Source organism: Palleronia sp., assembly GCF_042089775.1.
Taxonomy (GTDB): Bacteria; Pseudomonadota; Alphaproteobacteria; order Rhodobacterales; family Rhodobacteraceae; genus Palleronia.
This window is the reverse complement of the sequence record NZ_JBELKF010000002.1, coordinates 1-54,972: the sequence shown is the minus strand read 5'-3', so window position 1 is coordinate 54,972 and position 54,972 is coordinate 1. Positions and strand designations below refer to the sequence as shown.

The 54,972-nt window shown below is 66.9% G+C and carries 55 protein-coding genes, 2 tRNA genes and 3 riboswitches (1 of these 60 only partly in view); of the genes, 37 read left to right on the top strand and 20 right to left on the bottom strand.

The features are described from left to right. The 12 genes from ACFDS3_RS01100 to ACFDS3_RS01045 form a co-directional block, all read left to right on the top strand. A protein-coding gene (locus ACFDS3_RS01100) for an AAA family ATPase (protein WP_375260484.1) crosses the window boundary here: on the top strand, positions 1–357 show its end. Its footprint begins 645 nt before the window's first position; 357 of the gene's 1,002 nt are visible here — the last part of the coding sequence; the start codon falls outside the window, past its left edge; it ends in the stop codon at positions 355–357. After that, on the top strand, positions 354–1,229 hold the full coding sequence (locus ACFDS3_RS01095; protein ID WP_375260483.1) for a DUF58 domain-containing protein: 876 nt from the start codon (positions 354–356) through the stop codon (positions 1,227–1,229). Before ACFDS3_RS01100 ends, ACFDS3_RS01095 begins: the two co-directional genes overlap by 4 nt. Beyond that, positions 1,229–3,997, top strand: coding sequence for a DUF4159 domain-containing protein (locus tag ACFDS3_RS01090; protein ID WP_375260482.1), 2,769 nt, complete (start codon positions 1,229–1,231; stop codon positions 3,995–3,997). The genes ACFDS3_RS01095 and ACFDS3_RS01090 overlap by 1 nt, the downstream gene beginning before the upstream one ends. Positions 3,998–4,131: 134 nt before the next feature. Then, a complete protein-coding gene (locus ACFDS3_RS01085; protein ID WP_375260481.1) occupies positions 4,132–6,186 on the top strand; it encodes a hypothetical protein in 2,055 nt (684 codons plus the stop codon). 115 nt (positions 6,187–6,301) lie between these two features. Then, positions 6,302–6,670 carry a preprotein translocase subunit SecG gene (gene secG / locus ACFDS3_RS01080; RefSeq protein ID WP_375260480.1) on the top strand — a complete coding sequence of 123 codons (369 nt, stop codon included), beginning with the start codon at positions 6,302–6,304 and terminating at the stop codon, positions 6,668–6,670. A gap of 111 nt (positions 6,671–6,781) precedes the next feature. Continuing rightward, entirely contained in the window at positions 6,782–8,425 is a 1,644-nt protein-coding gene (locus ACFDS3_RS01075; RefSeq protein WP_375260479.1) for a CTP synthase, read from the top strand. Between the two features lie 430 nt (positions 8,426–8,855). Further along, positions 8,856–9,089 (top strand): CsbD family protein, encoded by a 234-nt coding sequence (locus ACFDS3_RS01070; RefSeq protein WP_375260478.1) that lies wholly within the window; start codon positions 8,856–8,858, stop codon positions 9,087–9,089. A gap of 105 nt (positions 9,090–9,194) precedes the next feature. After that, a complete protein-coding gene (locus ACFDS3_RS01065) occupies positions 9,195–10,649 on the top strand; it encodes an FAD-dependent oxidoreductase (RefSeq protein WP_375260477.1) in 1,455 nt (484 codons plus the stop codon). Positions 10,650–10,726: 77 nt separating this feature from the next. Then, positions 10,727–11,896: an FtsH protease activity modulator HflK gene (gene hflK / locus ACFDS3_RS01060; RefSeq protein WP_375260476.1), complete on the top strand. Its 1,170-nt coding sequence runs from the start codon at positions 10,727–10,729 to the stop codon at positions 11,894–11,896. Next, the gene (gene hflC / locus ACFDS3_RS01055) at positions 11,896–12,933 is read left to right on the top strand and encodes a protease modulator HflC (protein WP_375260475.1); all 1,038 of its coding nucleotides are present in this window, start codon (positions 11,896–11,898) and stop codon (positions 12,931–12,933) included. Before hflK ends, hflC begins: the two co-directional genes overlap by 1 nt. Continuing rightward, entirely contained in the window at positions 12,933–13,127 is a 195-nt protein-coding gene (locus ACFDS3_RS01050; RefSeq protein ID WP_375260474.1) for a DUF2065 domain-containing protein, read from the top strand. The genes hflC and ACFDS3_RS01050 overlap by 1 nt, the downstream gene beginning before the upstream one ends. A 212-nt stretch (positions 13,128–13,339) precedes the next feature. Beyond that, complete coding sequence (locus tag ACFDS3_RS01045; RefSeq protein WP_375260557.1) at positions 13,340–14,734, top strand: DegQ family serine endoprotease; 1,395 nt, start codon at positions 13,340–13,342, stop codon at positions 14,732–14,734. Positions 14,735–14,811: 77 nt separating this feature from the next. On the opposite strand, the gene ACFDS3_RS01040 is transcribed toward ACFDS3_RS01045, so the two are convergent. Together ACFDS3_RS01040 and ACFDS3_RS01035 are read right to left on the bottom strand one after the other, a co-directional pair. After that, positions 14,812–15,309, bottom strand: coding sequence for a peptidoglycan-binding protein (locus ACFDS3_RS01040; protein ID WP_375260473.1), 498 nt, complete (start codon positions 15,307–15,309; stop codon positions 14,812–14,814). 63 nt (positions 15,310–15,372) lie between these two features. After that, positions 15,373–15,762 carry an OB-fold nucleic acid binding domain-containing protein gene (locus ACFDS3_RS01035; RefSeq protein ID WP_375260472.1) on the bottom strand — a complete coding sequence of 130 codons (390 nt, stop codon included), beginning with the start codon at positions 15,760–15,762 and terminating at the stop codon, positions 15,373–15,375. A gap of 103 nt (positions 15,763–15,865) precedes the next feature. On the opposite strand from ACFDS3_RS01035, the gene ACFDS3_RS01030 reads away from it, so the two are divergent. Continuing rightward, the gene (locus ACFDS3_RS01030; protein WP_375260471.1) at positions 15,866–16,189 is read left to right on the top strand and encodes a 2Fe-2S iron-sulfur cluster-binding protein; all 324 of its coding nucleotides are present in this window, start codon (positions 15,866–15,868) and stop codon (positions 16,187–16,189) included. A gap of 45 nt (positions 16,190–16,234) precedes the next feature. Here the strand turns inward: ACFDS3_RS01030 and purD are convergent, their stop codons facing one another. Further along, the gene (gene purD, locus ACFDS3_RS01025) at positions 16,235–17,500 is read right to left on the bottom strand and encodes a phosphoribosylamine--glycine ligase (RefSeq protein ID WP_375260470.1); all 1,266 of its coding nucleotides are present in this window, start codon (positions 17,498–17,500) and stop codon (positions 16,235–16,237) included. Positions 17,501–17,610: 110 nt separating this feature from the next. On the opposite strand from purD, the gene xseA reads away from it, so the two are divergent. Further along, positions 17,611–19,167 (top strand): exodeoxyribonuclease VII large subunit, encoded by a 1,557-nt coding sequence (xseA, locus tag ACFDS3_RS01020; protein WP_375260469.1) that lies wholly within the window; start codon positions 17,611–17,613, stop codon positions 19,165–19,167. Here xseA and ACFDS3_RS01015 read toward each other — a convergent pair. Together ACFDS3_RS01015 and ACFDS3_RS01010 are read right to left on the bottom strand one after the other, a co-directional pair. Next, positions 19,164–19,559 (bottom strand): hypothetical protein, encoded by a 396-nt coding sequence (locus ACFDS3_RS01015; protein ID WP_375260468.1) that lies wholly within the window; start codon positions 19,557–19,559, stop codon positions 19,164–19,166. The two genes, xseA and ACFDS3_RS01015, sit on opposite strands and share 4 nt — an antisense overlap. Then, positions 19,549–20,634 (bottom strand): alkane 1-monooxygenase, encoded by a 1,086-nt coding sequence (locus tag ACFDS3_RS01010; RefSeq protein ID WP_375260467.1) that lies wholly within the window; start codon positions 20,632–20,634, stop codon positions 19,549–19,551. Before ACFDS3_RS01010 ends, ACFDS3_RS01015 begins: the two co-directional genes overlap by 11 nt. Before the next feature lie 116 nt (positions 20,635–20,750). On the opposite strand from ACFDS3_RS01010, the gene ftsY reads away from it, so the two are divergent. Continuing rightward, positions 20,751–21,935: a signal recognition particle-docking protein FtsY gene (gene ftsY, locus ACFDS3_RS01005; protein ID WP_375260466.1), complete on the top strand. Its 1,185-nt coding sequence runs from the start codon at positions 20,751–20,753 to the stop codon at positions 21,933–21,935. Further along, positions 21,932–22,333 (top strand): GNAT family N-acetyltransferase, encoded by a 402-nt coding sequence (locus tag ACFDS3_RS01000; RefSeq protein WP_375260465.1) that lies wholly within the window; start codon positions 21,932–21,934, stop codon positions 22,331–22,333. The genes ftsY and ACFDS3_RS01000 overlap by 4 nt, the downstream gene beginning before the upstream one ends. A 4-nt stretch (positions 22,334–22,337) precedes the next feature. Here ACFDS3_RS01000 and ACFDS3_RS00995 read toward each other — a convergent pair whose 3' ends face one another. Continuing rightward, positions 22,338–22,823: an MgtC/SapB family protein gene (locus ACFDS3_RS00995; protein WP_375260464.1), complete on the bottom strand. Its 486-nt coding sequence runs from the start codon at positions 22,821–22,823 to the stop codon at positions 22,338–22,340. 197 nt (positions 22,824–23,020) lie between these two features. Here ACFDS3_RS00995 and ACFDS3_RS00990 point away from each other — a divergent pair, with 197 nt between their 5' ends. Continuing rightward, the gene (locus tag ACFDS3_RS00990; protein WP_375260463.1) at positions 23,021–23,608 is read left to right on the top strand and encodes an inner membrane-spanning protein YciB; all 588 of its coding nucleotides are present in this window, start codon (positions 23,021–23,023) and stop codon (positions 23,606–23,608) included. On the opposite strand, the gene ACFDS3_RS00985 is transcribed toward ACFDS3_RS00990, so the two are convergent. Continuing rightward, complete coding sequence (locus ACFDS3_RS00985) at positions 23,605–24,513, bottom strand: alpha/beta hydrolase (protein WP_375260462.1); 909 nt, start codon at positions 24,511–24,513, stop codon at positions 23,605–23,607. The genes ACFDS3_RS00990 and ACFDS3_RS00985 overlap by 4 nt on opposite strands. 125 nt (positions 24,514–24,638) lie before the next feature. Continuing rightward, a riboswitch (SAM riboswitch) is annotated at positions 24,639–24,717 on the top strand. A gap of 41 nt (positions 24,718–24,758) precedes the next feature. On the opposite strand from ACFDS3_RS00985, the gene metZ reads away from it, so the two are divergent. From metZ to ACFDS3_RS00970, 3 genes are all read left to right on the top strand, one after another. Continuing rightward, positions 24,759–25,940 (top strand): O-succinylhomoserine sulfhydrylase, encoded by a 1,182-nt coding sequence (gene metZ / locus ACFDS3_RS00980; protein ID WP_375260461.1) that lies wholly within the window; start codon positions 24,759–24,761, stop codon positions 25,938–25,940. A 90-nt stretch (positions 25,941–26,030) separates the two neighbouring features. After that, positions 26,031–27,128, top strand: coding sequence for a GTP cyclohydrolase FolE2 (folE2, locus tag ACFDS3_RS00975; RefSeq protein ID WP_375260460.1), 1,098 nt, complete (start codon positions 26,031–26,033; stop codon positions 27,126–27,128). Beyond that, complete coding sequence (locus ACFDS3_RS00970) at positions 27,128–27,721, top strand: GNAT family N-acetyltransferase (RefSeq protein ID WP_375260459.1); 594 nt, start codon at positions 27,128–27,130, stop codon at positions 27,719–27,721. The genes folE2 and ACFDS3_RS00970 overlap by 1 nt, the downstream gene beginning before the upstream one ends. Positions 27,722–27,739: 18 nt before the next feature. Here the strand turns inward: ACFDS3_RS00970 and ACFDS3_RS00965 are convergent, their stop codons facing one another. Continuing rightward, positions 27,740–28,729 carry a P1 family peptidase gene (locus tag ACFDS3_RS00965; protein ID WP_375260556.1) on the bottom strand — a complete coding sequence of 330 codons (990 nt, stop codon included), beginning with the start codon at positions 28,727–28,729 and terminating at the stop codon, positions 27,740–27,742. A 111-nt stretch (positions 28,730–28,840) separates the two neighbouring features. On the opposite strand from ACFDS3_RS00965, the gene ACFDS3_RS00960 reads away from it, so the two are divergent. Further along, positions 28,841–29,404 (top strand): DUF1523 family protein, encoded by a 564-nt coding sequence (locus ACFDS3_RS00960; protein ID WP_375260458.1) that lies wholly within the window; start codon positions 28,841–28,843, stop codon positions 29,402–29,404. Here ACFDS3_RS00960 and ACFDS3_RS00955 read toward each other — a convergent pair. Continuing rightward, positions 29,401–30,216: a sulfotransferase family protein gene (locus ACFDS3_RS00955; protein WP_375260457.1), complete on the bottom strand. Its 816-nt coding sequence runs from the start codon at positions 30,214–30,216 to the stop codon at positions 29,401–29,403. The genes ACFDS3_RS00960 and ACFDS3_RS00955 overlap by 4 nt on opposite strands. A gap of 123 nt (positions 30,217–30,339) precedes the next feature. Here ACFDS3_RS00955 and ACFDS3_RS00950 point away from each other — a divergent pair, with 123 nt between their 5' ends. Both ACFDS3_RS00950 and ACFDS3_RS00945 read left to right on the top strand, forming a co-directional pair. After that, entirely contained in the window at positions 30,340–31,917 is a 1,578-nt protein-coding gene (locus ACFDS3_RS00950) for a DUF5928 domain-containing protein (RefSeq protein WP_375260456.1), read from the top strand. A 13-nt stretch (positions 31,918–31,930) separates the two neighbouring features. Continuing rightward, entirely contained in the window at positions 31,931–32,311 is a 381-nt protein-coding gene (locus tag ACFDS3_RS00945) for an HIT domain-containing protein (RefSeq protein WP_375260455.1), read from the top strand. A 25-nt stretch (positions 32,312–32,336) separates the two neighbouring features. Here the strand turns inward: ACFDS3_RS00945 and ACFDS3_RS00940 are convergent, their stop codons facing one another. Further along, entirely contained in the window at positions 32,337–33,281 is a 945-nt protein-coding gene (locus ACFDS3_RS00940; RefSeq protein ID WP_375260454.1) for an ABC transporter ATP-binding protein, read from the bottom strand. Between the two features lie 131 nt (positions 33,282–33,412). On the opposite strand from ACFDS3_RS00940, the gene ACFDS3_RS00935 reads away from it, so the two are divergent. Next, on the top strand, positions 33,413–33,598 hold the full coding sequence (locus ACFDS3_RS00935) for a zinc-finger domain-containing protein (RefSeq protein WP_375260555.1): 186 nt from the start codon (positions 33,413–33,415) through the stop codon (positions 33,596–33,598). A 50-nt stretch (positions 33,599–33,648) separates the two neighbouring features. On the opposite strand, the gene ACFDS3_RS00930 is transcribed toward ACFDS3_RS00935, so the two are convergent. Beyond that, entirely contained in the window at positions 33,649–34,848 is a 1,200-nt protein-coding gene (locus ACFDS3_RS00930; RefSeq protein WP_375260453.1) for a lytic murein transglycosylase, read from the bottom strand. A 181-nt stretch (positions 34,849–35,029) separates the two neighbouring features. Next, complete coding sequence (locus ACFDS3_RS00925) at positions 35,030–35,620, bottom strand: gamma-glutamylcyclotransferase family protein (RefSeq protein WP_375260452.1); 591 nt, start codon at positions 35,618–35,620, stop codon at positions 35,030–35,032. A gap of 71 nt (positions 35,621–35,691) precedes the next feature. Next, a riboswitch (glycine riboswitch) is annotated at positions 35,692–35,782 on the top strand. A gap of 3 nt (positions 35,783–35,785) precedes the next feature. Continuing rightward, positions 35,786–35,844, top strand: a riboswitch (glycine riboswitch). 48 nt (positions 35,845–35,892) lie between these two features. Between ACFDS3_RS00925 and gcvT the strand changes: the two genes are divergently transcribed. The 5 genes from gcvT (at position 35,893) to ACFDS3_RS00900 (ending at position 41,601) form a co-directional block, all read left to right on the top strand. Then, the gene (gcvT, locus tag ACFDS3_RS00920) at positions 35,893–37,005 is read left to right on the top strand and encodes a glycine cleavage system aminomethyltransferase GcvT (protein ID WP_375260451.1); all 1,113 of its coding nucleotides are present in this window, start codon (positions 35,893–35,895) and stop codon (positions 37,003–37,005) included. Positions 37,006–37,015: 10 nt separating this feature from the next. Continuing rightward, positions 37,016–37,381 carry a glycine cleavage system protein GcvH gene (gcvH, locus tag ACFDS3_RS00915; RefSeq protein ID WP_375260450.1) on the top strand — a complete coding sequence of 122 codons (366 nt, stop codon included), beginning with the start codon at positions 37,016–37,018 and terminating at the stop codon, positions 37,379–37,381. 87 nt (positions 37,382–37,468) lie between these two features. Beyond that, complete coding sequence (gcvP, locus tag ACFDS3_RS00910) at positions 37,469–40,297, top strand: aminomethyl-transferring glycine dehydrogenase (RefSeq protein ID WP_375260449.1); 2,829 nt, start codon at positions 37,469–37,471, stop codon at positions 40,295–40,297. 111 nt (positions 40,298–40,408) lie between these two features. After that, positions 40,409–40,484, top strand: a tRNA-Ala gene (locus tag ACFDS3_RS00905). A gap of 67 nt (positions 40,485–40,551) precedes the next feature. Next, the gene (locus ACFDS3_RS00900) at positions 40,552–41,601 is read left to right on the top strand and encodes a dipeptidase (protein WP_375260448.1); all 1,050 of its coding nucleotides are present in this window, start codon (positions 40,552–40,554) and stop codon (positions 41,599–41,601) included. 4 nt (positions 41,602–41,605) lie between these two features. On the opposite strand, the gene rimO is transcribed toward ACFDS3_RS00900, so the two are convergent. After that, positions 41,606–42,988 carry a 30S ribosomal protein S12 methylthiotransferase RimO gene (gene rimO, locus ACFDS3_RS00895; RefSeq protein ID WP_375260447.1) on the bottom strand — a complete coding sequence of 461 codons (1,383 nt, stop codon included), beginning with the start codon at positions 42,986–42,988 and terminating at the stop codon, positions 41,606–41,608. Between the two features lie 134 nt (positions 42,989–43,122). Here rimO and ACFDS3_RS00890 point away from each other — a divergent pair, with 134 nt between their 5' ends. Then, a complete protein-coding gene (locus ACFDS3_RS00890; protein ID WP_375260446.1) occupies positions 43,123–43,596 on the top strand; it encodes a transglycosylase SLT domain-containing protein in 474 nt (157 codons plus the stop codon). Positions 43,597–43,730: 134 nt separating this feature from the next. Next, positions 43,731–44,804 (top strand): mechanosensitive ion channel family protein, encoded by a 1,074-nt coding sequence (locus ACFDS3_RS00885; protein ID WP_375260445.1) that lies wholly within the window; start codon positions 43,731–43,733, stop codon positions 44,802–44,804. Here the strand turns inward: ACFDS3_RS00885 and ACFDS3_RS00880 are convergent. The 5 genes from ACFDS3_RS00880 to ACFDS3_RS00860 form a co-directional block, all read right to left on the bottom strand. Further along, positions 44,799–44,875, bottom strand: a tRNA-Met gene (locus ACFDS3_RS00880). The genes ACFDS3_RS00885 and ACFDS3_RS00880 overlap by 6 nt on opposite strands. A gap of 339 nt (positions 44,876–45,214) precedes the next feature. Then, positions 45,215–45,685, bottom strand: coding sequence for a DUF6505 family protein (locus ACFDS3_RS00875; protein ID WP_375260554.1), 471 nt, complete (start codon positions 45,683–45,685; stop codon positions 45,215–45,217). Beyond that, positions 45,685–46,749, bottom strand: a complete 1,065-nt coding sequence (gene apbC / locus ACFDS3_RS00870; protein ID WP_375260444.1) for an iron-sulfur cluster carrier protein ApbC — start codon at positions 46,747–46,749, stop codon at positions 45,685–45,687. Before apbC ends, ACFDS3_RS00875 begins: the two co-directional genes overlap by 1 nt. After that, complete coding sequence (locus tag ACFDS3_RS00865) at positions 46,746–46,949, bottom strand: DUF6494 family protein (protein WP_375260443.1); 204 nt, start codon at positions 46,947–46,949, stop codon at positions 46,746–46,748. The genes apbC and ACFDS3_RS00865 overlap by 4 nt, the downstream gene beginning before the upstream one ends. A 93-nt stretch (positions 46,950–47,042) precedes the next feature. Beyond that, positions 47,043–49,019, bottom strand: coding sequence for a 4Fe-4S binding protein (locus ACFDS3_RS00860; RefSeq protein ID WP_375260442.1), 1,977 nt, complete (start codon positions 49,017–49,019; stop codon positions 47,043–47,045). A 179-nt stretch (positions 49,020–49,198) separates the two neighbouring features. Here ACFDS3_RS00860 and ACFDS3_RS00855 point away from each other — a divergent pair, with 179 nt between their 5' ends. Both ACFDS3_RS00855 and ACFDS3_RS00850 read left to right on the top strand, forming a co-directional pair. Then, positions 49,199–49,750, top strand: a complete 552-nt coding sequence (locus ACFDS3_RS00855) for a DUF3306 domain-containing protein (protein ID WP_375260441.1) — start codon at positions 49,199–49,201, stop codon at positions 49,748–49,750. Beyond that, the gene (locus ACFDS3_RS00850) at positions 49,747–50,343 is read left to right on the top strand and encodes a molecular chaperone (protein ID WP_375260440.1); all 597 of its coding nucleotides are present in this window, start codon (positions 49,747–49,749) and stop codon (positions 50,341–50,343) included. The genes ACFDS3_RS00855 and ACFDS3_RS00850 overlap by 4 nt, the downstream gene beginning before the upstream one ends. Here the strand turns inward: ACFDS3_RS00850 and ACFDS3_RS00845 are convergent. After that, positions 50,331–51,020, bottom strand: coding sequence for an endonuclease/exonuclease/phosphatase family protein (locus ACFDS3_RS00845; protein ID WP_375260439.1), 690 nt, complete (start codon positions 51,018–51,020; stop codon positions 50,331–50,333). The genes ACFDS3_RS00850 and ACFDS3_RS00845 overlap by 13 nt on opposite strands. Then, positions 51,020–52,423: a cardiolipin synthase gene (gene cls / locus ACFDS3_RS00840; protein WP_375260438.1), complete on the bottom strand. Its 1,404-nt coding sequence runs from the start codon at positions 52,421–52,423 to the stop codon at positions 51,020–51,022. The genes ACFDS3_RS00845 and cls overlap by 1 nt, the downstream gene beginning before the upstream one ends. 120 nt (positions 52,424–52,543) lie before the next feature. Here cls and secE point away from each other — a divergent pair, with 120 nt between their 5' ends. From secE to rplA, 4 genes are all read left to right on the top strand, one after another. Beyond that, a complete protein-coding gene (gene secE, locus ACFDS3_RS00835) occupies positions 52,544–52,744 on the top strand; it encodes a preprotein translocase subunit SecE (RefSeq protein ID WP_375260437.1) in 201 nt (66 codons plus the stop codon). A gap of 157 nt (positions 52,745–52,901) precedes the next feature. Continuing rightward, positions 52,902–53,435: a transcription termination/antitermination protein NusG gene (gene nusG, locus ACFDS3_RS00830; protein ID WP_375260436.1), complete on the top strand. Its 534-nt coding sequence runs from the start codon at positions 52,902–52,904 to the stop codon at positions 53,433–53,435. A gap of 111 nt (positions 53,436–53,546) precedes the next feature. Next, on the top strand, positions 53,547–53,972 hold the full coding sequence (gene rplK / locus ACFDS3_RS00825; protein ID WP_375260435.1) for a 50S ribosomal protein L11: 426 nt from the start codon (positions 53,547–53,549) through the stop codon (positions 53,970–53,972). Continuing rightward, a complete protein-coding gene (gene rplA, locus ACFDS3_RS00820) occupies positions 53,972–54,673 on the top strand; it encodes a 50S ribosomal protein L1 (protein WP_375260434.1) in 702 nt (233 codons plus the stop codon). The genes rplK and rplA overlap by 1 nt, the downstream gene beginning before the upstream one ends. Positions 54,674–54,972 lie beyond the last annotated feature (299 nt).

The following is a 54,972-nucleotide window of genomic DNA, read 5'->3' as shown; positions in this document are numbered from 1 at the left end:
ATCGAGGCGCAGATGCTCCTTCGGCGGATGCCGGTGGGCGACGGCGTGACCGACGCGATCCTCGACCTGGTGCGCGCCTGCCGCCCCGAGGACCCGACGGCGCCCGATGTCGTGCGCACCCATGTCGGTTGGGGACCCGGCCCCCGCGCGGCGCAGGCGCTGATGCTGACAGCGCGCGCGCGCGCCCTCATCGACGGGCGGCTGGTGCCGAATGTCGAGGATGTGGCCGACATGGCCGAGCCGGTGCTGATCCACCGCATGGCCCTGACCTTTGCCGCGCGCGCCCGCGGCGAAAGCCTCGCCCGCGTGATTGCCGAAACGGTCGAACGCATGACGCAGGTGCGGTCGGTCGCGTGAGCGATCCCGTCGCCCTCCGCTCTCGCGCAGAGCATCTGGCCGCGCCGTTCCCGCCGCTGCTGGCCGGCGCGCGGCATCTGGCGGCGTCCGTCGTGCTGGGCTCGCACGGGCGCCGGCGGCCGGGGCAGGGCGATGAGTTCTGGCAGTATCGCCCGGCGGTCCAGGGAGACGAGGCGCGCAACATCGACTGGCGCCGCTCGGGCCGATCCGACGCGCATTTCATCCGCCAGATGGAATGGCAGGCCGCACAATCCGTGACGCTGTGGGTGGACCCTTCGGCGTCTATGCGCTTCGCCTCGTCGTCGAATATCCCCGAGAAGGGCGCGCGTGCGGCCGAACTGGGCCTTGCGCTTTCCATCCTGCTGAATCAGGCGGGCGAGCGGGTGGGCCTGATGGGCCACGACCTGCCCGCGCGGACGGGCGAAGTGCAGCTGATGCGCATGGCCGAGGCGCTGGACCGGGCCGAGCCGGGCGGCGAGTACGGCGCGCCCGAGGCGCGCGAGATGCCGTCGCGGTCGCGCGCGGTGTTCGTGTCGGACTTCCTCGGCGATCTCGGCCCCGCCCGCAAGGCGCTGACCGAGGCCGCCGATCGGGGCGTCTCGGGCGTGTTGATCCAGGTGCTCGACCCGCAGGAAGAGGCGTTCCCGTTCGACGGCCGCACGATCTTCGAGAGCATGGGCGGCACGATCCGGTATGAGACCCTGAAGGCCCGCGACCTGCGCGACCGCTACCTCGAGCGGCTGGCCGAGCGGAAGGCCGAGCTTGAGCACCTGTGCCGCACCACCGGCTGGCAATACAGCGTCCACCACACCGACCATTCGGCCAGTGGCATCCTGCTCTGGGCGTGGGCCGCGCTTGAGAGGGTCGTGTGATGTTGGTCCTCGGGCCCATCGGATTTACCGCGCCCTGGATACTGCTGGGACTGATCGTGCTGCCGATCCTGTGGATCCTGCTGCGCGCCGTCCCGCCCGCGCCGATCCGCCGGCGCTTTCCGGGGGTCGCGCTGCTGCTTGGCCTGCGGGACGAAGAGCACCAGGCCGACAAGACTCCGTGGTGGCTGCTTTTGCTGCGTTCGCTGACCATTGCCGCGCTGATTGCAGGGTTTGCAGGGCCGGTGCTGAACCCCGACCCGCGCGAGGCGGCCAGCGGACCGCTTCTGGTGCTGATGGACGGCACCTGGGCCGACGCCCGTGACTGGCCGCGCCGTATCGACCGGGTCGAACAGGCGCTCGACGAGGCCGTGCGAGAGGATCGTCCGATAGCCATCGTGGTGCTGACCGACCGCCCCGAGGGCGACCTGCCTTTCCGTGCGGCGCAGACGTGGAAGCCGCAGCTCGCAGGACTTGCGCCCTTGCCGTGGGCCCCTGAAGGCGCCGCGGACTGGGCGGCGGGGTTGGAGGGCTCGTTCGACACGATCTGGTTGTCGGACGGCTTGGCCTATGACTGGCGGGGCGACGTGCTCGAAGCGCTCGAGAGCCACGGCGCGGTCAGCGTGTTCCAAAGCCCGCGCCCGATCTATGGCCTGCGCCCCGCCACCTTCGAGGACGGTGCGATCGCCCTTTCCGTCACCCGCGCGCGGGCCGAGGGCGCTGCGACCGCGACAATCGCCGCCAGCGGCCTCGACCCGAACGGCATCGAGCGGCAGCTTGCCACAGCCGAGGTGAGCTTCGGCGATGACGCGACCGAGGCGGAACTGGCCCTGTCCCTTCCGCCCGAGCTGCGCAACCGCGTCAGCCGGTTCGAGATCGCAGGCATCCGCTCGGCCGGTGCCGTGACGCTGACCGATGATGCGCTGAAGCGGCGCGAGGTCGCGCTGATCGCCGGGCGCGATGACCGCGAAGAGCTCGAACTGCTGAACCCCACGCACTACCTCGAACGGGCGCTCGCGCCGGTGGCGGACCTTGTGGACGGGTCGCTGTCCGACGTCCTGCTGACCAATCCCGACGCCATCATCCTGGCCGACGTCGCCACGATCCCCGCCGGGCAGGCCGAGGACTTGCGCGCATGGGTCGAGGATGGCGGACTTCTCGTGCGTTTTGCCGGTCCGCGCGTGGCGGGGTCCGAGCTGTCGCGCGAGCGTGAGGACCCGCTGATGCCGGTGCGCCTGCGCGCCGGTGGCCGCTCGGTCGGCGGCGCGATGAGCTGGGGCGAACCCAAGACATTGCGGGCCTTCGACACGGCATCGCCCTTCGCGGGCCTGACGATCCCCGACGACGTGGCGGTGAACGCGCAGGTGCTGGCCCAGCCCGACCCGAGCCTGTCGGACCGTACGATCGCCTCGCTTGCGGACGGCACACCGCTTGTCACGCGCAAGCGGATCGGGGCGGGGCAGGTGGTGTTGTTTCATGTGACGGCGAACGCCGAATGGTCCAGCCTGCCGCTGTCGGGCCTCTTCGTGTCGATGCTCGAGCGGCTGGCCGTCTCGACCCGACCGGCGCTTCGCGAGGCTGAAGAACTGACCGGCACCACCTGGACCCTCGACCAGCGGGTCGATGCGTTCGGCGAAGTCGAAGAGGCCGACGCGCTGCCCGGCGTGCCGGGCGAGCGGCTGGCCGCGGGTGAGCCGGGCCCCGAGGCACCCCCCGGTCTCTATGCCGGCGAGGATCGCCGCATCGCGCTGAACGTCATCGGCCCCGACACCGTGCTTGCGCCCGCGACATGGCCGCGCCGCATCCCGGTCGAGGGGCTACAGACCAGCGAAGAACGCCCCCTCGGCGGTCTGCTGTTGTCCTTGGCCGTACTCCTCCTGGCGCTCGACGTGCTGGCGGCGCTGTGGCTTGCGGGGCGCCTGACGGGGCCGCGGGCGGCGGCGCTCGTCGCGACGCTGGCCCTCGTCCCGATCGGGAGCGAGGTTCGGGCGCAGGACGCGGGATACGATACGGACGAGAGCTTTGCCGTGGACGTGACCTCGGGCGTCACGCTCGCCCATGTCCTGACGGGCGACCCGGAGGTGGACCGCGTGGCCGCCGCAGGGCTCGAAGGGCTGGGTCAGACGCTGTTCCGCCGCACCTCGGTCGAGCCGGAGGAGCCGGTGGGCGTAAACCTCGAAGAGGACGAGCTGGCGCTTTTCCCGTTCCTCTACTGGCCCGTCGTCGAAGACATGGAACGGCCCTCGGACGAGGCCTATGCCAAGCTGAATGCCTACCTGCGCACCGGCGGCATGATCCTGTTCGACACGCGGGACGCCGACGTGGCGGGAAGCGGCGGCACCACGCCTGCGGCGCGCGCATTGCAAGAGCTGGCACGCCCGCTCGACATCCCGCCGCTCGAGCCGATTCCGGATGACCACGTCCTGACGCGGACCTTCTACCTGTTGCAGGACTTCCCCGGGCGGCACCGCGAGGGCACGCTCTGGGTCGAAGCCGCGCCGCCCGGCACCGAGACGGTCGAAGGCATGCCATTCCGCGATCTCAACGACAACGTGACGCCTGTGGTGATCGGCGGCAACGACTGGGCCGCGGCTTGGGCGGTGGACGATCAGGCGCGGCGCATGTTCCCGGTGGGTCGCGGATATGCCGGCGAGCAGCAGCGCGAGATCGCCCTGCGCTTCGGCGTGAACCTGATCATGCATGTGCTGACCGGCAACTACAAATCCGATCAGGTACACGTGCCCGCCCTGCTCGACCGGCTGGGAAATTGACCGGCCCGCGCACCGTGCAAGATGAAGGCCCGCGCATTGCGCGAGATGAAGGCCCGCGCGTTGCGCAAGATGAAGGCCCGCGCATTGCGCAAGATGAAGGCCCGCGCATTGCGCAAGATGAAGGATAGAGCGCCTTGACCGAGACCGTGATCTTCGACCCGCTCGTTCCCTGGGCGGTGATCGCCGTGCTGGCGGCGGTGGCGGTGCTGGTCGTCGGCCTCGCCCTGTGGCGGGGCTTGGGCGGCTGGTGGCTGCGCGGACTGGCGACTGTGGCGCTGCTGGCGGTGCTGTCGGGGCCGTCGCTGCAGAGCGAGGAACGCGCGCCGCTGACGGACATCGTGATCGCGGTGGTGGACGAGAGCGCGTCGCAGCGAATCTCTGACCGCGCGGCGCAGTCCAAGGCGGCGCTAGAGCGGCTCGAGGCCGAGGTCGCGGCGCTTGAAAACACCGAGCTGCGCGTGGTGCGCGTGGGCGACGGGCAGGATGACGAAGGCAGCCTTCTGATGACGGCCTTGGCCGAGGCCATGGCCGAGGAACCGCGGGCGCGGATCGCGGGGGCGGTCCTGATCTCGGACGGGCGGCTTCACGACATTGAGCAGGCGCCCGACCTTCCGGCGCCGCTGCACCTGTTGATGACGGGCCACGCAGAGGACTGGGACCGGCGGCTCGAGATCACGACGGCGCCCGCCTTCGGCATCCTGGGCGAAGAGGTTGCGCTGCGGCTGCGGGTCGAGGACCAGGGCGCCGTGCCCGCGGATCAGCAGGGGCCCGTCGAGTTGCAGATCGCCGTGGACGGGGGCGCGCCGCAGAGCTTCACCGTGCCAACGGGCGAAGAGCTGGAGCTGCCGGTGGTGCTGTCACATGCCGGCATGAACGTCATCCAGTTCAACGTGCCGGTCGCCGAGGGCGAGCTGACCGACCGCAACAACGCAGCGGTGGTGCAGATGAACGGGGTGCGCGACCGGCTGCGGGTGCTTCTGGTGTCGGGCGAGCCGCATCCGGGCGAGCGGACGTGGCGCAACCTGCTGAAGTCCGATTCCAGTGTCGACCTGGTGCACTTCACCATTCTCAGGCCACCCGAAAAACAGGACGGCGTGCCGGTGACCGAGCTGTCGTTGATCGCGTTTCCGACGCGCGAACTGTTCCTCGAGAAGATCGACGAGTTCGACCTCATCATCTTCGACCGCTATCAACTTCGAGGGATTCTCCCGGCGCTCTACCTCGATAACGTGCGGCAGTATGTCGAGAACGGTGGCGCGATCCTTGTCGCCGCCGGTCCGGATTTTGCGACCGCCGCGTCGCTTTATCGGTCGCCCCTGGGAGAGATCCTGCCCGCCGCGCCGACGTCGCGGGTCTTGGAGCAGGCCTACCTGCCGCAACTCACCGATGCCGGACGCCGCCACCCGGTGACGCAAGGTCTTGGCGGGGGCGGCGAGGAACCCGACTGGGGGCGCTGGCTGCGCCAGATCGAGCTGGAGCCCTTGTCCGGCACCGTGGTGATGACCGGGATCGGCGATAGCCCTCTTCTGGTGCTCGACCGGGTGGGCGAGGGGCGCGTGGCGCTTCTGGGGTCGGATCACGCTTGGCTCTGGTCCCGCGGGTTCGAAGGCGGCGGACCACAACTCGACTTGCTACGGCGCGTGGCGCACTGGTCGATGAAAGAGCCTGAACTGGAAGAAGAGGCGCTGGCTGCCACCGCCGACGGGCAGACCATGACCATCACCCGCCGCACGCTCGAGGATGAGGCCGGCCCGGTCGAGATCGAGGGACCGGCGGGCGAGACGGTCAGGCTTGAGATGGAAGAGGTCGCGCCGGGACGGTTCCAGGCTGTCTATCAAGGCCCGGAGATCGGTCTCTATCGTTTGCGGCAGGGGGAAGAGGAGGCGGTGATCGCGCTCGGCCCCCAATCGCCCCGCGAGTTCGCCGAGACGGTCGCCAGCGGCGAGGCTCTGGAGCCAGTGATCGACGCGACGCAGGGCGGCATTCGCACCATCGAGGACGGCGTGCCCGACCTGCGTCAGGTGCGCGAGGGGCGGCCGGCCGCCGGGCGCGGGTGGATCGGGATCACGCCGCGCGGCGCCTACCTGACCGCCGATGTTACCGCGGTGCCGCTTCTGCCCGCATGGCTGTGGCTGCTGGTCGCGGGCCTGCTCGCTATCGGAGCATGGCTGCGCGAAGGGCGGCGGTAGGCGCGCAAGCCGCTCTCGAATACGTGGCGTGCGGGCCGCGGGGAGATACGGCGGGTTGCGTGTCTCGCGGGTTGCCCATAGATGGGGGCGGTCACGCGAGACGGGATGCCGCTTCATGGAAAATATCGTCCTCACCATCCACCTGATCCTGGCCCTGTGCCTGATCGGTGTCGTGCTGCTTCAGCGCTCGGAAGGCGGTGGGCTTGGCATGGGCGGCGGAGGCGGCACCATGTCGGCACGCGGGGCGGCGACCGCCCTCGGCAAGATGACCTGGGGCCTGGCCGCCGCGTTCATCTGCACCTCGATCTGGCTGACGGTCATCGCCGCGCAGAACACGTCCGACAGCTCGGTCCTGGACCGGCTTGGCGTGCAGGGCGCCCCGGTGCAGGAAGGCGACCAATCGCCCAGCGTGCCGGAATTGGGCGGCGACCTTCTGCCGCCGACGGCCGTGCCGGACGCCACGCTGCCGCCCCGGGCGGAGTAAGGCGGGGGAGCGCGCCGGTTGCGGGCGGCGCGCGAATGCCCTAGGCACCAAATCCCGTGAGGGGCCCAGACGGGCCGTTCGGATTCCTTCGACATCACGGGGAGCTCCCGCATGGCGCGTTACGTTTTCATCACTGGCGGCGTGGTTTCGTCCCTTGGAAAAGGGCTGGCCTCGGCCGCACTCGGGGCGCTTTTGCAGGCCCGCGGCTTCAGCGTCCGGCTGCGCAAGCTCGACCCCTACCTGAATGTCGATCCCGGCACGATGAGCCCGTTCGAGCATGGCGAGGTCTTCGTCACCGATGACGGCGCCGAAACCGACCTGGACCTCGGCCATTACGAGCGGTTCACGGGCGTCGCGGCGCGATCCACGGATTCGGTATCATCGGGGCGGATCTATTCTTCGGTGCTCGAGAAGGAGCGGCGTGGCGACTACCTCGGCAAGACGATCCAGGTGATTCCGCACGTCACCAACGAGATCAAGGATTTCCTGACCATCGGCGCCGACGAGGTGGATTTCCAACTGTGCGAGATCGGCGGCACCGTCGGCGACATCGAGGGCCTGCCTTTCTTCGAGGCGATCCGCCAGTTCGCGCAGGAGCGGCCGCGGGGGCAGTGCATCTTCATGCACCTGACCCTGCTGCCCTGGATCGCGGCGAGCGGCGAGTTGAAGACCAAGCCCACGCAGCACAGCGTGAAGGAGCTGCGCTCCATCGGGATCGCGCCGGACGTGCTGGTCTGCCGGTCCGAGCGGCCGATCCCCGAGAAGGAGCGCGAGAAGCTCGCCCTGTTCTGCAACGTGCGCCCCGACAGCGTGATCGCGGCCTATGACCTGAAATCGATCTACGAGGCGCCCTTGGCCTATCACCGCGAGGGGCTCGACCAGGCGGTGCTGGATGCGTTCGGGATCAGCCCCGCGCCGAAGCCGACCCTCGATCGCTGGCACGACGTGGCGGACCGGGTGTTCAATCCCGAGGGCGAGGTCAAGATCGCCATCGTAGGCAAGTACACGCAGCTTGAGGACGCCTACAAATCCATCGCCGAGGCGCTGACGCATGGCGGCATGGCGAACCGGGTGAAGGTCAAGATCGAATGGGTCGATGCCGAAATCTTCGATCGTGAAGATCCGGCGCCTCATCTCGAACCCTACGATGCCATCCTCGTTCCCGGCGGGTTTGGCGAGCGTGGAACCGAGGGCAAGATCAAGGCGGCGCAATTCGCCCGGGAGCACAAGATTCCCTATCTCGGGATTTGCCTGGGCATGCAGATGGCCGTGGTCGAGGCCGCCCGGAATCTTGCGGGACTCGAGAATGCGGGAAGCCAGGAGTTCGACCACGAGGCGGGCGCAGAGCGGTTCGAACCCGTGATCTTCCACCTAAAGGAGTGGATCAAGGACAACCAGACCATCGCCCGCGACGTGCTGGACCAGAAGGGCGGCACGATGCGCCTCGGAGCCTACACGGCGCACCTCAAGGAAGGTTCCAAGGTCGCCGAGGTCTATGGAAGCCACCGCATCGAAGAGCGGCATCGCCACCGCTACGAGGTGGACATCAAGTATCGGGAAGCGCTGGAAGCGCAGGGGCTTTGCTTCTCCGGCATGTCGCCGGATGGACGTCTGCCCGAGATCGTCGAGGTCGCGGATCACCCCTGGTTCATCGGCGTGCAGTTCCACCCCGAGCTGAAGTCCAAGCCGTTCGCACCGCACCCGCTCTTCGCCGACTTCGTGCGCGCGGCAAAGAAAGTGTCGCGCCTCGTTTGACGGCAGAATCGTCAAAGCTACATATTAATAACAATTGCATCGGTACCCGCAGGGCGCGTATTATCAACCTTGGCGGAAGTCCCCGTCGTGCGGCCCGATTATTAGATGCCAAGTGCCGCTTCCGACGTATTGTCTTCGGGAGACCATTGTGACGGCGAGAGTTTTCAGGTGCCCATATTGCAGCCATCGCCTGCGCTTGGGGGCGCAGTCTTGCGGTGCTTGCGCAATGCCGACACCTTCGCGAAACAGGCGCGTTTTTCTCGCATTCGCGTCGCTGGGCGGTGCGGTAGTTCTGGCCGCGGGCGTTTTTCTGGCCGCGGGCGCGATGAGCACCCGGATACTGCCTTTCGTGACGACCCTGCCGGCAGGAACGCTTGGGGCGCCCGGCTGTTGTGTAGTCACGAGCTAGCAACGCGTAAGGGGTGTTCCGATGAACGAGAACAAGACGGACGGCAAGGCAGAAGAGATCAAGGGGCGGGTCAAGGAAGCGACCGGCGACCTCTCGGGCAATGACGAGATGAAGCGCGAGGGTCAGAAGGATCAGGCCAAGGGCAACGTCCGGCAAGCCGCCGGCGAGGTCGAAGAGACGGCAAAATCCGCGGCCGGTTCGCTCAAGAGCGACACGCATGGCGGATCTGGCGACAAGCCCCGCGAGGATCGCTGAGTCTCAACCATTATCCAGATGAATGACGGGCGCCCGGTCGGCGCCCGTTTTTCTTGTGCGTGAGCTCTGCTATCTCTGCGCACGCGCGACCGTGGAGAGAATGAAATGAGCGAATTCGACTACGACCTTTTCGTGATCGGCGGCGGATCGGGCGGCGTGCGCGCCGCGCGCACCGCCGCGGCGACCGGCGCGCGGGTCGCCATGGCCGAGGAAAGCCGGATGGGCGGTACTTGTGTCATCCGGGGCTGCGTCCCCAAGAAGCTGATGGTGTTCGCCTCGACCTTCCCGCAGGAGGTCGAGAACGCTGCCAGATACGGCTGGGACGCGCAGATCGGCGCCTTTGACTGGCAAGCCTTCCGCACGCGCCTGCACGCCGAACTGGACCGGCTCGAGGGGGTCTACCGCACGATGCTCGGCAAGTCGGGGGTCGAGACCTTCGACACCCGTGCCCGCCTCGCGGGACCGCACGAGGTCGAGCTGGCCGATGGCACGATCAAGAGCGCCAGGCACATCCTCATCGCCGTTGGCGGCCGCCCCGTGCGCCCGCCTTATGCGAGTGGCAGGATCGGCCTTGTCTCGGACGACATGTTCGACCTCGACACGCTGCCGAAATCGCTGCTCATCGTCGGTGGCGGCTATATCGGCTGCGAGTTCGCCTGCATGATGGCGGGCCTGGGCGTGAACGTGACGATGTACCTGCGCGGCGGACAGATCCTCAACGGCTTCGACGAAGAATGCCGCGGGCTCGTCGCCGAGATGATGCGCGGGCGCGGGATCGACATCCATACCGGCACCTCGGTCGTGAACATGGACCGCGCGGATACCGAGCACACCCCCACCGGCGGCGTTTCGGACGCGGCCATGGGGGCGCCGGTCGGCGAAGAAACGACCGATCCGGCCGAGACGCCGGACCGTGGGAAACACGGTCCGATTTGGGTGAAGGCCACGAACGGGCGCGAAGAGGTGTTCGACCAGGTGCTGTTCGCCACCGGTCGCGCCCCCAACACCGAAGGAATGGGCTTGGCCGAGATCGGGGTGGAGCTTGGCCGGCGGGGCGAGATCGTCGTCGACCGCTACAGCCAGACCAGCGTCCCCTCGATCTATGCTATCGGAGACGTGACCGACCGTGTGCAGCTGACGCCGGTGGCAATTCGCGAGGCGATGGCCTTTACCCGCACCGTGTTTCAGGGGCAGGACTGCCCCGTGGATCACGAGCTGATCCCTTCGGCCGTTTTCACCCAGCCCGAGCTGGGCTCGGTCGGCATGACCGAGGAGCAGGCCCGGGCGACGCACGAGATCGAAGTCTACGCGACCTCGTTCCGGGCCATGAAAACCGCGTTCGTCGAGTGCCCGGACCGCACAATGTTCAAGCTGATCGTGGACAAGGAAACGCGGGTGGTCCTGGGCGCACACATCGTATCCGAAGGGGCGGGCGAGTGGATCCAGCTGGTCGGCATCGCGGTGAAGAACGGACTGACGAAAGAGCAATTCGACGCCACCTGTGCGGTGCATCCCACGGCCACCGAGGAACTCGTCACCATGTCGCAGCCGCGCGCTTGAGCTTGAACAGGTTTCCCTTCATGCGCATCTAGACCACGTTACACGGGACATCTTAAACGCAAGGGGACTCACCGAACATGGCGAGCAACAATGGCGGCCCCTGGGGCGGTTCTGGCAACAGGGGCAGCGGCGGCGGTGGCGGAGACCGTCGCCCCCCTGGCCAGCGACCTGGTCCGGGCGGCAACGGGCAAGTGCCCGACATCGACCAGATCATGAAGAAGGGACAGGAGCAGCTGCGCGTCCTGATGGGCGGCAAGGGCGGCACCGGCAATGGCGGCGGTGGCGGCACCGGCGGCCCGAGCTTCGGGCGCGGCACGTGGATTCTGGCCGGGCTCGTCCTCGTGGGTCTGTGGCTTTTCGCCAGCTTCTACACGGTGCGTCCCGAAGAGCAGTCGGTCGAACTGTTCCTGGGCGACTACTCGTCGACCGGGCAGCCGGGCCTGAACTTCGCGCCGTGGCCCGTCGTCACCGCCGAAGTGCTTCCGGTTTCGAACGAACAGACCGAAGAGCTGGGCGTCGGCCGCGGCACGAATGCCGACGACGGTCTGATGCTGACGACCGACGAGAACATCGTGGATATCGACTTCGAGGTCGTCTGGAACATCAGCGATCCGGCCCAGTTCCTGTTCAATCTCGCCGAACCGGTCGAGACCATCCGCTCGGTCTCGGAATCGGCAATGCGTGAGGTTATCGCCCAGTCCGAACTGGCGCCGATCCTGAACCGTGACCGGGGCCTTGTCGCCCAGACGGTGGAAGACCTGATCCAGAGCACGCTCGACAGCTATAATAGCGGCGTGAACATCATTCGTCTGAACCTCGACAAGGCGGACCCGCCCGCCGAGGTGATCGACGCCTTCCGCGACGTGCAGGCCGCCGAGCAGGAGCGCGACCGGCTGCAGCGTCAGGCCGACGCCTATGCGAACCGCGTGTTGGCCGGCGCCCGGGGTGAGGCAGCGCAGATCCTCGAAGAGGCCGAAGCCTACCGCGCCCAGGTCGTCAACGAGGCCCGCGGTGAAGCCTCGCGCTTTTCGGCGGTGCTGGGCGAGTACCAGCGCGCGCCCGAAGTAACCCGGAAGCGCCTGTACCTCGAGACGATGGAGAACGTCCTTGGCCGCGTGGACAAGGTCATCCTCGACGAGCAGGAAGGCGCCGGTGGCCAGGGTGTCGTGCCTTACCTGCCGATCAATGAATTGGGCCGGAATCGCACCGCCGCCCAGACGACCCAGACCAACGGAGGGGCGAACTGATGCGGAAGGCATATATCTTCCTCGGGATTACGATCGTCGCGATCTTTATCATCCTGTCGTCCATCTTCGTGGTGGACGAGCGCGAGAAGGCCCTCGTCCTGCAGTTCGGCCAGATCAAGGCCGTCAAGGAAGAGCCGGGCCTGTCCTTCAAGGTGCCGATCATCCAGGAGGTCGTGACCTATGACGACCGTATCCTGTCGCTCGACACCGATCCGATCGAAGTGACGCCCTCGGACGACCGCCGCCTGATCGTGGACGCCTTCGCGCGCTACCGGATCGAGAATGTCGAGCAGTTCCGCCGTGCCGTTGGCGTCGGGGGCCTGCGCTCGGCCGAGGAACGGCTGGGCCGGATCCTGATTGCGCAGACCCGCGAAGTGCTGGGTTCGGCCGGGGTGACCTCGAACACCATCCTGTCCGAAGACCGCTCGGTCCTGATGGAACGGATCACCACGCAGGCTCGTGCGGAATCCGGGGATCTGGGGATCGAGATCATCGACGTACGCCTCAAGCAGACGGCGTTGCCGCAGCAGAACCTTGCCGCGACCTTCGACCGGATGCGCGCCGAGCGTGAGCGCGAGGCGACGGACGAGCGCGCTCGCGGTGAAGAGGCCGCACAGCGCGTCCGCGCCCAGGCGGACCGGACGCGGGTCGAACTGGTGTCGGATGCCGAGCGTGAGGCCGAGATTGCCCGAGGCGAGGCCGACGCCGAGCGGAACCGTGTCTTTGCGGACGCCTTCGGCGCGGATCCGGAATTCTTCGAGTTCTACCGCTCGCTCACAGCCTACGAGCGCGCGCTGCGCGAGGGCAACTCGACACTGATCCTGTCGCCTGACAGCGAGTTCTTCAACTACCTCAAGGCCTCCAACCCCGAGGGTGGAGTTTCTTCGGAGGACAGTTCAGGAACGAATGGCGGTGGCGCTGCGGCGACCATCCCGAGTGGCGAGGAAAGCGCTGCGGACGAGGGAGACGATACCGCGCCCGAGGTCGTGCTGAACGGCACCGAGGCCGACGGCGAGGCGGCGGCTCAGACCAACTGATGGGCACACTCCTACTGGTGCTGGGCGGCGTTGCCGTGCTGGAGGGTCTCGTCCTGGCCCTCCTCCCGCACCGGATCGAAGACATCCTGAACCAGCTCAGGACCTTTCCCATCGAGGCTCGCCGTCTGGCGGGCCTCATTGCCATGGTGGCCGGCGTCGCGCTTGTCGCCCTGGCTCACAGCGTTGGTGTCTGACTGTCCAGATTACATTGTTTCACGTGGTATTGAGGCTGCGCGACTGATCGTTGTGTTGAGGGTGGTCGGTCTTATCTTCTACGACATGCGAGGCATCAGCAGGACGATCGAACGTCCGGCAGACCCGCAAGGCATTCGACCTCAAGGAGAGCAGAGTGACGAGACTCACCACTACCCCCGCGCGCCAGGTTCGCCGTCTGACCACGGCCCTGATGTTGGGCACCGCCGCGATCGTCGCGCCGGCGGTCAGCGCGAACGCCACCCCCGAGACCTTCGCCCCGCTGGCCGAGCAGATCAGCAATTCGGTGGTCAACATCACCACCTCGACCATGGTGTCGCGCGAAGCGATGCAGATGCCGCAGATCCCGGAGGGCTCGCCTTTCGAGGACTTTTTCCGCGACTTCATGGAACGTAACCCCGAGCAGGGCGCCCCCCGCCGCAGCCAGGCGCTGGGCTCGGGCTTCGTGATCTCGGAAGACGGCTACATCGTGACGAACAACCACGTCATCGAAGGCGCCGACGAGATCCAGATCGACTTCTACAACGGCGATACCCTCGACGCCGAGATCGTCGGCACCGATCCGCAGACCGACATCGCCCTGCTGAAAGTGGCCAGCGACGCGCCGCTCCAGCCGGTGCCGTTCGGAAACTCGGACGAGGCCGCAGTGGGCGACTGGGTCATGGCCATGGGCAACCCGCTCGGGCAGGGTTTCTCGGTTTCGGCCGGGATCGTGTCGGCACGGAACCGCGCGCTCACCGGCACCTATGACGATTACATCCAGACCGATGCCGCCATCAACCGCGGCAACTCGGGCGGACCGCTGTTCAACATGGACGGCGAAGTGGTCGGCGTGAACACCGCTATCCTGTCGCCCAACGGCGGCTCGATCGGCATCGGGTTCGCCATGTCGTCGAACGTGGTCCAGAACGTGGTCGACCAACTTCGCGAGTTCGGCGAAACCCGCCGCGGCTGGCTGGGCGTCCATATCCAGGACGTGACCGAGGACATAGCCGAAAGCATGGCTCTTGAAGAAGCCGCCGGTGCGCTCGTGACAGACGTGCCCGCGGGTCCCGCCGAAGCGGCGGGGATCGAAGCTGGCGACGTGATCACCTCGTTCAACGGTGCCGAGGTCGAGGATACCCGCAGCCTTGTCCGCCGCGTCGGCGATGCGCCCGTGGGCGACACCGTGCCGCTGACCGTCTACCGCAATGGTGACGAGGTCGAGCTGGAGGTTACCCTTGGCCGCCGCGAGGAAGCCGAAGCCGTGCGTGCCGCCGTCCAGAGCGACGAGACGCAGGAAAGCGAAGAGACGAGCGTGCTCGGCGTCAGCGTGCAACCGCTGACCGACGAGATGCGCGAGCAGCTGGGCCTGCCGGCCGATCAGCAGGGCCTTGCCGTGACCGATGTGGCCAGCGACAGCGAAGCCTACGAGAAGGGCATCCGCGCGGGCGACGTTATCACCGAGGCCGGGCAGGAGCAGATCGCTTCTGTCGCGGATCTCGAGGAGCGGATCGAGGCTGCCCGTGAGGCGGGGCGTCGGTCGCTGCTGCTGCTTCTGCGGCGCGAGGGCGAGCCGCGCTTCGTGGCGCTGCCCCTCGAAGACTGACCCGGGCGCCCGAACGGGCCCCGTACCGGGCGCGCTCTTTCGGGAGCGCGCCTTTTTCGTTGCCGGTCGCGCCGTGGTCAACGCTCGGCCAAGGCCTCTTCGCGGTCATACACGATCAGCCCGAGCCGCTTTCCGGCCGCGATGCTGAGCACGTCGGAATTTATCCCCTCGACCTTCTGAAAGGCGCGGATGGCCTGTCGGGTTTCGCGGTCGATCCCGCCGGTTGCGGGGCCGTCCATGTAGCCCCGCACGATCAACGCGCGTTGCACACTGGCGATGAATTCGGGCGTCCAGGCGTCGCGGCAGGGGGTGTCGAACCAGATCTCGTCCCGCGCCGCGACGATGCGGTGCGTGGTTTCCGTGTGATAGCGTCCGCCGGAATCGGCGCGGCTTTCGGTCACCGTCTCGACCACGGCGGGGGTTTCGTCGCGGGTCTGGCAGATCTGGGGGCGGGTCAGGTCGACCCGTTGCTCGGGGGTTGCATGCAGGATCGGCTCGACGAATCGGCTCACGTCGGGTCGGGCCGGCGCGCAGGCAGACAGCGCAAGAAGCGCAAGGATGGACGGGCGGAACATGCTGCTCGAACGGGCCTCTGCTGGACCTTTGCGGCAAAGGCTATCCGCGCGCGTCCGGCGGGCCTAGCCCCGGTTCGTCCCATTCTCGTCCGCTGTGGCTTCCACGCGCACCAGATCGTCCAGCATCCAACTGATATCCTCGATCTGCTCGGCGATGACGTGACAGATCCCGCTGTCGCGCTGCACACGCCCCGTCACTCGCAGGCAGCGCCCGGCAATCACTGCGCGGCGGAACCGTTCGTAGATCGCGCGCCAGACGATCACGTTGCAGACGCCGGTCTCGTCCTCGATCGTCACGAACACGACCCCCTTCGCCGTACCCGGCCGCTGCCGCAGCAGAACCAGTCCGGCCACGGTCACCCGCGCACCGTTTGGCGGGCGATGCAGCCAGTCATGGGGCAGGGCGGCTGGCGGACGGGGCCAGCCGGCGTGGGGGGATTCGAAATCGACCATGGTAGAACAGGTGTAGAACATGATCGGCCGGTGGCCAATCCTGCACTGGCATCGTGCGGCAAGTGGACCTAGCTATGGCCCGACGAATGCGAAGGAGCCCCAGATGGCGAAGATCACCTATATCGAGCACGACGGCAAGGAACACGTCGTGGACGTGGCCAATGGCATGACGGTCATGGAAGGCGCGCGCGACAACGACATTCCCGGCATCGAGGCCGATTGCGGCGGCGCCTGCGCCTGCTCGACCTGCCATGTCTACGTGGCCGAGGATTGGGTCGAAAAGCTGCCGGCCCGCGATCCGATGGAAGAGGACATGCTCGACTTTGCCTACGAGCCCGACCCGAGCCGCTCGCGCCTGACCTGCCAGCTCAAGGTGACGGACGACCTTGACGGCCTGGTCGTTCACATGCCCGAAAAGCAGATCTGACGCCGACTGCGGCCCTTTTTGCGGGGGCCGCGCCGCTGGCGCGTGTCAGTGGAGCGCGCGCCAGCCGATGTCGCGGCGGCAGAACCCTTCGGGCCAGTCCACCGCATCGATCATCGCATAGACCCGCTGGCGCGCTTGGCGCAGGTCGTCGCCCCGCGCCGTCACCCCGAGCACCCGTCCGCCATTCGCCACCGGCCGCCCGTCGCGCAGTGCCGTGCCCGCGTGAAACACAACCTGCGAGGACGTCGCCGTGAGGTGCTCGAGTCCGCCGATCGCGCTGCCCTTCTCGTAGGCGCCGGGATACCCCTTGGCCGCCATCACAACGCACATCGCATGGTCGTCGGCCCAGTTGACCCGCGCCTCGGCCAGCCGTCCCTCGGCGCAGGCCTGCATGAGGTCGAGCGCCTGCGCCCCGAGGCGGATCATCAGGCACTGGCACTCCGGGTCACCGAAGCGGGCGTTGAACTCGACCAGCCGCGGCTGTCCGTCCTCGATCATCAGGCCGACGTAGAGCACCCCGGAATAGGGCGTGCCGCGGCGCACAAGTTCGCCCACGCAAGGGCGCACGATCTCGTCCAGCGCCTTGCGCGTGACCTCTGCGTCCATGATTGGCGCGGGCGAGTAAGCACCCATGCCGCCGGTGTTGGGGCCCAAGTCGCCCTCGCCGACGCGCTTGTGGTCCTGCGCCGTGCCGATCGGCAGCACGTTTTCACCATCCACCAGCACGAAGAACGAGGCTTCTTCGCCGGTCATGAACTCTTCGATCACGACCGCCGCGCCTGCGCCGCCGAACTGGCCGCCGAAGATGTCGTCGACCGCGGCTTTCGCCTCGTTGACGGTCTCGGCCACGACCACGCCCTTGCCGGCGGCAAGGCCGTCGGCCTTCACCACGATCGGCGCACCCTGTTCGGCCACGTAGGCCTTCGCGGGCTCGGCCGATTCGAAGCGGGCATAGGCGGCGGTCGGCGCGCCCACGGCATCACAGAGCGCCTTGGTGAAGCTTTTCGAAGTCTCGACCATCGCCGCCTCCCGGTTCGGACCAAAGACGGTCAGCCCGGCCGTACGAAGCGCGTCGCCCACGCCCGCGGCGAGCGGGGCCTCGGGGCCGATGATGACCAGGTCGACCGCATTTTCGCCGGCGAATTCCGCGACGGCCGCGCCGTCTTCGATGTCGATGTCAGAGCATTCCGCGATGCCGGAAATCCCGGCGTTACCGGGAGCCACGATCAGGCGGTCGCATTTCGGATTCTGCAACACCGCCCAGGCCAGGGCATGTTCGCGACCGCCGCCGCCGAGGATGAGGATGTTCATGGGCGCATCTCCCGCATGGATCGCCCCGCCGATATCGAGCTCCGCCCCCTTTGTGAAGATCACGCGTCCCGAGCCTTCAATCCGCCACGCGGCCAAGGTAGTCCTGCCGTATGGATCTGTTCGAAGACGACCGCAGCGGGCCGGGCGGGAATGCCCACGAATTCACGGTGTCCGAGATCTCGGGCGCGGTGAAACGCGTGATCGAGGGCGAATTCGGCCGCGTCCGCGTGCGCGGCGAAGTCGGTCGCGTCTTCGTCGCGCGGTCGGGGCATCTCTACTTTGACATCAAGGACGATCGGTGCGTGCTCGCCTCGGTGGTCTGGAAGGCCCAGGTGGGCGGCCTGACCCAACGCCCCGAAGAGGGGATGGAGATCATCGCCAGCGGAAAGCTGACGACCTTCGGCTCGCAGTCAAAATACCAGCTGACCGTCGATGACGTGCGGCCGGCGGGTGTCGGTGCGCTGATGGCGATGCTCGAGAAACGCAAGAAGGCGCTCGAGGCCGAGGGGCTCTTTGCGGCCGAGCGCAAGCGCCCGCTGCCCTACCTGCCCGAGGTGATCGGCGTCGTGACCTCGCCCTCAGGCGCGGTGATCCGGGATATCCTGCACCGCCTGCGCGAGCGGTTTCCGCGCAAGGTCCTGGTCTGGCCCGTGGCCGTGCAGGGCCGCGACTGCGCCCCGCAGGTCGCCGCGGCGATCCGCGGCTTCAACGCTCTGAGCCCCGGGGGCGTCGTGCCGCGGCCCGACCTTCTGATCGTCGCGCGGGGCGGCGGCTCGATCGAGGACCTGTGGGGGTTCAACGAAGAGATCGTGGCCCGCGCCGCTGCCGAAAGCGAGATCCCCCTCATCTCGGCGGTGGGGCACGAGACGGACACGACGCTGATCGACTACGTCTCGGATCGCCGCGCGCCGACGCCCACGGCGGCGGCTGAACTCGCGGTGCCGGTGCGGATGGAGCTTCAGATCACGCTTGACGGGCAGGGGGGGCGGCTGAATCGCGCGTTTTCGCAGGGAATCACGACGCGGCGGCAGCGGCTGTCGGACCTGTCGCGCGCGCTGCCCCGCCCCGAGAGCCTGACCGCCGGGGCCCGCCAGCGCTTCGACTGGATCGAGGCGCGGTTGCCGCAGGCGCTGCTGGCGGGCGTTGCGGCCCGGCGGGCGCGCCTGGATGCGGCCGCTGCTGCGCTGCGACCAGCGACCCTGCGCGAGCGGATCGGGAATTGCAGCACAGCCGCCTCGGGCTTGGGAGCGCGCCTCGCTCCGGCGCTGCGGCGCGGAGTGCGCGAGCGCGAGAGGGCGGTTACAGGGCTGGCCGCACGCCTGTCGCCACGTTCGATCGCCCGCGAGACCGAGCGCGGCCGTCGCGAGCTGACCCGCATCGAAGATCGGCTGAACCGGGCCTTCTGCGCGCGGATCGACAGCGCACGGCAAAGGCTCGACGGCCTCGACCGGCTCCACTCGACTCTCGGATATCGAGAGACCCTCGCGCGCGGCTACGCCGTGGTGCGCGAGGGCGACGAGATCGTCACCACCAAGGCCCGCGCAAGCGAGGCGCGCACGCTCGAGATCGAGTTCGCGGATGGGCGTGTGACGGTCGGGCAAGGCGGCGGCACACCGAGGCGCAGCAAGCCGAAACCTCCGCCGCCCGAGCAGGGGTCGCTGCTCTAGACGCCGACCTCGGGTCCGACGCAGTAAAGCGGCTCGTCCGTCGGGGCGGTCGAATAAAGCGTAGTGTCGCCGGACGGCCCCTGGAGCTCGGCCCGCAGCCCCGCGCCTTCTCGGTAGAAGCGCCAGCATTGGACCGGCGGGCCGTCCTCGTAGACGAAACAGATGTCCGGGCCGTCGGCATACCACTGCCCCGACAGGCATTCCCCGTCGAGGAACGACCATTGGACGGAGCGGTCAGGCCCATATTCCTCAACCCCGTAAGGGATGCCGTTCGCAGCGTAGCTGAAGGTCTTGCCCGCGGTGAAGCCCTCGAACGCCTCGGCACCGAGTGGGGCGTCCTGCGCCCAGGCCAGCACCGGCAAGCCGCAAAGAAGGAGGATGCTACGCAACATGCTCGGACCCTGCCATGTCGGTCGGCTGCCGCGCAACGGGCTTGGCCGCCTGTCGCCACCGTTCTGCACGGTGATCCATCACCCGCCGCCAAACATGCGGCAACAGCGCGATCCCTGCCATGAGCGGCAGCGAGGACGGCAACCGCGGTGCCACGCTGGCTGGAGGCAGTCCAAGGTGGTGAAATGGCCTTGCCGGGTGCGCGTGGTGGTCGGAATGGCGCGGCGCCTGCAGCATCATTGCCCCCGAATACCAATGCGGCGCATTCCAGCTGTGGGCGGGGCCGACGCGTTCCAACTTGCCGCTGGGCAGGCGCCGCCGTTCCAGCCCATAATGTTGCACATAGTCCGACAAAAGCAGCTGCAACTGCGCAAGGAACGCGAGCGCCACGTACCATGCCGCACCGGCGATTCCCGCCAGCGCCATGGCGGTGATGATGCACAAGAGGCCGCCGCCGACATAGGCGATGTAGGGGTCGTGGCGCTGCCAGCGGTCTCCGTGGCGGGCTTGAAGGAGGCGTCGCTCGGCCCTGTGGCCGGCGCGAAAGCTGCCGATCCAGCACCGCGGAAAGTAGGTGTATAAGCTTTCGCCCATCCGTGCCGTTGCCGGGTCGTCGGGCGTGGCGACATGGGCGTGGTGCACCTTTGGGTGGGCCGAGGCGTGGTGGCCGTAGAGCACGGACACGAAGAGGGCGGTGCCCAAGCGCCGCAAGCTGCGGGACGGGCGGTGGATCAACTCGTGCGCATTCGAATTGCCGACCTGCCCCAGCCACAGCGCCGCCGTGTAAAGCAATCCGATCTTCGCAACTGCACCGTGGTCGCCGCCGGCCAGCCGGACCACGACGAACGGGATCAGCGCCAGCTGCGCGATCCCGATCAGGACCGACAGCGTGTCGCCCGCGGGAAATTCGACCTCTTCCGGCTTTCCTGGCAGGGCGACGCGGACAAGCAGGTCGAGCGCGCCGACCAGAACGGTCATCGACACCACCGCAAGCCAGACCCACACCCCGCCATGGGTCAGCCCCAGGATCAGCGGCACAAGAGGGGCAAGCGTGGCGACGGCAAAGAGGGCTGGCACGGAAACCTCGGTTTCAGGCGGTGGCGCATTTCCATACCTCAGAAATGCGGTAAAAGCGCGGCCGACTTTCACGTCCCGCCCATTCGTCCTAAGTGGGCGGGGAAGGGGAGCCGCCAATGTCGTTTTTCAACAAGCTGAAGTCCAAGCTTTTCAAGTCCTCTTCGCAGCTCGAAGAAGGGCTCGACGCGATTGTGGAGGATGGCGGCGAGCTGTCCGAACCAGAGCAGCCCGAGATCCCCGAGCCGCCGCAGCCTGAGCGGCAGCCGGAGCCTGCGCCTGAACCGTTCCCCGAGCCGCAGGACCCGGAGCCCGCTCCGCGTCCGCAAGAGGTGCCCGATCCCGCCCCATCCGAGGTGCCGCAGGGCCCGGTGCCGGTCGAGAGTCCGACCGATACGCCGCCGGGGCAGACGAGTTCGGGCAGCCTTCTTGGGCGTGTTTTCGGCCGTCCGGGCGCGGCGCCGGTCGTGCGACGGCCGCTTGACGACGATATGCTGGAAAGCCTCGAAGATCTGCTCATCACCGCGGACATGGGCGTCGAAACCGCCGCCCGCGTCACCGCCAACCTGGCCGAGGGGCGCTATGGCCGCCGCGTGTCGACGCAGGAAATCAAGGAGGCGCTGGCCGAAGAGATCGCCCGCATCATGGAGCCCGTCGCGCGGCCGCTGCCGCTTTACCCGAAAAAGCCGCAGGTCGTACTTGTCGTGGGGGTGAACGGGTCGGGCAAGACGACGACGATCGGCAAGCTCGCCAGCCAGTTCAACGCGGCGGGCAAGCGCGTCGTAATCGCCGCCGGCGACACCTTCCGCGCTGCGGCGGTCGAGCAGTTGCAGGTCTGGGGCGACCGTGCGGGTGTGCCGGTGATGACGGCGCCGCAAGGCACCGATCCCGCCAGCCTTGCCTTCGACGCACACAAGAAGGCGGAAGAGGACGGCGCGGACCTTCTGATGATCGACACAGCTGGCCGCTTGCAGAACCGCGCCGACCTGATGGAAGAGCTCGCCAAGATCGTCCGCGTGATCCGCAAGCGCGACGAGACGGCGCCGCACAACACGGTGCTCGTGCTTGACGCTACGACGGGGCAGAACGCGCTGAACCAGGTCGAGATTTTCCAGAAGATCGCGGACGTCTCGGGCCTCGTGATGACCAAGCTGGACGGAACGGCGCGGGGCGGCGTGCTGGTGGCGCTGGCCGACAGGTTCGGCCTGCCGATCCATGCGATCGGCGTGGGCGAGCAGATCGACGACCTGTCACCCTTCGATCCCGAGGAATTCGCCGCCGCGCTGACGGGGCTGACACGATGAAAGAGCTGGTCTGGAAACAGGGCGACACGCCCATCGTCGGGGAATACCTCGAGCTTCGCCAGGCGTGCGAGCTGGGCCGACACAATGCGGGATCGGCAGCCAAAGGGCTGTCTGGATCGCTGCATTGCGTGACGGCGAAGGTGGGTGCGCGCCTTGTTGCGATGGGTCGGATCGTGGGGGACGGCGGAATGGCCGTGACCTTGGTGGACCTGATGGTCGCCCCGGATATGCGTGGGCAGGGCGTAGGTCTCGAGGTGGTCGAACGCCTGATGTCCTGGTGCCGGGATGAACTGCCGCGGTCCTGCCAGATCACCGCGATTCCGCAGCCGGGGAGTTACTCGCTCTATAAAGGGGCGGGATTTGAGATTCGCGGGGGCATGGCGCTGACCCTGCCTTGAGCTGTCACTCCCGCTTTTCGCGACGCCGTTCGATCATGCCCAGGATTGCCACGACCAGCACCACGATCGCGGTGGCGATGGCCGCCAGCGGCATCTGACCCGCCCCACAGGCCAGGCCGATCGCGCCGACGAGCCAAAGCGAGGCGCCGGTGGTGATGTTCTTCACCTTTCCGCCCGAGGTGAAGATCAGGCCGGCGGCAAGGAAGGCGACACCGGCCGTGGTCGCTTCGATCAGGCGAAGCGGGTCCACGCGCTTGGCCTCGTCGCCGCCGAACTCGAGCGAGCTGAGCTCAAGCCCGACGAGGATGAACAGGCATGCCGCAATCGACACCAGCATGTGGGTGCGCAGGCCTGCCGCCTTCTGGCGCCACTCACGCTCGAACCCGATGATGCCGCCGAGAATCATGGCCATCGCGAGCCGAACGGTGGCAATCAGCGGCGGAACCTCCGAAAACGTGCCGTTCAGTTCATCGATGATCGTGGCGAGCATGCACTATCCCTTGCGCCTGTTTGACATTTCGCATTGTTCTCGCATCGCTTCGGTCCCGGGTAAACGGGGCGTGACTTGGCAGGTGTCGGTACGGTGGCTATCTGGTGGTGCAATGAGCAGGGTCGTCTATGTCTGGCCCTGTTGCCCCGGATCGCGCTAGGTGCGGTCATCGGAATTCAGCGGGTGAGGCTTTCGACATGACGCGCAACGGGTTGAAGACGGCTCTGGAAATCGGGCCGGTGGCCTTGTTCTTCGGCGCCTACCTGATGGTCCGCGACCGCACGTTCGATGTTCTGGGCACCGAGTATACCGGCTTTATCGTCATCACCGCCGCCTTCGTGCCGCTGATCGCGCTGTCCACGTTCCTGCTGTGGCGCCTGACGGGCGAGCTGTCGAAGATGCAGATCGTGACGCTGGTGCTGGTCGTGGTATTCGGCGGACTGACCGTGTGGTTCAACGACGACCGCTTCTTCAAGATGAAGCCGACGCTGATCTACCTGATCTTCGGCGGGGTTCTTGGGGCCGGATTGCTGCAGGGAAAGAGCTACCTGCGCATGGTGATGGGCGAGGCGATTCCCCTGGACGAGGAAGGGTGGATGAAGCTGACCCGCCGGTTCTGCGCCTTCTTCTTCGGGCTTGCGGTCCTGAACGAGATCGTCTGGCGCACGATGTCCACCGATGCTTGGGTGAACTTCAAGACCTTCGGCCTGACCGCGGCAATCTTCGTGTTCTTCGTCACGCAGAGCAAGCTGTTCCGCGAGCACGGCACCCAGTCGAACGACTAGGCGCTGGTGGCGGATCGCCGCGGCACGAGGCGCGCAGACAGGGCTGCGCCGACACGGGTCCAGCGGGCCTCGGGCGTCGGCAGGTGGTTGCGCAGGACGCCCAGAGGAAGGCGGCGGTCCGCCAGCAATCCGCGGTAGAGGTGCAGCAGGCCGGGCCGCGTGAAGGCCGACCAGTGGCTGACCAGCGTCTCGGGCTCGGCAATCGGATAGCCTAACGTCGCCAGTGCACGGCGCGTGCCCGCCGCGTCGATCTGCAGGTCCAGCCAGCGGCGATCCTCGGTACCAAGGCCCGACCCGATCGACACGTCGCGGAAGCCCATCAGTGCCTCGACGAGCGCGTCGAACAGATCGTTCTCGCGGCTTGTCACGTTGACGATCTCTGCCGCGCGTGCGGCAGGGGCTGCGAGGGCCGCGCACGCCTCGCCCCGCAGGGCAGCGCCGGTCATCAGGATCACGCGGTCCACCGAGGCGGCGGGCGCAAGCGTCAGCGCCTGCAGGCAGACCCGCGCCCCCATGGAATGCGCCAGTAGGTGCACCCGCCGCCCCTGCGCCGCGATGGCCGAGATCAGGCCCGCCAGCGGCCGAGCGGCCTTGGCGCTGCGCCGCCACACCTGCCAAATCGAGCCGCGGGCGGGCCAGCCGAACCCGATGCACAGCGGTTCGGCTCCGCCTTCGCCCACGCCCAGTCCGGCCGGCCACGACGCCACTCGACCGCAGCGCGGCATCGTTGTTGCGGCAAAAAGGTGGCGGTGCGGGGAATGCAGCGTTGATCGAGGATCGTACTTATAGCCGTGGACCATGATGATGACGGGGGCGGTTCGGGCTAGGCGGCTCAGGGAACGGCTGAGCGCCTCATGCCCTTCGAGCGCGCCTTCGGGCGTGGCATTGACGGCAAGAATAGGCATGACCTTCTCCCGCGACCGACCCTAGATCTTGTGGTCATGTTTGCGCCGACGGCTAAGACGGTTCGGTGACGCGGGCGTGAAGTATGCGTGACTTATCTTGACGATTCAGCGCGACGGTCCTACCCCGAAGCCTACGTGGCGATTTGTTCACCGGATTGCGGGCCACGCTAAAAACTCCGCTAAAGAGGTCGGTCGCGGACCGTCCCTTCATCGGTGGGTCGAGACGCGAAAGGTACGATCATCCCATGACCAACGACAGAAAGACCCGGACCCGCCTGGTCCATGACGGGATCCGCCGCAGCCAGTACGGCGAGGTCAGCGAGGCGATCTTCCTGACCCAGGGCTTCGTATACGACAGCGCCGAGCAGGCCGAGGCCCGGTTCGACAAGCTGGGCGAGGACGAGTTCATCTATGCCCGCTACGGCAACCCGACCGTCCGTATGTTCGAGGAACGTCTCGCCGCAGTCGAAGGGACTGAGGATTGCTTTGCCGCCGCAAGCGGCATGGCGGCCGTCAACGCGGCGCTGATGTCGATGCTGAAGGCCGGGGACCACATCGTCTCGGCCCGGGCGCTGTTCGGCTCGTGCCTCTATATCGTCGAAGAGATCCTGACCCGCTTCGGCGTCGACGTGACCTTCGTCGACGGCACCGACCTTGATCAGTGGCGCGAGGCGATCCGCCCCGACACCAAGGCCGTGTTCATGGAGATGGTCTCGAACCCCGCGCTCGAGGTGATCGACCTGCGCGCCGTGGCCGGTCTGGCGCACGAGGTCGGCGCGACGGTGATCGTGGACAACGTCTTTGCCACGCCGATCTACACCCGCGCGGTCGAGCTCGGTGCCGACGTCGTGGTCTATTCCACGACCAAGCATATCGACGGGCAGGGCCGTGCACTCGGCGGGGCGATCTGCGGCACGCGCGGGTACATCCGCAAGACACTCGAGCCCTACCTCAAGCACACCGGCGGCGCGATGTCGCCCTTCACGGCCTGGATCATGCTGAAGGGGATGGAGACGCTGGACCTGCGCGTCCGCGCCCAGACTGCGGCGGCGCAGGAGCTGGCCGAAGCGCTGTCGGCCCATCCCAGGCTGTCGCGGGTGATTTATCCCGGCCTCGCAACGCATGCCCAGCACACGGTCGCGCGCGACCAGATGACCGGCTTCGGTACGGTCCTGTCCCTCGACATTGCAGGCGGGCGGGATGCGGCGTTCCGGTTCCTGAACGCGCTGCAGATCGTGACCATCTCGAACAACCTCGGCGATGCAAAGTCGATCATCACCCATCCGGCCACGACGACCCATTCGCGCCTGTCCGAGGATCAGCGCGCGCATCTGGGGATCGGGCCGGGGCTGGTCCGGCTGTCCGTGGGGCTCGAGGATCCCGAGGATCTGCTGGCCGACCTGACCGCGGCGCTCGACGTGACCTGACCTGTCGCGGCCCGGGTCTTTTGACGCGAGCCGTAGATCCGGCTCTAAGAATGCCTATGTAAAGGGCGGGTTCGTGGAGGGACGAAGGTCATGAACGTACAGCCGCGCGATTTCGACACGCCGACCACCCGCGAGGAGGCGGCCGACCTGCTTGACCGTCTGCGCGGCTGGGCTGCGGTGGCGCATCCCGCAGAGCTGGACGACCTCGACCCTGCGCTGCGCACCCTCGTCGAGGGAGACAGCCGCTCCTATCCCCCCCTCAGCCGGACCTATCCCGAAGAGTTCCGGGCTGATCCTGCCTATGTTGCGCAGATGCCGGACCTGCAGAACGGGCCGGCCAGCCTGATCCGGGGCGCACGGCGGTCCATCCAGCATGTCGGCATTTCGAACTTCCGGCTGCCGATCCGCTACCGGCTGCGCGACGGCGGCGAGGCGATGCTCGAAACGTCGGTGACGGGTACGGTAAGCCTAGAGGCCGAGAAAAAGGGCATCAACATGTCCCGCATCATGCGCAGCTTTTACGAGCATGCTGACGAGACTTTCGGCCTCGACGTGATCGAACGGGCGCTGGACGGCTACAAGACGTCGCTCGACAGCTTCGACGCCCGCATCCAGATGCGCTTTGCGCAGCCCTTGCGGGTCCAAAGCCTGCGCTCTGGCCTGTCGGGCTATCAGTATTACGACGTCGCGCTCGAACTGATCGACCGCGGGAGCGCACGGACCCGGGTGCTGCACCTGGACTATGTCTATGCCTCGACCTGCCCCTGCTCGCTGGAGCTGTCCGAGCACGCGCGCCAGAGCCGGGGCCAGCTGGCCACGCCGCATTCCCAGCGCTCGGTTGCCAGGATTTCGGTCGTGGTCGAGCCGGGCGTGGACCTCTACGTCGAAGACATGGTCGAGCTGTGCCGCAGGGCCGTCCCGACCGAAACGCAGGTCATGGTGAAGCGCGAGGACGAACAGGCCTTCGCAGAGCTTAACGCTGCGAATCCGATCTTCGTAGAAGACGCCGCCCGGCTCTTTGCGCAGGCCTGCGAGGTCGATCCGCGGATCGGTGACTTCCGCATCGTCGCCAGTCATCAGGAAAGCCTGCACAGCCACGACGCGGTCAGCGTCTTGACCGAGGGCGACACGTTCGACGCGATCAGCATCGACCCGCGCCACCTGCAGACGCTGGTCCACGCGGGCTGATGGGCCGCGAGGTTCGCACCACGCTCCGCGACGGCACAGGCGTCGTGCTGCGCGATGTGGAGCCGGGCGATGCCGCCGCACTTGTCGCCGGATTCGAGCGGCTTTCCCGGCAGAGCCGCGTGTTCCGTTTTCTGCGAGCCGTCGAACGGCTCGAGCCGCGGGACGTCGAGGCCTTCACCCACCCCGACCATACGACTCACGAGGCCATCGGTGCCCTTGTCGAAGAGAAGGAGGGAAACGTCCCGGCCGGGATCGGTCATTTCTTCCGTGCGCCGAATGCGCTCGACCGGGCCGAGCTGGCGCTGACGGTGATCGATCCTTACCAGCAGAAGGGGGTGGGCTCGCTGATCCTCGGGCGGCTTCTGCGGCGGGCGGCCGAAGTCGGCATTCGCCGGTTCGATGCTGTGGTCCACATCCGGAACGAGGGGATGGCGCGCCTGCTGCGCCAGCTTGGGGCGACCAGCTTTCTTGACGGCACGACCCGATTCTACGACCTGCCGGTGCATTCGGACCCGGCGTCCTATCCCGACACCCGCGCTGGCGATACCGTGCGGCGGGCTTGGGCGCTTCAGGCGATATCCGTCGCCGTCTGACGGTGCGCATTCCGCAGGCTAGCCCGCGTTTCGCCCGAAGCGCATCGCCCATGTCGGCGCCGGGTCCGCGATGGCCGGCGTTGCGTGCCACACGGCGCGAGCGATAGCGCGGCTGAGGCATGCGGCGGCGGCGTGGCCGATCAAGGCGAAAGCTGCGGAATCGGGCGCGGCCTGAGCATTCGTCGCGGCCGCGAACACGAGGTCTCCGTCGAAAGGAGTGTGCGCGGGAATGATCGCGCGCGCGAGGCCGTCGTGCGCCGCCGTGGCGAGCCGCGTGGCACCTGCCTTGTCCAGCGTGGCGTCGGTGGCGACGATCGCGATCGTCGTGGCGGTGCCGGGTCGCGCGGCCTTCGTCTCGACCGCGGCACGCTGCGGGGCGCCGAGGCCGCCGAACTCGTCCTGAATCTCGAAGGGGGCGGCCCAGAAGCGGCCCGTCTCGGGGCAGCAGGTGCCGCCGAGCGGATTCGCCGCGACGAGCGCGCCCACGTGGTAGCCGTTGTCGAGCACGGCCGAAGCCGAGCCGATCCCGCCCTTCAAACCGCCAGCGATGGCCCCGGTGCCTGCGCCGACCGACCCGATTTCGAACTCTGGCGCTGCGGATTCGAGCGCCTGCCGGCCCATGGTCGGATAGGGGCTGTCCGACCACCCGTGGTCGCCGCCCGCGTCGAGGTCGTAAAGGATGGCGGCCGGGACGATGGGTACAACATGTCCGGTCACCACGAACCCTCGCCCCATGCGGCGCAGCCCCTGCATCACCCCGTCCGCCGCGGCGAGCCCGAAGGCCGAGCCGCCCGATAGCACCAGCGCATCCACGCGATCCACCAGCTTGTCGGGGGCGAGAAGGTCCGTCTCGCGGGTGCCGGGGGCGCCGCCCATGACGTGAACGCCGGCGGTAAAGCGGTCCTGGCCCAGCAGGGCGGTGACGCCGGACTTCGCCACGGTGTTGCGGGCGTGACCGACCAACAGGCCGGGAACATCGGTGATGAGGTTGCGGGCGCCGGGTCTCATGCCGCGGAGCATGGGTCGGGCCTGCCTGTCCCGCAACCCCGGGCGGGCGAAAGATGGTAGCTTCGCGGACCCACAGTTGCGATAGGGTGGGCAACAGGCGGAAGGTGCACCATGAAACGACTGAGACTGATTCCCCTTGCCGTCCTCGCGCTCGCGCTGCTGGCGCTGCTGCACTACGTGTTGCCGCAAACCGACGTGGTACGCATCGTCAACACGGATATCCGGCGGATGGACTTCGGAGCGAACGCGATCTTCTATTCGCGTGCCGAGGGTGGCACGAACGTCAGCGGAACGCGCGACGTGCGGTTCATCGAAACGGTCGACGCAGATGGCGACCCGATGGTCTATCGCAACGAGGATACCGGCTGGGGCTGGCCATTCTACTTCAAGTTCGACAGCGCCGACCTGCAGGCGCGGGCGGCCGATCTGACCTCGACCCGAGAGGCGCCCATCTGGGTCGCGGTGCGGCACTATGGATGGCGGTCGCGGCTGTTGTCGGCGTTCCCCAACGCCACCTCGATCCGCCGCGTCGAGGGGCCGGACGCGGGCACCTTCCCTTGGCTGGCCCTGTCCATTCTCGTCGGTCTGGCCGTGGTGGGCGGCGTCCTCTTTCGCGTCGTGCAGCTGTTCTGGCGGAACACAGTCCGGCCGCTTTTCGACCGTGGGCGGGGCTAGCCGAGCTTGGCGTGAACCTCGTCGAGGTCGATCTCGCCCTTTGGCATCTTGTCGGACGGATTGTCGAAATCGTAGCGGAAGAGCCGGAAGTCGCGGTGATAGATCTCCCACATCAGGTGCATGGAGAGATCGTCGAAATAGTCCTCGACCGGGTGCGCGCGTTTCGGGCCGTGTCCTTCGGACTCGTTGAAGCGGGGGATCGTATCCAGATCGATGGAATGCGGCGTCTCGATCGCGTCGAGCACGCTCTGCATCCCCTCGTTGAACCGCTCGGTCCAGAAGATGCGGTCATAGTGCCCCCCATTCGCGATGAAGGTCGACACGTGGCCACTGGTCGCGGACCAGTGGATGTCGGGGTCCATGGGTTTGCGCCAGCGGATGGTGTCGCGGACGAACAGCAGGAACCGCCGGAACGACGCGATCTGGTCGAACTCTTCCTTGCCGTCGGGACCGCCAAGCTCGATTCCGTATTTTTGCACCAGGAGCGGCACCATATTGCCGCGGTAGCGCTTGCCGTTGCGCTGGATGCCGCAGATCTTGTCGAAAAACGAGGACAGCACCCGGGTGTAGGGATTGCGCACGCAGGTGAAGGCATAGACGTCCCGCGACTTGACCGCACGCGAGATCGGCTCGTGACTATCTTCGAGCGCCCATTTGTGCAGGCCCTGATCGGCGTCATGGATGTCGCCGTCGAAGAACGTCCCGTGGTCCGAGAAATACATGATCTGCCCGATGGTCGAACACGCGCATTTCGGCACGACGCGGTACATGACACTCTCGCTTGGTGTCATCCAGGTTCCGGGAAACCCCATGCATCCAACTCCCAACCGGGCCTCCGCCCATCCGCGACGAATTGCAAAGAACACCTGTCTTCGCAATCGCGGTTTAGGGTATGGGAAGCAAGTGTTGCGGCTTTACGAACTGTGTTCTCCTGAATGGCTAAAATTGCCTATCTTCTTCTTTGCCATAAAGACCCCGATGCAGTGATCGCGCAGGCGCGGCGTCTGACGGCGATGGGCGACTTCATATCGATCCACTTCGACCGGCGGGCGAGCGCCGCCAGTTTCGAGCGCATCCGCACGGAGTTGAAAGACCATTCCGGGGTCGTGTTCGCCGGGGAACGGCTGAAATGCGGGTGGGGGGGCTGGAGCCTTGTCGCAGCGACCTTGGCGGCCCTGGAAGCGGCGGTCGAGAACTTTCCGCGGGCGACGCATTTCTACCTGCTGTCGGGCGACTGCATGCCGATCAAGTCGGCCGTCCGCTGTCACGAATTCCTGGACCGCGAAGCGGTGGACTACATCGAAGGGCACGACTTTTTCGAAAGCGACTGGATCAAGACGGGCTTCAAGGAAGAGCGGCTGGTCTATCGTCACCCCTTCAACGAGCGTACGCAGAAGCGACTGTTCTACCTCAGCTATGAGGCGCAGAGGCGGCTTGGCCTGACGCGATCGGTGCCGTCCGACCTTCGGGTCATGATCGGGTCGCAATGGTGGTGTCTGCGGCGCGGGACCGTCGAGGCGGTGCTTGAGTTCTGTCGCGCCCGCCGCGATGTGATGCGCTTTTTCCGCACGACGTGGATTCCGGACGAGACATTCTTCCAAACGCTCATCTACCACCTCGTGCCCCGCGCCGAGATCAGGAACCGCACGCCGACCTTCCTGATCTTTTCGGATTACGGGATGCCGGTGAACTTCTACAACGATCACTACGACCTGCTGCTGGGCCAGGATTACCTGTTCGCGCGCAAGATCAGCTCTGAGGCGATGGAGCTGAAGAAGCGGCTGGGCGACTTGTATGCCGAGGACCGCACGGACTTTCCCCTGTCGGGCGAGGGGCGGCGCATCCACGCCTACCTGACCCAGCGGGGGCGGGTCGGCCGTCGCTTCGCCCCGCGGTTCTGGGAGCGTGACTCGAGTCTTGGGCTCGGACGGCAACTGATGATCCTGACGTGCAAGAAGTGGCACGTCGCCAAGCGCCTGTCCGATCGCATCCGCGACGAAACCGGCATTCCGGCCGTCGGCTATCTTTTCAACGAGATCGACGAGAACTTCCCAGACCTCGGCGGCATCGAAAACATGCTGGCCAAGCGCCACAGGCACCGCCGAGCGCTGCTACGGCTGTTGATGGACCATTTCGACACGGACCGCCTGGTGATCTGCCTGGACCCGTCAGACCTTGCCCTCATTCAGGATTTCGCAGCGGATCGGTGCGAGACGCGGATTCTCGAACTCGAATGCGATTTCTCCTATGCGTACCTGCGGGGGCATGCCGGGCGCCTGCACCTTGTAGGGCCGGGCGCCTCCGACGAGTCGTTCAGCCGGCTGCTGCCAACCATTCGTGCGGATATCGCGTTTGAGCATCAGGCAATTCGCGAGGCCGGATTTGCCGCCGCCGAGCGCCTGGTCGAGGGGATGCCGCCCGAGACCTGGGGCGAGCCAATCGCGAAATTTCTTGCCATCGACCCCGAGAGCGCGAGACGTGTGGCCGACATTCCCTATCTCTTCACCGACTAAGCCGGAGGGCCCCATGCCGTACGACTACGACGACCAGAACATCTTTGCCAAAATCCTGCGCGGAGAGATCCCGAACGACATGGTGATGGAAACCGAGCACACGATCGCCTTCAACGACATCGGCCCCAAGGCGCCGATCCACGTGCTGGTCTTGCCGAAGGGATCTTACGTCAACCACGACCACTTCCACGCCGAGGCCACCGACGCCGAAATCCTGGATTTCGCGCGCGTCACGGCCCGCATCATTGCCGACAAGGGACTGGCGCCCGGCTCGGGTGGGGACGGCTACCGGGTGATCGGCAACGCCGGTATCGACGGCCTTCAGGAAGTGCCGCACTACCACCTGCACATCCTTGGCGGCCGCAACCTCGGCGCGATGGTCCCATCCGCCTGAGCTGCCCTTTCGCAAACTGCCGGCGTCAGGCGGCCTGCGTCGGACTGCGGGTGAGGTCGAGAAATACGTCCTCGAGCCGCGGTTCCTCGATTGAAACATCGGCGATCCCGATGCCTGCCTCACGCAGCGCAGCCAGCACGTCCCCGGGGCGTGTCCGCGTCTTCGCGTACTTGAAGGCAAGCGTGCCGTCCTTGCGCCGCTCCATCTCGACGCCATCGGGCAGGGCGATGGTGGCGGGCACATCGCCGTCCGGCTCGATCACAAGCGTCTTGGCGTCGACACGGCTGATGAGCTGTTTCGTGGTGTCGCGCACCAGCACCTCGCCGTGGTGGATAATGGCGATCTCGTCGCACATCTCCTCGGCTTCCTCGAGGTAGTGGGTGGTCAGGATGATCGTCTTGCCGGCCTCGTTCAGCCGCCGGACGTTCTGCCACAGCATCTGGCGCAGCTCGATGTCCACGCCGGCCGTCGGTTCGTCCAGCACAAGGATCTGCGGGTCGTGGACCAGCGCCTTTCCCAGCAGCAGGCGCCGCCGCATCCCGCCCGACAGCGCGCGGGCGTAGGCATCGCCCTTGTCCTCAAGGCCGATCATCCGCAGGATCTCTTCCGTCCGCCTTTCAGAGCGAGGCACGCCGTAAAGCCCGGCCTGCACGTCAAGACTGCCGCGCGGGGTGAAGAACGGGTCGAGGTTCAGCTCCTGCGGCATCACGCCGATGGCGGCGCGGCTTTGACGCGGGTTCACGTCCTGGTCAAAGCCCCAGATGCTGACCGATCCCGAGGTCTTGGTCACGAGGCCGGCGAGGATGTTGATCAGCGTCGACTTGCCCGCACCGTTCGGGCCCAGCAGGCCAAAGATCGACCCCTGCGGGATCGTCAGGTCCACCCCCTTGAGCGCATGCTTCGCGGGCTGCCCCTTTGAGGGGGCATAGGTCTTTGTCAGGCCTTCGATCTCGATGGCATTATGTCCCACGTGTGCTCCTGCCCTTGTCCCGCGCAACCCAGCGCGGTTATCATGCCGGCCGACCTAGACCCGGGGCTTTCCCGGGCAAGATACGAAGGATCCCCCGCATGTCCGAGAAACCGGTCGACAACCACGGGCCGCTGCCCCCCACCGGCGTATACGATGCCCCCGAGACCGTCCATGTCTCCACGACCCGCGTGTCCTGCGACGGCGGCATGACCCACCCGCGCGTGTGGCTGCAGATCCCCGAGGATCGCAGGTGGGTCGAGTGCGGCTACTGCGACACGCGGTTTGTGCTGGAAGAGGGCGCTGGCGGCGGGCACTGAAGTCTCCGGACGGCGCCGAGCCCCTTGGCGGGAGTCGGCGCCATTTCTTATCAGAGCGCGTTCAGGAGTTGCTGCGTCGGCCAGGCGTCCACGGGCAGGCCGAGGCGCGCTTGTTCGGCGCGGACGGCCGCGCGCGTGCCAGCGCCGAGGATGCCGTCGACCTCGCCCACATCGTGGCCACGCGACTGCAGCTTGCGCTGCAATTCCTTCATCTCGGCATCGGACAAGGGCGGCGTCGGATTGCCGACGTTGAAGATCTGCGCGCCTTCGAGCCGTGTGCCGAAATACGCGGCCGTCAGGACGTAGGTGAAGGACTGGTTCCACTCGAACAGGACCGAGAAGTTCGGGTAGGCGAGGAAGGCCGGCCCGTCCTTGCCCTGCGGCAGGATCAGCGAGGCGGGAAGGTCTGGCCTGTCGATCGAACCGTCCCGCGGCGTCACGCCCATGCGGGTCCATTCCTCGGCCGGCCGAGTGTTCTCGAGCCCTGACTCCTCCCACGGGAAGCCCGCCGGGACCGAGACTTCTTCGAGCCACGGCTCGTTCGGGCGCCAGCCGAGGTCGGACAGCATCTTGGCCCCGGACATGAGCGCGTCGGGTGTCGAGGTCTTGAGGCGCACCTGCCCGTCGTCGTCGCCGTCCACGCCGTTCAGCAGGATGTCCACGGGCAGCATCTGGACCTGCCCGATCTCGCCGGCCCAGGCCCCGGTGGTGCTGCGTGGATCGAGATCGCCACGTTCGTAGAGCTCGAGCGCGGCCATCACCTGCGGCTGGAACAGTTCAGGGCGGCGGCAGTCGTGGCTGAGGGTCACAAGCGAGTCGACCGTGTTGAAGTCGCCCTGCACCGCGCCGTAATCGGTCTCGAACGCCCAGAACGCCATCAGGACGCCGCGGGGGACGCCGTAGATCTGCTCGATCCGGTCGAAAACGTCGGCATAGCGCTCGGCGTTCTGCGCGCCGCGATCCATGCGGCTTTGCGAGATCAGGCGTTGCGCGAACTCGACAAAGGGCAGGCTGAAGACGCCTTGTCGGCGATCGGCGGCGATCGTGTCCTGGTCTTGGCGCACGCCCGAGAAGAACCGGGCAGCCGCGGCCGGATCGGCGCCGCGTTGGACGGCGGCCTGCTCCATTGCGTCGGTGAAGGCGACAAAGTCGCCGCCGCAGGGCACGATGATTTCGCCCCCGCGTTCGGTCGCGGCAGCGGCGGGTGCGGCAGCCAGGCATAGGCAAATGGCGGAAAGGATCGGTCTCATGTAATCTCCTGGGTCGCGCACATCTCAGGCTGCAGGGATAGAGGGTGCCGCGCCGGCGGCAAGCCGTCCTCGCGCGATCGTGCAGCCGAGGAGCGCCAGCTGGTGGCCTGCGAAGCGGGCCTCTTAGGGTGGGCCAGCGCTTGCCGCGCGGTCTGCGGGGAGGGGCGACCGCGACGCCCGCTCAGGGCGCGGCGTCGTGACCCAGGCCGGTCTCGTCCACGTGGATGCGCTCGACACCGATCTCGCTGAGCCAGCGGTCGACAAGCGTCACCTCCGCCGCCGCAAGCTCCTGGGCGCGGGGATAGAGCGGTGCGGCGCGGTCGTCGGCGACGGGCAGCGACCAGTTATCGGTCGTCTTGAAGAAGCGTGCGACGCCGGCCTCTCCGAACTCTGCGAGGAAACCCTGCACCACCACGTCGAGGTAACTGAGCAGGATCGGACAGCTCTCGCGATCATCGGTGCGCGCGGGGATAGAGTAGACCGCCACATGGGGCGCCGCGTCCATCTCGTGCCGGATCTTGCTGGCCGGGACGCGGTCGTAGCCGGCTTCGCGTTGGTCGAGCGCGGCCCAGTCGTGGCCCGGAACGGGAGCGATCAGCCCGTCGATCTCGGAGCCCGGGACAGGACGCGCAGTCAGGAAGGCAGACGGGCGCAGCGCAGTGGCACGCCATTCGCGGCGCCAGCCGGGCAGCGTGGCCCGATGTGCCGGTGTGTAGACGTGGGTGCGGCGGTTCACGAGGCTGCCGTAGCCGAAGAAATAGGGGTCGGACATGACCTGCTGTGTCCGGCGAAACGCGGCACGGCGCAAGGGTATTGCCGACCGGATCGGGCTGTGGCACCGTAGCGTCGCGCGATGGGAGAATCCGGCCGCATGCCGGTGCCGAAGGAGCAAACGCCCCGTTAAACTCTCAGGCCCAAGGACCTCGCGCGACAAAAACTCTGGAGAGACCCCGAAGGGGCGCCGAAGGGATAGCGATCTCAGGCGAGAGGACAGAGGGGGCAGACGGAGCGGGGGGATCCTCGCGCGGATGCCGGAAGGGGCCGATGACGGAATTGCTGCGTACGCCGCTCTTCGAGCTGCACGAAGAACTCGGGGGCAAGATGGTCCCCTTTGCCGGTTACGAGATGCCGGTTCAGTATCCCATGGGTGTCATGAAAGAGCACGTCGCCTGCCGGACGGGCGCGGGTGTTTTCGACGTCAGCCACATGGGGCAGATCACGATCCGCCACCCCGGTGGGCCCGATGCTGCGGCGGCCGCACTGGAGCGGTTGGTGCCGCAGGACGTGGTCGGCCTGAAGCCCGGCCGCCAGCGCTATGCGCTGCTGCTGGGGAATAACGGCGGAATCCTTGACGACCTGATGGTGGCCCGGCGCGCCGACGACCTGTTCCTCGTGGTCAACGCGGCCAACAAGGGCGCCGACCTGGCGCTGCTGCGCGACGGTCTGCCTGAGTGCGAGGTCGCGCAGATCGACCGGGCGCTGATTGCGCTGCAAGGGCCGTTGGCCGAGGAGGCGCTTGAGGCAGTGGCCCCCGGTGCCGCGGCAGTGTCGTTCATGGATGTCGCGACGCTCGGGTCAGGGTTCGGGCCGCTCTGGGTGTCGCGCTCGGGCTACACGGGCGAGGACGGGTACGAGATATCGGTCGCCGAGGATCAGGCCGCGACCCTCGTTCGGGCGTTGCTGGATCGCGATGGAGTAGTGCCGGTAGGGCTGGGGGCGCGCGATTCGCTCAGGCTCGAAGCCGGGCTGTGCCTGCACGGGCAGGACATCGACGCGCACACCTCGCCGGTCGAGGCCAACCTGCTCTGGGCGATCCAGAAGGTGCGCCGCAACGGCGGCGCCCGCGCCGGCGGCTTTCCGGGTGCCGAGCGGGTGCTGGCCGAGATCGAGGGCGCTCCGACGCGACTGCGCGTCGGTCTGGTGCCCGAAGGGCGGGCCCCGATGCGTTCCGGCGTCGAACTTTTCAGCGGAGATCGGGCCGTCGGGCGCATCACGTCGGGGGGGTTCGGCCCCTCGGTCGAGCGGCCGATCGCCATGGGGTATGTCGATATTGACCACGCAAAAGTCGGAACCAGACTCGAAGGGGAACTTCGGGGCCGCCGACTGCCTGTGGAGGTCACGGGCCTTCCGTTCCGGCCCGCAACCTACAAGCGGTAAGGAGACCGCCATGAAGTTTACCGAAGAACATGAGTGGCTGCGTCCGGAAGAGGACGAAGAGAACGTGGTGACCGTGGGAATTACCGAATACGCCGCCGAGCAGCTGGGCGACATCGTGTTTGTCGAACTTCCCGAAGAGGGTGCGACGGTGGTGAAGGAGGACGACGTCGTCGTGATCGAAAGCGTCAAGGCGGCGTCGGACATCATGGCGCCGGTGGATGGCGAGATCGTCGAGGTCAACTCGGCACTCGAGGAGAATCCGGGCCTCGTGAACGAGGATCCGCTGGGCGCGGGCTGGTTCTTCAAGATCCGGGTCGAGGACATGAGTGCGCTCGACGACCTCATGGACGAAGCCGCCTACAAGAAGTTCATCTGACCGCGAGCGTCCTCGTCAGAGGATTGTCCGCCTGACGTGTCCGACCACGGGCGATGGGCGAGACCCTTTCGCCAGCAAGAGGCCCCTATGCCGTTTCAAGCGACCGACTACGATCCTTACGATTTCGCCAATCGTCGCCACGTGGGCCCTTCGCCCGCCGAGATGGAGGCGATGTTCCGCACGCTCGGCGTCGCGGATCTGGATGCCCTGGTGGCCGAGACGGTACCCGAAGCAATCCGACAGGCGGCGCCGCTCGACCTCGGCCCGCCGCTGACGGAACGCGCCCTCCTGTGGGAGCTTCGGCAGATCGCCAAGCGCAACGAGGTCGCCGACTCGATGATCGGGCAGGGCTTCTATGGGACGGTCACGCCGCCCGCGATCCAGCGCAACATCCTTGAAAATCCGGCGTGGTACACGGCCTACACGCCCTACCAGCCCGAGATCAGTCAGGGCCGGCTGGAGGCGTTGCTGAACTTCCAGACTATGATCTGCGATCTGACTGGCCTCGAGGTGGCGAACGCGTCACTGCTGGACGAGGCCACGGCGGCGGCCGAGGCCGTGACGATGGCGCAAAGGGTGGCGAAGTCTAAGGCCGGCGCGGTGTTCGTGGACGAAGGGTGCCACCCGCAGAACATCGACGTCATCCGTACCCGCTGCGCACCATTGGGGATCGAGGTCATCGTGGGCGCACCCGAAGCACTGGACCCGGCCGCGGTGTTCGCCGCGATCTTCCAGTACCCCGGCACCAACGGAACGGTGCGCGACTTCACGGATGTGATTTCGTCGCTGCACGAGAACGGAGCCTTGGGCATCGTCATCGCCGAACCGCTGGCGCTGACCCTGCTGCGCGAGCCGGGCGCGATGGGGGCCGATATCGCCGTGGGCTCGACCCAGCGGTTCGGCGTGCCGATGGGCTATGGCGGCCCCCACGCCGCCTACATGGCCTGCCGCGCCTCGATGAAGCGGTCCATGCCGGGCCGTATCGTCGGCGTGTCGAAGGACGCGCGGGGCAACAAGGCTTATCGGCTGTCCCTGCAGACGCGGGAACAGCATATCCGGCGCGAGAAGGCGACCTCGAACGTCTGCACGGCGCAGGCGCTTCTTGCGGTAATGGCGGGGTTCTATGCGGTCTTCCACGGGCCTGCGGGGCTGAAGGCCATCGCGCAGCGTATCCACCTGAAAACTGCGCGGATTGCCGACGCGCTCGGCAAGGCGGGATACGCGGTCGAGCCGGCCGATTTCTTCGACACGCTGACAGTGGAGTGCGGCGCCCTGCGCGAGGTCATCTTTCGCGCTGCCGCCGATCGGGGCATCAACCTGCGCCGCGTGGGCGACACCGGCATCGGCTTGTCGCTGGATGAAACGACGCGGGACGAAACGCTGGAGAGCCTGCTTGAGGCGTTCGGCGTGGACAGTTTCCCCGACGAGGCACCTCACCGCCTACCCGAGGCGCTGCTGCGCACGAGCGATTACCTGACCCACCCGGTGTTTCACATGAATCGCGCCGAGACCGAGATGATGCGGTACATGCGCCGCCTCGCGGATCGCGACCTCGCGCTCGACCGGGCGATGATTCCGCTGGGGTCCTGCACGATGAAGCTGAACGCCGCGGCCGAGATGGCGGCGATCACCTGGCCCGAATTCGCCGAGATGCATCCCTTCGCTCCCGCCGAGCAGGCGCAGGGCTATACGGCGCTGATCGACGACCTGTCGGACCGCCTGTGCCGGATCACGGGGTTCGACGCGATGTCGATGCAGCCGAACTCGGGCGCGCAGGGGGAATATGCGGGCCTTCTGGCCATCCGCAACTGGCACCGGAGCCGTGGTGAGGATGGCCGCAACGTCTGTCTGATTCCGGTGAACGCCCACGGCACGAACCCTGCCTCGGCGCAGATGGCGGGGATGAAGGTCGTGGCCGTGAAATGCACCGATCGCGGGGATATCGACGTGGAGGACTTCCGCGCCAAGGCCGAGGCGGCAGGCGACACCCTCGCCGCGTGCATGATCACCTACCCCTCGACCCACGGCGTCTTCGAAGAGCGCATCGTCGAAATCTGCGAGATCGCCCATGCCCATGGTGGACAGGTCTACATGGACGGGGCGAACCTGAACGCGATGGTGGGCCTCGTGAAGCCGGGCGAGATCGGGGCGGATGTCAGCCACCTGAACCTGCACAAGACGTTCTGCATCCCACATGGCGGCGGCGGACCGGGCATGGGTCCAATCGGCGTGAAGGCGCACCTCGCACCGCACTTGCCGGGCCGGCAGAGCGGGGCCGTTTCGGGCGCTCCCTTCGGGTCGGCGTCGATTCTTCCGATCTCGTGGGCGTATTGCCGCCTTATGGGCGGTGACGGCCTGACGCAGGCGACGCGGACGGCGATCCTGAACGCGAACTACATCGCAGAGCGCCTCGAAGGGGCCTACCGGGTGCTCTACCGCGGCACGAAAGGGCGGGTGGCGCACGAGTGCATCCTCGACATGCGCCCGTTCCAGGACAGCGCGGGCATCACGGTGGACGACATCGCCAAGCGACTGGTGGACAACGGCTTCCACGCCCCCACGATGAGCTTTCCAGTCGCCGGCACCTTGATGGTCGAGCCGACCGAGAGCGAGACGAAGGCGGAACTCGACCGCTTCTGCGACGCAATGCTATCGATCCGCGAAGAGATCCGCGCGATCGAAGAGGGTCGCGCCGACCGCGACGCCAATCCGCTGAAGCTCGCACCCCACACGGTCGAGGATCTGGTGGGCGACTGGGACCGGCCCTACAGTCGCGAAGAAGGCTGCTTTCCCGCAGGCTCGTTCCGCGTGGACAAGTACTGGCCCCCGGTGAACCGCGTGGACAATGCGTTCGGCGACCGCAACCTCATCTGCACCTGCCCGCCGATGGACGCCTATGCCGAGGCCGCCGAGTGATGTCGGGCGCTCTTCCGGCCCGCACAACCGCGGACCGGAACAACGGCTGCGCTCGGCGCAGATCAGCGCTTGACACGGTGGGGCGCGTCCTCCATCTAGCGCCGCACGGATGGGGCCGTAGCTCAGTTGGGAGAGCGCGTCGTTCGCAATGACGAGGTCAGGGGTTCGATCCCCCTCGGCTCCACCAAATCACCAGTAGCATCATCGTCTGATTCGACTTGCACCGGGTCATCATTGGCGTCACCCATCGCGACATGCGTACTCCTCTTGTTTTCGATGGTCACAACGACCTGCTCACCCGCCTTCTGCAAGCCGGCGGCCCCAAGGCCGTGTCGGCATTCGCCCAGCCGGGCCAGGGCGCAATCGATGCCGCAAGCGCCCGCACCGGCGGCTTTGGCGGTGGTTTCTTCGCGATCTGGGTGCCGTCGCCGGTCGACGTGAACGCCAAGATGGCGGCAATGCAGGGCGAAAGCTACGACATGCCGCTGCCCGACATGGTGGCGCGGGGTGAGGCCGACGTCGTCGTGGCGCGCGAGATGGCCATCCTGGCCGAGCTCGAGGCGCAGGGCTTCGTCACTGTCTGCCGCAACGTCTCGGACCTGCGCGCTGCCTTCGGGTCCGATCGGCTGGCCGCGATCTGCCATATCGAGGGGGCTGAGGCCCTCAGCGCTGACCTGTCCGAGCTGGACGACCTTTATGCGCAAGGCCTTCGCTCGCTCGGCCCGGTCTGGAGCCGCGAAACCATATTTGGCCACGGCGTCCCCTTCCGCTTTCCTTCGACCCCCGACACCGGGCCGGGGCTGACCGAGGCGGGGCTGCGGCTGGTCAAGCGGTGCGACGAGATGGGGATCATGCTGGACCTCAGCCACCTGAACGAGGCCGGGTTCTGGGATGTCGCCCGGACGTCTTCGCGCCCGCTCGTGGCGACGCACTCGGGCGTTCATGCCGTCAGCCCTCATACGAGGAACCTGACGGACAAGCAGCTCGATGCGATTGCCCAAACGGACGGAATGGTGGGGCTGAACTTTGCCTGCGCATTCCTTCGACCTGACGGAAAGATGCGGTCGGACGTCGGGATGGACGTGCTGATGCGCCACCTCGACCATCTGATTTCGCGCCTGGGCGAAGATCGCGTGGGTCTCGGGTCGGACTATGACGGAGCGTTGGTGCCCCAGGCGCTGGCGACGGTCGCGGATCTTCCGACGCTGCGGCAGGCGATGGTGGATCACGGCTTTGGCGAGGCGCTCGTGGCGAAGATCTGCCACGAGAACTGGTTCCGCGTGCTGGAGAAAAGCTGGGCCTGACGGCCTAGCTGACCAGCCGTCCCCACAGGTCGTATTCGCCGGCCTCGTCCACCTCGACGGTGACGATCTGGCCGGGGCTGAGCGCCTCGTGCCCTTCATCCACGTAGAGGTGCCCGTCGATCTCGGGCGCGTCGCCTTTGGTGCGGCAGGTGGCGGCGTCCTCCTCGACCAGGTCGACGATCGCCTCGACGCGGGTGCCGACCTTCGCGGCCAGCTTCGCCTCGGAGATCCCCTGCGCCTTCTCCATGAACCGCTCCCACCGTTCTTGCTTGACCTCGGCGGGGACGTGGTCGGGCAAGGCATTCGATCGCGCGCCCGAGACGTTCTCGTACTGGAAGCAGCCGACCCGGTCGAGCTGCGCCTCGTCGAGCCAGTCCAGAAGCGTCTGGAACTCGGCCTCGGTCTCGCCCGGGTAGCCCACGATGAAGGTCGAGCGCAGGGTCAGATCGGGGCAGGCGGCGCGCCATGCCGCAATCTCGTCCAGCGTTCGGGCGGCGGCGGCGGGGCGGACCATGCGCTTCAGGACGTCCGGGTGGGCGTGTTGAAACGGGATGTCGAGATATGGCAGCACGCCGCCCTCTGCCATGATCGGCACCAGCTCGCGCACGTGCGGGTAGGGATAGACGTAGTGCATCCGCACCCACGCGCCGAGCTGCCCAAGCTCGCGCGCGAGGCCAAGAATCGGCGCCTTCTCGGGCCGCTCCGCCCAGTCGGTGCCGTAGGCCGAGGTGTCCTGGCTGATGACCAGGAGCTCGCTCACCCCTGCCTCGACCAGCTTTTCAGCCTCGCGCAGCACCGCCTTCATCGGGCGCGACTGCAGCCGGCCGCGCATGTCGGGGATGATGCAGAACTTGCACTTGTGGTTACAGCCCTCCGAGATCTTCAGATAGCTGTAGTGGCGGGGCGTCAGGCTGACCCCTCGTGCCGGCAGCAGATCCACGAAAGGATCGGGCGAGGGCGGCACAGCCGCATGCACGGCGTCCAGCACCTGCTCGTACTGGTGCGGCCCGGTCACGGCGAGGACCTTGGGGTGCGCTCCGGTAATGTAGTCGGCCTCGGCTCCGAGACAGCCTGTCACGATGACGCGGCCGTTGGCTTGCAGTGCCTCGCCGATCGCGTCGAGGCTCTCGGCCTTGGCGCTGTCTAGAAAGCCGCAGGTGTTCACGATCACCGCATCCGCGCCGTCATATTGCGGCGAGATCTGGTAGCCCTCGGCCCTGAGGCGGGTGAGGATGCGCTCGCTGTCGACCAGCGCCTTGGGGCAACCCAACGAGACCATGCCAATGGTCGGCTGTCCTGCCCGGCGCTCGGAGGCCTGAGCGTCGAAATCGGGCGTCAGCCGGGCGTTTGCAAGGTCCGGGCGAAGGTTTGGGGGGTTCTGAGCCATGGCCGCCCCTGTATCCGATAGGCGGGGCCGCGGGAAGCGCGCTCGCAAAGGCGTGTGCGGGGGCCGTGGCGGAACTCCGCCAATGCTCTCAAGCTACAGCTTGCCGAACGCGTGCCTTCGCGCCAAGATTCCTCATGATCCGTCCGCTCGTCCTTTTGCTGCTGCTCACCGCCTGTGCCGCGCCCGCCCCCGAGGCGACCCGGCGCATGACCGGACTCTATCCCGGCGAGACCCCGCGCATGCGCGCCCTGGTCAACGAGTGGGCCGACCGCTACCAGATGCCGCGCAGCCTCTTGCACCGCGTCATCCAGCGCGAGAGCGATTACCAGCCCGGCGCCCGGAACGGTCCCTACTATGGCCTCATGCAGATCCGTCCTCAGACGGCACGCACGATGGGCCACCAAGGCCCGCCAGAGGCGCTGCTCGATCCCGAGACCAACCTCAGATACGCTGGCCGCTACCTGGCAGGCGCCTGGCTCGTCGCGGACGGGGACGAGGCCGAGGCAGTCGCGTGGTATGCCAAGGGCTACTACTACGAAGCCAAGCGGCGCTGCCTGTTGCGGGCGACCGGCCTCAACGACCGGGAAACCGCGGGGCACTGCCGCTGAGCTGACGGCGCAGCCTGAAGGTCGCGCGCCCGAAGAGGTGTCGCGCTTTCGGTTGAGAAAATCCAGCGACCTCGTATTTGAACTCGTCGGCCCTCCGCCGCATTGCGCGTGGAGACGAAGGGGACTCGATCGCAATGACTCTCGATCAGATGCTGAACAGCAGCGCGGGCCAGATCGCTCTTCTGGTGCTTGCGCTTGTGGCGACCGTGATCGTCCACGGGCTGCTCTGGCGGCCGCTCAAGCGGTGGATCTCGCAGCGCGACAGCTTGCCGTGGCGGATGGCCGCACAGCTAAGGCGACCGACGCGGCTGATCCTCCTGGTCCTGACGCTCATTGCGGTCGTACCGATCCTCGAGCTTCCGTCCCGGTTCGAGCGGGCGCTCGAGCATTTCGCACTCGCAGCCCTGTTGCTGACGGCAGGATGGACGGTGATGGTCCTCGTGAATTTCCTGATCGAGCGGGGGCTATCGCGCACTTCGCTTGAAGAAGAGGACTTCCTGTCACGCAGCCACGCGACGCAGCTTCGCGTGATCCAGAAGGTCGCTCAGATCCTGATCGTCCTGCTGACGGGCGGACTGGTCTTGTCCACGTTCGAGAGCGTGCGGAGCTATGGCGTCTCGCTCTTTGCGTCCGCCGGTGTCGCCGGTCTGGCGATCGGTTTCGCGGCCCGGCCGGTCCTCGCCAATCTCATCGCGGGCATCCAGATCGCGATGACGCAGCCGATCCGTTTGAACGACGTGGTGATCGTCGAGGGCGAATGGGGGTGGATCGAAGAGATCCGCGCCACCTACATCGTGGTGCGTATCTGGGACCTCCGGCGCCTCGTCGTGCCGCTGACCTACTTCATCGAAAAGCCGTTCCAGAACTGGACCCGCGACAGCTCGACCATCATCGGGCAGGTGGTCTGGCACCTCGACTGGACCGCTCCGGTGGCGGAGATGCGAGTGAAGCTGGACGACTTCCTTCGCGAATCAGAGCTTTGGGATGGCGGAGTGTCCGCCCTGCAGCTGATCGAGACCACCTCTGACACGATCCAGCTGCGCGGGCTCATGTCGGCCCGCAACGCGCCCCGCGCCTGGGACCTGCGCTGCGAAATCCGCGAAAAGATGGTGGTCTGGTTGCAAGACAACCACCCGACCGCGCTGCCACGGGTTCGCGCCGAAATGCTTGCGAACACCGACGAAGGGAAGAAGGGGAAGTTTTGGTAGCGTGGGGCGGACTTGAACCGCCGACCCCAGCATTATGAGTGCTGTGCTCTAACCAGCTGAGCTACCACGCCGTACCGGTGGCGGACGTATCCGCCCCCGCGCGGGGTGTCAAGCGGCGACGGTGTGATTGTCCATCCGAGTTGGGCGTCGCGGGCAGCATGACGAGTGTTTCGAAAAAGCGTTCGAACTCGTTGCGGGGCGGCTGCGCCACCGGACGCAAGGGACTCCGCCTGAAAGAACGAGCCAATCGACACGTGCCTTGTCGGCATCCTCCTTGGGCTCTGCCAGAAGCGCGCAGTCCGACCCGGACCACGTGAAACATCGTCATCATTGCGCCCCTGCACCACAATTCCCCAGAGGGCGTCGGTGCAATGGGCCCACGAATGAAAGATGAACGTCCGCTCGCCGGTTCAGTCGCCGTGGACGGCGAATTGTCCCAGATCCGCTTCGGGTGCCGGAATCGAGCGGAAGGTTTCGCGCACCCCGCCCTCGGTCAGCTCACGACTGACGGCCAGCAGCGTGTTGTCATCGTGGTCGGCGCAGAGGTCGACCATATCCATCAGCTGCTCCCGCGCCACGGGGCGCGCCGCAGCGAGGGTTGGTGCGCCGTAGGCCTCCACGAAGTGCCCGGCAAGGTTCTCGACCAGGTGGTCAAGTTCTGTCTCTTCGAGACGCGCGATGGCAACCAGCGAGACACGGCCAAACGTCTCGACCCCCAGCCAGCCGTTCGCAAAGGCCTGCCGGGCCTTCCCCTCCAGCTGGTCCTCCGTCCATTCGGAAAAGGCGAAGCCGCCGGGAATGCACCACTCGCCGGTCCGTGCGGGCTGCGCGAAGACGAGGGTGTCGGACTCGTCGAGATGCACCGCGCGCGCCAGCCGCATCATGCCTGCCCGGCCTCGACGAGGCCCCTCGCGATCTGGCGGAACACCTGGGCCTGCGCACTTTCAGGCTTGGACACCACGATGGGCGCCCCCCCGTCGGCCGCGGTGCGGATGTCGAGGTGGAGTGGGATCTCGCCCAGCAGCGGGACGCCCAGCTTTGCCGCCTCGGCCGCAACGCCGCCGTGGCCGAAGATGTGCTCTTCATGGCCGCAGTTCGAGCAGATATGCGTGCTCATGTTCTCGATCATGCCGATGATCGGCGTCTTGAGCTGGTGGAACATGTCGATCCCCTTGCGGGCGTCGAGCAGCGCGACGTCCTGCGGGGTCGAGACGACGATCGCACCGTCCACCTGAGTCTTCTGCGCGAGTGTCAGCGTCACATCGCCGGTGCCGGGCGGCAGGTCCACGATCAGCACGTCGAGCGCGCCCCATTGCACCTGCAGCAGCATCTGCTGAAGCGCGCCCATCAGCATCGGGCCGCGCCACACGACGGCCTGGCCCTCGCCGACCATGAGCCCGATCGACATCATCGTCACGCCATGATTCCGCATGGGCAGGATCGTCTTGCCGTCAGGTGAGGCCGGCCGACCGGAGACGCCCAGCATGCGCGGCTGCGACGGGCCATAGACGTCGGCGTCAAGCAGGCCGACGCGCCGGCCCTCGGCCGCGAGAGCGCAGGCAAGGTTGGCCGAGACCGTCGATTTGCCGACGCCGCCCTTGCCGCTTGCCACGGCGATGACCCGATCCACGCCGGGCACTTTCTGCGGCCCCTGGGGCTGCTGCGGCTTCTTCGCGCCCTTCAGGTCGGGCGGTGCCTTGTCGGAATGGGCGGTCATCACCGCCGAAACGCTGGCCGCGCCAAGCGCCTTGACCCGCGCCTCTGCCTCGGCGCGCGTGCGCTCGTAGCCCTTGGCCATGTCGCCCGGCACCTCTAGCACGAAGCGCACCGCATCACCGTCGACATTCAGCGCCTTGACCCGACCCGCCGCGACGATGTCCCCGCCGGTCGCGGGGTCCTGCACGCCGGCGAGCGCGGCTTCGATATCCTCTTTCGTCAAACTCATTCCGTCCCCTGGCCCTTGATGGTGCCGGTAATTTCGTGTTCGAGGCCGAGTTCCGGGATCGTCAGCACGACCTTTGCGTCATAGCTCTTGCCCTCGGTCTCGGTGCCGGCCTGGCGCATCGCTTCCTCGATCGCCTGCTGCGAGGTCACGCCGACCTGCTTCAGGAACTTCCGCATCGACATGTTGAATTCGTCGGTCATGGCACTCTCCGGGTTCGTCATCTGCCGAGGTATGCCTGCGGGGCGGGGACGGCAACGCCCCCGCGCTTGATCCTGTCCGAAATACTGTGTGCCTCAGTCCTTGCGCCGGGTCTTACGCCGCTCGGGCAGGACAACCGCATCGGCTGGCTGACCGTAATCGGCAGACGTACGTGCGACCGGCCGTGGCGGCCCCGAGAGCATGCCGTCGTGCATCTGGCTTTTTACGCGGCAGTCGTCACACATCTGGATCAGTCGCACCGCCTCGGGGCGGGCGAACATGGCGTGATGACCGGCGAGCTTCTCGGTGATGCGGTCGATCGTGGATTTCACGCCGAACGGTGCGTCGCATTCCACGCAATGAAACGGCTCTTCCTCGCGCACGACCCTCGGGGACAGCGCTGCATCCGCCGTGTTCATCCGGGGCTCGAGCGTGATGGCGTCCTCAGGGCAGATGTTGGCGCAAAGGCCGCATTGAAGGCACGCATCCTCGGTGAACAGAAGCTGCGGCTTGTCGGGATTGTCCGACAGAGCCCCCGACGGGCAGAGCGGCACGCAGGACAGGCAGAGGGTGCAGGCGTCGCGGTCGACGAGCACGGCGCCATAGGGTGCGTGGTCGGGCAACGGAGTGACCGCTTCGAGCGCGAGGGCCTTGGCAGCCATACGCGCCACCTGCCGACGCGAGCCCATGGCGAGCATCGGTTCGGGCGCCGTTTCCGGCGTAGGGCCGAGCGCCTCGGGCAGGGCATCGGGATCGGTAACGTCCAGAAGGCGCAGCGCTACGGTGCCGTCGATGGCGGCGGCAAGGGCGGCCTCTTGTTCAAGCGTGGCGCGGTCCGACATCGGCGACAGAAGGAGCGACACGTCGGCAAAGCCGCTGATCCGGGCCGACAGCGCCTCGGCATGGCCGAAGGCGGCGAGCGCAGGCAGCGCAAGCGGGATCACGTCGGCCGGAAGCCCTGAACCATGACGGGCGAGCAGGTCGATCATCTCGCGCCCGAACCCGTCGTCATGGACCAGAAGGCGGGGCATGATACCGCCGGCCACGCGGTAGGTGCGGGCGAGCGTGGCGACGCGCCGCATCGTATCGTCCACCGACGGCGCATCGTAGGAGATTGCGCCCGAGGGGCAAAGCGACGAGCACGCCCCGCAGCCGGCGCAGATATGCGGATCGACTGCCACGTGATCGCCGTCCGGAGTAATCGCGCCGGTCGGGCAGGCGTCGAGGCAGCGGGTGCATCCGGTGTGCTGCGCACGGGAATGGGCGCAGAGATCCTCTCGCAGGCGGATGTAGAGAGGCTGCTCGAACGTCCCCGTCAGGTCGCGTGCGGTGAGGGTGGCGTCGAAAACCGCGTCCGGACGGCCGGGATCGGCGCGCAGATACCCCTCGCGCTTTTCGTGGGCGGGAAAGAGGGGACGGTCGCCGGACAGGTCCACGATGATGTCGCACTCGCTTTGCGCATCGTCGCGGGGCGGCGTCATGTCGAAGCCGCCGCGGCCGCCGGGCACGAGTTGCGAGAAGCCGTCGATGGTGACGGAAAATTGCCCGAGCGCTCCGGTCGCCTTGCGAAGCCGGCCGTGGATCACGTCGAAGACGCGCGTCTCGGGCGGTGCGGTGGCATCGGTCAGCAGGCAGGTCACCGCGAGCGTGTCCGCCAGTCGCCGGGCGGCCGGAAGCGCCACGTCCGAGGCGCCGATCACGAGGCAGGTCCCCTCGCTGTCCACTTCGATGCTGCGCGGGGTCGGGCGGGGCATCGCGGCGTCGGCCAGCAGCGCCGCCTGTTTCGGCGTCACGTCGCGAGGGTCGTCGCTCCACCCCGCGCGGTCGCGCAGGTCGACGAAGTCGGGTACGTCGGCGCCGATCTCTTCGGCCAGGGCTTCGAACGTCGCGCGCTCCTGCTGGCATGCGACGGTCACCGGACTACCGGCCATCGCCTCCGCCGCATGGCCGATCTCGCGCCCGCAGAGGAAGGTGTGGGCCCGCGAAAAGCGCCGGCCGGTCGCCTTCTCGAGCTCGTCCCGGTTGACCCGCTGGGAGCCGAGGCAGTCACACAGTAGAACAGTCTCGGACATGGAACCTCTCGCAATCGTAACGTGCAGAGGCTATGACGTCCGACCACGGGCGGCCAGCCCCGCCGGTCGCAAATCTCCGTGCGCAGGAGATTTTTTCGCCGACGACGCGGGAAATGCGCGGGCCGCGGGTTTCGCGTCGCGGTTCGAAACGCCACCATAAGGAGGTGAGGAGACCGACCATGCCCAAGGCCAACGACTTCTGGTCCCGCCGCCGCCGTTCCGTCGCGGCCGAAGAGGATGACCTTGCCCGCCGCGAGGATGAGGCAGAGCACAAGGCCGCCGAAGCCGAGCTGGAGGAGGTGGACGATGAGACCCTTCTGCAGATGTTGGGTTTGCCCGATCCCGAGACGCTGACGCCGGCGGATGCGGCACGCTTCATGGCGCGAGAGGTGCCGGGCCGCCTGCGCAAGCGCGCGCTGCGCGCCCTGTTTCGCGGGCATCCCGGCCTGTCTTTGCCGGATGGGCTGAACGATTACGACGAGGACTACGTCAATGCGCCCCTCGCGCCGCGCTCTCTCCGGCCGGTCTGGACCGCCGTGCGCCGTTTCGCCGACACCTTCCCGGCCGAAGCGGACGGGCCTGCCCCCGCGGCGGTCGAGACGCAGTGCGAGGAGGCGCCGGCCGAAGAGGCGCCCGAGGATCCGGCGATCGAAGACCATGCGCCCGACCTGGACGAGCAGCCCCTGCGACCCCGGCGCATGACGTTCCGATTTGAGGAGGAAGACACGTGACCCCACCCGCCGAAATTGCGCCCGAAGACAGTGCCCGCGCCGAGCTTTACGCCTTCCTCGCCGCGATCCTGTCGGGACCGCCTCCCGAGACATTGCTGACGCAGGTCCGCGGGCTGGCGGGCGATGACGAGACCGAGCTGGGGCTCGCCCTCGCGGACCTTTCGCGCGTCGCGGCAGGCGTCGACGCCGCCGCAGCAGAGCGCGAGTTCAACGCACTGTTCATCGGGCTGGGGCGGGGCGAACTGCTGCCTTACGCAAGCTACTATCTCACCGGGAATCTGCACGACAAGCCGCTCGCCCGGCTGCGGTCGGACATGGCAAGCTTGGGAATCGTGCGGGCCGACAACGTGTTCGAGCCCGAGGACAACATCTCGTCGGTGCTCGAGATGATGGCGGGGCAGATCCTGGGTCACTACGGCGCTTCCCAGCCGCTGGAGAAGCAGGCGGACTTCTTCGCGACCCACGTCCAGCCTTGGGCCGGACGGTTCTTCACGGATCTCGAGGCGGCCAAGACGGCAGAACTTTATGCACCTGTCGGCACGTTGGGCGCTGCGTTCATGCGGATCGAGAAGGAGGCGTTTCAGCTCGCCTGAGCGGCAACGAGGTCGGCCCAGACGGGCAGGTGATCCGAGGCGCGCGCGGTAAGGGCCGTGCGCAGAACGCCGCACCGCTCGGCCTGCCACGCCGGTCCAAGGAGAAACCGGTCAAGATGCGCCACGGGCCGCGAAGCGTGAAAGCTGGGCCCGGGATCGAGCAGCGTCATCGCATCGGACCACGGCTCGAACCCGATGCGGCGCGACCATTCGTTCATGTCACCGGCAATGACGACGCCGGGCCCATGCTCTTCCAGCGCGGCCGAGATCGCGGCCATCTGCAACAGCCGGCTCCTCCGCAAAAGGCCCATATGCGTCGCGCAGAGCGTGAGCGGCCCCTCGGGCGTCTCGACCCGGACGAGCAGGGCTCCGCGCGGCTCGATTCCCGGCAGGTGCAGGCGATCGACCACCACGGCGGGCCAGTCGGGGCGAACGAGAATGGCGTTGCCGTGCCAGCCGAGGCTCGGGCCGTCGCCGGTCAGCACCGGTGCCAGCCCCGTCGCGTCGATCGCCTCGCGCGGCAGGGCGGCGGGGCGGGGTCCGAGGCGCTTGTCAGCCTCTTGCAGGGCGATGATGTCGGCGCCGCTTTCGTGCACGGCATGGGCGATGCGAAACGGATCACGCCGCCAGTCGAGCCCGACCGCCTTGCGGATGTTATACGAGACGACGCGCACCATCAGAGCTGCGGAGCCGCCAGGCGGGCGATGCGCGCGAGGATCCGGCGCCAGGCAGGCTGATCGGACAGGGACGTCTCGAGACGATAGGAGTTCTCGAAATCCTTCAGGAACATGGCCTCTACCTCAACCGCGGCTTCGGTGCTTTCAACGATCACCGTCAGTTCGAAGTTCAGCAAACCCGATCGGATATCAAGGTTCACGGACCCGACCGACGACAGGTCGTCGTCCACAAGCGCAACCTTCGAGTGCATGAAGGCCGGCGTGTAGCGATAGATCTCGCCGCCGGCCGCGCGCAGTTCGTCGAAATACGAGAATGCCGCCCACCAAGGCAGCCGATGATCCGGCCGGTCAGGCACCAGAAGCCTAAGATCCACGCCCCTCAGGGCGGCCAGTTGCAGCGCCGCCATGACTTGGGAATCGGGAACGAAGTAGGGTGTCGCGATCCAAAGCCGTTCGCGGGCCTGCTGCGCGAGGGCAATGAAATAAAGATTGCCGGTATTGAGCGTGTCGGTCGGCGCGATGGGGACCGCGACCGCTCGCATGTCGCCCGCGCGGGGGGCGGGGCGAAGTATCGGGCGGATGTCGTGCCCCGTAGCCCAGGCCCAGTCCGAGGCGAAGCTACGCTCGAGCTGGTCGACGACGGGGCCATCGACGCGCGCGAAGGTGTCGCGCCACGGGCCGTAGTTGGACTTGCCGATATAGGTTTTCGAGCAGTTCAACCCTCCGGTGAGCGCGGTGGTGCCATCCGCCACCACGAGCTTGCGGTGGTTGCGATAGTTCAGCTGGAACGGGCCGAGCGCGCGGGTCGGACCCTTCGGCCTCGCGGTCTGGATACCCGCCGAACGCAGCTCGGCCATGAAGTGGCGGGGCAACCCGAGAAGCGGCATCTCGTCGTGCAGGAAGAACACCTGGACCCCGGCCTTGGCCCGTTCGATGCAGGCGGCCTGGATCCGACGACCGATCTCGTCATCTGCAAAGGTGTAGAATTGCACCAGGACGTAGTGTTCGGCTTCTCGAATGACGGCCTCGATCACATCGAAGGTCGCTTCGCCGTCGACCATAAGCTTCATATCGCAGCCCGCGTCGATCTTGTTGCCGGACAGGCGAGAGAAGACGTCCAGTCGATCGGCAGGGACCGGCGCATCGCGGGGGGTGGCATCGACCTCGCCGAGCCGCGCGTCCGAGGCGCGGCGGCGTTCGGCGAATTTGGCGTAGTTGGCCCACCCGAGGAGCGCGTAGGCCGGGACGCCGACAAAGGGGTAGGCCAGGATCAGGACGATCCAGCCCACGGCCCCTTGCGGTGTACGCGACGTCGTGGTGGCAAGGTAACCGGCCACGATTGCGGGCAGGATGAAGAGCGCGCGCAGGAGCAGATCGTCAAATTCGAAGATGTCGTTGAGCAATTGGGTGCCGTCGCCCTTCCGCTGTCTCTCTGCCGCCTGGGGCAGTTAGCACGATCTGGGCGGCTTGAAACCGCCGCCATGCTTCCGTATCTGGCGCAGAGCCGATCCGGAGGACGCCCCATGGCCGCCAAGACCAATCCCTTCCAGTTCATCCAGCAGACTCGCGCCGAGATCTCCAAGGTGGTCTGGCCGACGCGCCGCGAAGTGCTGTTGACCACCGTGATGGTCTTTATCATGGCGTCGCTGACGGCGGTGTTCTTCTTTTTCGTCGACTTCCTTATCCGTCAGGGGCTTGAGCTTCTGCTGACGATGGTCGGCTGATTCTCCTTGGGCCGTGCCGCAAGATGCGGCGCGGGCTTGATATCCGCGCGTCCTGCCGGTATGAGGCGCGCAATTCCCCCGACATGGCGTGCTTCGAAGCGGTTGCGCGCCGCTTTTTTGTTTGGGGCGTCGTGACGCAAGCATGAGGTCAGGCCAGATGGCAAAGCGGTGGTATTCGGTCAGCGTGCTGTCGAACTTCGAAAAGAAGATCGCAGAACAGATCCGCTCCGAGGTCGCCGAGAAGGGCCTCGAGGACCAGATCGACGAGGTGCTCGTGCCGACCGAAGAGGTCATCGAGGTGCGTCGCGGCAAGAAGGTCTCGACCGAGCGGCGCTTCATGCCCGGCTACGTGCTCGTGCACATGGAAATGTCGGACCAGGGCTACCACCTGATCAGCCAGATCAACCGGGTGACGGGTTTCCTCGGGCCGCAGGGTCGGCCGATGCCGATGCGTGACGCCGAGGTTGAGGCGATCCTGGGCCGCGTCCAGGAAGGCGAAGAGACGCCGCGCATCGAGATCAGCTATGAGACGGGCGAGAAGGTGAAGGTCACCGATGGCCCGTTCGAAGGCTTCGACGGCACCGTCGAGGACGTGGACGAGGGGAACCAGACCCTGAAGGTCTCGGTCTCGATCTTCGGCCGGGCGACCCCGGTCGAGCTGGAATACACTCAGGTCTCGAAAGAGATCTGAGCGTTCGACGTGGGAGCTTTCCGTCAAGGCGGGGCGAACCACGGCATCCGCGCCTTCGGGCGCATGTAGGGTGGGGATGATCCCCGCCGCGAATGTCAAAGGAGGCCACACATGGCCAAGAAGAAGATTGGCAGCATGAAGCTGCAGGTGAAGGCGGGGCAGGCCAATCCCTCTCCGCCCGTAGGCCCGGCGCTGGGTCAGCGCGGCATCAACATCATGGAATTCTGCAAGGCCTTCAACGCCAAGACGCAGGACATGGAGCAGGGCGCGCCTTGCCCCACCGTGATCACCTATTACCAGGACAAATCCTTCACGATGGAAATCAAGACGCCGCCCGCGTCTTATTACCTCAAGAAGGCCGCCAACGTGCAGTCCGGCGCCAAGACGCCCTCGCGCGAGACCGTCGGTCAGGTGACCGCCAAGCAGGTCCGTGAGATCGCCGAGGCGAAGATGCGCGATCTGAATGCGAACTCGATCGAGGACGCGATGCAGATCATCCTGGGCTCCGCCCGCTCCATGGGCATCGAGGTGAAGTAATGGCCAAGCTGACCAAACGCCAGAAGGCCCAGACCGCCTCGGTCGAGGGCAAGGAGAACATCACGGTGGAGGATGCCGTCGCGCTCATCAAGTCGAACGCGACCGCCAAATTTGACGAGACCGTGGAAATCGCGATGAACCTCGGCATCGATCCGCGCCACGCCGACCAGATGGTCCGCGGCACGGTGACGCTGCCCGCCGGCACCGGCAAGACTGTTCGCGTGGCCGTGTTTGCCCGCGGAGCCAAGGCCGATGAGGCGCAGGCCGCCGGGGCCGACATCGTCGGCGCCGAAGACCTGATGGAGCAGGTGCAGAACGGTCAGATCAACTTCGACCGCTGCATCGCGACCCCGGACATGATGCCGATCGTCGGTCGTCTGGGCAAGATCCTGGGGCCGCGCAACCTGATGCCGAACCCCAAGGTCGGTACGGTGACGATGGACGTGAAAGAGGCCGTCGAGGCCGCCAAGGGCGGACAGGTCCAGTTCCGCGCCGAGAAGGCGGGCGTCGTGCATGCCGGCATCGGCAAGGCTTCGTTCTCGGATGAAGACCTGATTCGTAACGTCCGCGCTTTCGTGGACGCGGTGTCGAAGGCCCGGCCGACCGGCGCCAAGGGCACCTACATGAAGCAGGTGGCACTGTCCTCGACCATGGGTCCGGGCGTGACCGTGGACGTCGTGTCTGCCACCGGCAACGAGTGATCTTCGGATCATTCTGGGTTGGCTGGGCGGTCATCGGTTGACGCATTCCGTCTGGTTGGAGGCTCACCCGGTTCACCTCAGTCAATAATCCATAGGCCGCGCTCCCAAGGGGCGCGGCCTTATTTAATCGGTTCTTGCACCGATCGCGGTGAGATTGGGAACTTGCAGTAGCTTCCACCTTGTCACTGCCGCGAGTTAGCTCAAACTGCTTCGAGCTTGGTGTCTGTGTAGGCTCAGGACCCACTAATCAGGTTGAGGCTGTGCGGCCCGCATGATTCACGGCCCTCGAACAAGAGGGG

Coding starts and splice junctions, on each gene's coding strand:
- ACFDS3_RS00845 (WP_375260439.1), bottom strand. CDS start 51,020: ATGGTGCGCGTCGTCTCGTATAACATCCGCAAGGCGGTCGGGCTCGAC.
- ACFDS3_RS00855 (WP_375260441.1), top strand. CDS start 49,199: ATGCCCAAGGCCAACGACTTCTGGTCCCGCCGCCGCCGTTCCGTCGCG.
- ACFDS3_RS01070 (WP_375260478.1), top strand. CDS start 8,856: ATGAACGAGAACAAGACGGACGGCAAGGCAGAAGAGATCAAGGGGCGG.
- ACFDS3_RS01090 (WP_375260482.1), top strand. CDS start 1,229: ATGTTGGTCCTCGGGCCCATCGGATTTACCGCGCCCTGGATACTGCTG.
- purD (WP_375260470.1), bottom strand. CDS start 17,500: ATGAACATCCTCATCCTCGGCGGCGGCGGTCGCGAACATGCCCTGGCC.
- ACFDS3_RS00945 (WP_375260455.1), top strand. CDS start 31,931: ATGCCGTACGACTACGACGACCAGAACATCTTTGCCAAAATCCTGCGC.
- ACFDS3_RS01015 (WP_375260468.1), bottom strand. CDS start 19,559: ATGTTGCGTAGCATCCTCCTTCTTTGCGGCTTGCCGGTGCTGGCCTGG.
- ACFDS3_RS00925 (WP_375260452.1), bottom strand. CDS start 35,620: ATGTCCGACCCCTATTTCTTCGGCTACGGCAGCCTCGTGAACCGCCGC.
- ACFDS3_RS00875 (WP_375260554.1), bottom strand. CDS start 45,685: ATGCGGCTGGCGCGCGCGGTGCATCTCGACGAGTCCGACACCCTCGTC.
- ACFDS3_RS00950 (WP_375260456.1), top strand. CDS start 30,340: ATGGCTAAAATTGCCTATCTTCTTCTTTGCCATAAAGACCCCGATGCA.
- ACFDS3_RS01045 (WP_375260557.1), top strand. CDS start 13,340: ATGTTGGGCACCGCCGCGATCGTCGCGCCGGCGGTCAGCGCGAACGCC.
- ACFDS3_RS00995 (WP_375260464.1), bottom strand. CDS start 22,823: ATGCTCGCCACGATCATCGATGAACTGAACGGCACGTTTTCGGAGGTT.
- ACFDS3_RS00985 (WP_375260462.1), bottom strand. CDS start 24,513: ATGCCTATTCTTGCCGTCAATGCCACGCCCGAAGGCGCGCTCGAAGGG.
- ACFDS3_RS01035 (WP_375260472.1), bottom strand. CDS start 15,762: ATGGTCGATTTCGAATCCCCCCACGCCGGCTGGCCCCGTCCGCCAGCC.
- ACFDS3_RS01000 (WP_375260465.1), top strand. CDS start 21,932: ATGAAAGAGCTGGTCTGGAAACAGGGCGACACGCCCATCGTCGGGGAA.
- rplK (WP_375260435.1), top strand. CDS start 53,547: ATGGCCAAGAAGAAGATTGGCAGCATGAAGCTGCAGGTGAAGGCGGGG.
- rimO (WP_375260447.1), bottom strand. CDS start 42,988: ATGGCTCAGAACCCCCCAAACCTTCGCCCGGACCTTGCAAACGCCCGG.
- ACFDS3_RS01040 (WP_375260473.1), bottom strand. CDS start 15,309: ATGTTCCGCCCGTCCATCCTTGCGCTTCTTGCGCTGTCTGCCTGCGCG.
- ACFDS3_RS01030 (WP_375260471.1), top strand. CDS start 15,866: ATGGCGAAGATCACCTATATCGAGCACGACGGCAAGGAACACGTCGTG.
- xseA (WP_375260469.1), top strand. CDS start 17,611: ATGGATCTGTTCGAAGACGACCGCAGCGGGCCGGGCGGGAATGCCCAC.
- hflK (WP_375260476.1), top strand. CDS start 10,727: ATGGCGAGCAACAATGGCGGCCCCTGGGGCGGTTCTGGCAACAGGGGC.
- gcvP (WP_375260449.1), top strand. CDS start 37,469: ATGCCGTTTCAAGCGACCGACTACGATCCTTACGATTTCGCCAATCGT.
- ftsY (WP_375260466.1), top strand. CDS start 20,751: ATGTCGTTTTTCAACAAGCTGAAGTCCAAGCTTTTCAAGTCCTCTTCG.
- ACFDS3_RS00955 (WP_375260457.1), bottom strand. CDS start 30,216: ATGGGGTTTCCCGGAACCTGGATGACACCAAGCGAGAGTGTCATGTAC.
- ACFDS3_RS00865 (WP_375260443.1), bottom strand. CDS start 46,949: ATGACCGACGAATTCAACATGTCGATGCGGAAGTTCCTGAAGCAGGTC.
- ACFDS3_RS00885 (WP_375260445.1), top strand. CDS start 43,731: ATGACTCTCGATCAGATGCTGAACAGCAGCGCGGGCCAGATCGCTCTT.
- ACFDS3_RS00960 (WP_375260458.1), top strand. CDS start 28,841: ATGAAACGACTGAGACTGATTCCCCTTGCCGTCCTCGCGCTCGCGCTG.
- hflC (WP_375260475.1), top strand. CDS start 11,896: ATGCGGAAGGCATATATCTTCCTCGGGATTACGATCGTCGCGATCTTT.
- folE2 (WP_375260460.1), top strand. CDS start 26,031: ATGAACGTACAGCCGCGCGATTTCGACACGCCGACCACCCGCGAGGAG.
- ACFDS3_RS00900 (WP_375260448.1), top strand. CDS start 40,552: ATGCGTACTCCTCTTGTTTTCGATGGTCACAACGACCTGCTCACCCGC.
- ACFDS3_RS00965 (WP_375260556.1), bottom strand. CDS start 28,729: ATGAGACCCGGCGCCCGCAACCTCATCACCGATGTTCCCGGCCTGTTG.
- gcvH (WP_375260450.1), top strand. CDS start 37,016: ATGAAGTTTACCGAAGAACATGAGTGGCTGCGTCCGGAAGAGGACGAA.
- ACFDS3_RS01050 (WP_375260474.1), top strand. CDS start 12,933: ATGGGCACACTCCTACTGGTGCTGGGCGGCGTTGCCGTGCTGGAGGGT.
- ACFDS3_RS01065 (WP_375260477.1), top strand. CDS start 9,195: ATGAGCGAATTCGACTACGACCTTTTCGTGATCGGCGGCGGATCGGGC.
- nusG (WP_375260436.1), top strand. CDS start 52,902: ATGGCAAAGCGGTGGTATTCGGTCAGCGTGCTGTCGAACTTCGAAAAG.
- secG (WP_375260480.1), top strand. CDS start 6,302: ATGGAAAATATCGTCCTCACCATCCACCTGATCCTGGCCCTGTGCCTG.
- secE (WP_375260437.1), top strand. CDS start 52,544: ATGGCCGCCAAGACCAATCCCTTCCAGTTCATCCAGCAGACTCGCGCC.
- ACFDS3_RS00970 (WP_375260459.1), top strand. CDS start 27,128: ATGGGCCGCGAGGTTCGCACCACGCTCCGCGACGGCACAGGCGTCGTG.
- metZ (WP_375260461.1), top strand. CDS start 24,759: ATGACCAACGACAGAAAGACCCGGACCCGCCTGGTCCATGACGGGATC.
- ACFDS3_RS00890 (WP_375260446.1), top strand. CDS start 43,123: ATGATCCGTCCGCTCGTCCTTTTGCTGCTGCTCACCGCCTGTGCCGCG.
- ACFDS3_RS00860 (WP_375260442.1), bottom strand. CDS start 49,019: ATGTCCGAGACTGTTCTACTGTGTGACTGCCTCGGCTCCCAGCGGGTC.
- apbC (WP_375260444.1), bottom strand. CDS start 46,749: ATGAGTTTGACGAAAGAGGATATCGAAGCCGCGCTCGCCGGCGTGCAG.
- ACFDS3_RS00930 (WP_375260453.1), bottom strand. CDS start 34,848: ATGAGACCGATCCTTTCCGCCATTTGCCTATGCCTGGCTGCCGCACCC.
- ACFDS3_RS01075 (WP_375260479.1), top strand. CDS start 6,782: ATGGCGCGTTACGTTTTCATCACTGGCGGCGTGGTTTCGTCCCTTGGA.
- rplA (WP_375260434.1), top strand. CDS start 53,972: ATGGCCAAGCTGACCAAACGCCAGAAGGCCCAGACCGCCTCGGTCGAG.
- gcvT (WP_375260451.1), top strand. CDS start 35,893: ATGACGGAATTGCTGCGTACGCCGCTCTTCGAGCTGCACGAAGAACTC.
- ACFDS3_RS00990 (WP_375260463.1), top strand. CDS start 23,021: ATGACGCGCAACGGGTTGAAGACGGCTCTGGAAATCGGGCCGGTGGCC.